Source organism: Fibrobacter sp. UWH6 (assembly GCF_900142465.1).
GTDB lineage: Bacteria > Fibrobacterota > Fibrobacteria > Fibrobacterales > Fibrobacteraceae > Fibrobacter.
The window spans coordinates 1-48,672 of the sequence record NZ_FRAX01000022.1 but is presented as its reverse complement, the minus strand read 5'-3'; the positions used below and the strand labels follow the sequence as shown (position 1 = coordinate 48,672).

Genomic DNA, 48,672 nt, shown 5'->3' with positions numbered 1-48,672 from the left:
GCATGTATAAGACACGCCACCAGCGTTCGTTCTGAGCCAGGATCAAACTCTTCATTAATTTTTTAAAGTCTTGGTCCCGTAATCACGTTCGTATTCGACTAATTCCAAGAAATTTCTTGGGCCGTCACTAAGCACATCTCCGATTCCTTCAATCTTCTCGAGAGCCTCTCGGGTTCTCGCTTCCGTCCGTTTCAGCGTTTCGGCTGTCTCGTTCGGAGGTGAGGCCAATTATAGAATTTTCTGGATGAATGTCAAGGGCGTTTCTGCAAAAAAATTCACTTTTTTTGCGATTTTTCAAAGATAACTGTTTTTAATCCACAAAAACTACAACTTATCAACTTTTTATCCACAGCTTTCTTTTGACACCCAGCAAAACAAGCCCTATTTTCTTCGATTTTCTAACTCATTGATCATCAACGAAGTAGAAAAAAGTCCCTTTTATTGTATTTTTATTCCCATGACAAGCCAGAAAAACATCGTCACAACCATTTTCTTAACGTTTGCCGCCCTCTTTTTCGTCGCATGCGCCGAAGATTCAAGTCCAACAGGTGGATCCAACGACGACTGGCATAACAGAATAGAAAACATCCCCGTCAAAAGAAGTTCCTCCAGTAGCGCACAATCCAGCTCCTCTGCATACAAACTAGACGACGTATTCAACCCCGACATTTCCTATGGTGAAATTACAGACAAACGCGACGGGAAAAAATACAGGACCGTACAAATTGAAGACCAGACCTGGATGGCTCAAAACCTCAACTACGCGGACTCCGTAAACACGCCCTCCCTTAAGGGAAAGATGTGGTGCGGAGGCGATTCTTCCATCCAAGACTATTGCGATATCTTCGGAAGGCTCTACACGTGGGGCGCCGCCGTTGACTCCATAGAGTTTGTAAAGGAAGGATACAACATTTCCACTAACTATGATGATTACTTGCTCGACACGACACCCTCGCCCAAAATCATAACGGGAATTTGCCCAGAAGGGTGGCGTTTGCCTAGCAGCAACGAGTTTGACGACCTGCTCCAAAAGTTCGGAGGATTCTCCACCGCAGGGAAGGCGCTAAAGGCAAAGACAACTTTGTGGAACACCAATTCTGGATCCGATCGTGTAGGTTTTTCTGCCATTCCCACGGGTTATTTGTTCCATGACGGATCCATGAAATACGTTGGGGAAAACGCAAACTTTCACACAACCCAATACAACAACTTACATTCCGTCATCAAAGTGCTGGCGGCAAACCGCGCAAACGCCTCGAGCGAATTTCGCCTTCGAAAAGAAGGCTACTCCATCCGATGCATCAAGATTACAGAAGATGATTTAAGTGCGGACGATCCCGTTGCAGATGAAGATTCTACCGTAGACAAAGATTCTACTGCAGACGAGTTGACAAAGTAAAGTGCCATTAATAGCAACGACCAAAATACTTGTCATCTTCTTTCCAACGAGGCTCTAGCCTAACTTTACAGGCCCCATCAATAAGGTCAAAGGGCTGATATTTCCCTTCACCATTGTGGTAAGCGCGGGAGTGATATTCTTCAATGTCCTCGATGTAGTAGATTACCGTCGAACGACACTCCCTTGACTTTCTGAGTTCATCGTAAGAAATCACCTTGTACCAGTTTCCATCTGGAGCACACTTGTACTTGACAGAATCCTTAAATGCATAAATTTCACGCACAAGGGCAGTGTCACTAATGCAGAGTCCAAGGTCTTTTTCATTCTGTGTAAGGGGGCGCCAAGCGAAGCTCGTATCACAAACATTCGACCCGTAATGCCCATTGGCACTGCGAATATCACAAATAAACTTCTCATCCTGGGAAGCGCCACTTTCAAAAGGATTATCCAGAACTTCAAATAGGTTATCGCGATTGCATTTTCCAAAGCCTAAAAAATGGTTTAGCATTTTGCTTTGCCAGTCCCCGGCAAATTGCCTCATACTGCCGCAGTAATCCCTATGATACCAACTATCTGAATGACCGCTACCATTCCTAGAATACTTTGTATCCCAGATTAGCTTCATTGAGGAAACTAGAGAATCCATATCGCGGGAAATGAGCGTCAAGTTCATAAGTCCATAATCCACAATCGGCACGACGACATGTTCTTCATTCAGGATTCCATCTTCTGCAAAGTCCGCCTTGACACTATCAAGAAAATCCCTATACCCGGAAGCACTGTTATTCTGCCTTACGAAGGACCAGGCATAAACGACGAAATTGGAGCGGGTGCAGATTGTCCGAACATCACAATTTACACAACGTGTGTCATAATTTTCATAGGGAACATCTACATCTTCGATATCAAAAAGTTCCTCACGAACATTGAGTTGTCTCTGTAGCTCCTGTAACGCCATATTTTTTGCAGTATAGACCGGGTAACCCTGCCGCATCAATTCCATGACTCGCGGGGTTAGCAAAGTACTTGCCGTGCTGAGTATAAATTCGTTTTTACGCCCCACCTCCGTCAAGGATTGAAGCTTTACCGTCACGGAATCATCGGCCTGCAATTCGGCAACAAACATCACCGTCTCGGATTCAATGTTCCTTGCGGGAAATTCAAAACTTACTAGATCCTTAGCCGGCTTTGCAAATACGGTGTCGCCAACAGCTTTCAGTTTTTCATTGACGGCGTAGTAGTAGAACCTGCGAACCGTAAAATCATTCTCGGCCAATACATATCCGACAGGCGCCCGATTATCTAGCCCCAGCTCATAAAGTTCCACAGGCTTTGTGTGGGATTCCGGACCAAAAAAATCTTCCCCGCAAGATACCAGAAGGAACAACAGGGCGATATGCAATAAAAATCTTAACATATACTACCCCCAGTTTCCACTCGGCACTTTTTCACGACATTCTATATACCCCTGCTGAATATCGGCATCCAGCTTGATACGGGGATGGTCAATTTTTAGGTTGAAGGAATATTCCTTGGTGTAGTCGGAACAGTCTCCATCATAAAACTGCTCAAAGTTTTTTTTGGAAAACTTGAAATCATCGGGGCCAAGAACCAGTACATTGGAGTAATTGCCATTGTGCCATACAATTTTCTCTGCGGTTTCGCAGTTAATATCGTTGCAGCCGAAAATATCCAAATAGAACCGCGTAGTGGAAACACCACTCCAATAGGGTATATGATCATCACCTGCGTAATCCGTCGCAGCATACTCAATATCCATCTTGAATTCAAAGGACAAGGGATTTGCAGAAGAATTCGCCCTATTTACGGACAATGTGACCATCGTGGCAGACGCAGAATCCGAATTGGTCAAAAGAGTCGAATCCATCGGCTGGTAATTTCTAAAGCGGTGGTCATGTTTCAACGACACTTTTACAATCGTATCCGGATAAAACAAGTCTACATCCAGAGAATCCTGGCGAAGAATGATGGAATCCAGTTCCACAAAATTCGCCACCTTCAATTCATAACGATTCAAGGTTTGGGTATAGTCTTCATAGTAGTATCCATTGCAAGCCACCAAGGCTAGCGCCGCTGCACATAGCAGAATATGAAGCAACTTCGCCACCATTCTCCAATTCCTTTCCGTTACTTTCGGCCCATATCGCGAAGGCGGAACAGCACACAGGCGATGTCCACGGGGCGAGGCAGACTCATTTCGCGACTCATACCCTGGGGCAAATTACGGAAACCAACATTCTTGATTTTGTCGCAAAGTTTGGCGATAGCGTCGGTAATGGAATCCCCCGGCAGCACGGCAGATTTAGACGATTCGTCGGCACTGGCCGCACTCTGGCAAAGATTCAGCAGCATAAAACCGGCGCCAAAACGCTGCTGCTTTCCGGCGAGGGTCACCAGGCGGCTGGTATCCGAAACCAGGAAGCCGATTTGAACAATGTAGTCTCCGTTCAGCTTGACTTTAACCTGACGTTCCACGGCGGACAGGGGCTTGATGGAAGGCTGTAAGGGTTTGACATAGTCAGAGAAAGTTCTGCTAACCGGGGGAACAAAGGCGGGAAGGTCCGTCGTCACAGCGGGTGCGGCCCCCAGGACTTCGCAGGCCTTGCCCGCAGTCTTTGCACATTCCGCATTGTAGTTGGCCATGACAATAATGTTGTCTGCAAGTTCCAGGTAGTCGCCACAGGCACCTGCCACGAGAATGAAACTGCGGGCCGCAACAGAGGACTCTGCGCCACCACAATCAGAACCGCTCTGCGGATAGCAAATATCACGGATGCGGTCGGTCAGGGGAATCAGAGGTTCGCGGTCATCGCCCAACAGCTTGCGGACGCGGACATCGCGGATAAGGAAGTTCACCGCCGAGGAGTCTTCGTCAATAAGATATGTAGAGGCGCCAGCTTCCATAGCTTCCAGCAGGTTGGCCGCTTCGCTTGTAGAGCCCGACGCACCCGCCGTCGTAAATTCCTTGGTGCTTACGCCGCCGGGCAGATTACGGACAAACTGCGACAAGTCCGTTCCGCGGACACTGCGGCCATCCTCCACACCCACGCGAACGGCAGTTTCATCGATGACAATGCCTTCGCGGCCATCGCCGGGAACATGGGGATAAACAGAACGAGTCAACGCCTGAAGCAAGGTGGACTTTCCATGGAAGGCGCCACCGGTAATAACGGTAATGCCCTTGGGAATTCCCATGCCGCGGATTTCACGACCGTTCACATTCAGCACGACAGCCATTTCGTCGGGAGACTTGAAGGGGATCGCCCCTTCCATAGGATCTTCGGAAATCCCCGAAGCGCGGGGCAACACGGCTCCGTCGGGAACAAAGGCGGCCAGGCCGCGGGAATCCAGTTCGCCAAGGATGGCGCGACGGTCTGCCAGCACTTGATAGTGGGCATCCAGGGCGGTCTCATCGCTCTTGCTATAATAGAGACCGGCTGAAACCAAGTCCGGAAGGACCATGGTCAAAATTTCGGCAGCCGCTTCCGCCTGGATCTTGCGGCCATCGCCAGGAAGACGCACCTGAAGGACCGCACGCAACACGCCGTTATCGATCCACAGGGAATTGCGCACCAGCATTTCGGGGCCGGACACATCGAAGATTACCGCGGCATCCTTATCCGGGTAGCGTTCCAGCACCAGCTTGCTAAGCCTGCGATACAGAAAATCGCTGAGGGCCAGACGACGTTCAAACTCTACACCCCATTCCGAACCGTAGCCCAGCATCTGGAGGTCCGCCTTTATCATGATTCTGGATGCCGGAGCGTAGGGATCCCCCTGCACATGGAGAAATTCCAGTTCGAAGTCCCCAAAATCCCAAGGTTTGTCGCCGAGAGACTTGTAGAGGCCATAGTTTTTGCCATTCAGCATTCGAATTCGTTGATAAAGAGCTTTCATAAAAACAAAAATAACAATCCTACACCCCTTTTTCCCAATTTTTTATTCACTATTCACTGTACACTCTTCACTTTAAACAAACTTTTTCACAAAAAAAAATTAAATTCCAGTAAAACTTTGTATTTTTTAACGCAAACTTAATAGGAGTAATCCATGAAGAAACTGTATATTTTCGCCCTGATGGTGGCATTCCTCTCCATCAACGTCTTCGCTGCCGATTGCGATGGCGACGAACCTCCTCCTCGCAACCAGAACGCAGTGGTCAACATTATCACTGAACCTCCTAACAGCGACGTGTTCCTGGGTGGCGAACCTCTCGGCAAGAGCCCCATCGAAAACGTGACCGTCAAGTCTGGCCGTCAGACCCTCGTGGTGATCGACCAGGGTTTCGAACTGGTGAACAAGCGCGTGAACATCTGGCCGGGCAAGAACAAGTGCAATGACTTCAACTTCGGCACCAAGATTCCCAAGGGCCACATCAAGGTGACCACCAATCCTGGCAAGTGCATCATCTTCGTTGATGGCGACCAGGCTGACAAGACCGATGGCGCTCCCCTTACCGTCCACAACCTGGATGCAGGTGACCACGTGGTTCGCGCAGAATGCTCCAACCGCAAGTCTGCTGAAGCACTCGTAACCGTTAAGGGTGAAGAAACTGTCGAAGTCACTCTCGACGCTACCGGCAAGAAGAAGAAGAAGTAATTTTCGACTTCAGACACCAAGTTTGACGGAGGCCTGGCTTAACCGCCAGGCTTCTTTTGTTTTAAAAAAATTAAATTTGCAGCAGTAACAAAGAAGGAACCGACAATGAAACGTCTCTTACTACTCTTGGCCGCAGCCCTTTTGCTTTGCTCCTGCGCCAACAAGTCCATGACCCGCTACGAAGCCTTGGCCCCTGCCCTGGAAAAGGACGGCTTCGACGGAGCCATCCACAAGGTCAAGAAAGAAGAAAAGGACCTGTACGGTTCCAACAGCCAGTTCCTCTATTATTTCGACCTGGGAACCCTCCACCATTACAACAGGGACTTCAAGGAAAGCGCCCTGAACCTGGACAAGGCCGAAGAAATTTACGACGACCTCTATACAAGATCCGTCACCAACGAAGCGGCAGCCGTAGTTACCAACGACAACGTGCGCCCCTACAGAGCCCGCCCCTTTGAAATTGTGGTGCTCCACGAACTGCAAATTTTGAACTACCTGGCCATGGGCGATGTGGACGGAGCCATGGTTGAAGTCAAGCGAGCCCAGCTAGCCTTGGAAAGACTTTACCAGAAGGATAACGAAAAGGTCAACGACAACGGCTTTTTGCGTTACCTCTGCGGCCTGGTTTACGACCTGGCAGGTGAAAGCGACGATGCCGCCATTTCTTACGTTCAGGCCGTGAAGGCCTTCGACGAAGGCAATATCAAGATGCCCAAGGAAGTTTGGGAATTCGTCAACGAGAACCTGCGCCGCACAGACCGCGCCGACAACCTGAAAGACCTGAAGCACGAACCCCTGGCAGCCACTCCCACAGCCTCCAAGGCACGCGAACTTGGGCAGGAAATTATCGTTATCGGTTATGCCGGACATAGCCCCATTCTCGGTGAACTGTACATGTCCGGAACTTTTGTCAGTGGCGGAGTCATGCATCTAAACTACAAGGATTCGCAGACCGGGAAAATCAGTTCCTTCACGCTGGTAGCCCCGCCGGTCTCCGGCGGAAACGGTGAGACGTTCCATATCGGATTCTCCCTCCCCGAAAAGAAGACCCTGCCCCAGCGAGTCAAGGGCTTTGACGTAAGTGTGGACGGCCAGAGATTTTCTCCGGAAAAAATTATGGATGTGAACGCCGAACTGGACAAGAACATCAAGGAAGAAACGCCTACCACCATTACCCGTACCGCCGTTCGCGTGACCCTTCGAACCATTGCCGCACAGCAGGCCAAGAAGGCCATGAAGACGGACAACGTCCTCCTGAATTTAGTGACAAGTCTTGGCACCGATGTGGCCCAGAGCCAGCTGGAACAGGCCGACCTGCGCATCGGTCTCTTTATGCCCAATTCCATTTATATGTCCCGAACCCCGGTAGAAACCGGCGTCCACAACGTGACCGTCAAGGCAACCGGCATGAACGGCGGATACGCTGGAGAGTACACCTTTAAGGACCTGAAGGTTGCCCGCGGACAGAAAGTATTCCTGATTATCCCCGCTATTCGCTAAAAAAGCCTCTAAAAAAGGCATTTCGGCCAATTTGCGGTTTGCTTTTTGGAAAATATTATTTAGTTTGATTCCAAAATCTTTTCTAAGGAGTAGATATGAATTTTAAGGCTCTTATTGCAGCAGGCGCCTTGCTCGCCTCCCAGTCTTTTGCAATTATCGGTATCGGTGGTCACTATGCACCTGGTTTTGGCACCAAGATGAAGGGCATGGACAAGCCTGCCGACATCGCCAAAATTGACGACAACACCGGTATCAGCCTGCAGCACGGCGGCTTTGACGGCACCATGCAGGGTTTCGGTTTCAAGCTGTGGGTAGACATTCTCCCCATTATCGACGTTGAAGCTACCGTCAACTTCCAGTTCGGTTCTTACGACGCAAGCCTTTTCGTGAACAACCCGGTAGATGGTTCTTCCCAGGAAATCCCCCTGGAAATTGAACTGGGCGGCACCCCCTTCGGCAAGGCCAACCCCAAGTTCGTAGCCATGAACGGCGACCTCTCCATCACTTACCCCATTACTTCCCTGCCCATTATCCGCCCCTACATCGGCGGCGGTATCACCTATTACATGAACTCCTTCGTGCTTAACCAGAGCTTCACCTCCGGTATCGTCGGAAACGTCGTTGGCGACCTTGGCGAACTTGCAGATTTGTACAAGGGCGCAGCAAAAGAAACCGATCCTGCAGCTAGAGACCAGCAGATTCAGGAAGCCAACGCAAAGGCAAAGACCATGGGTGAAACCGTACAGCACAACATCCAGGACAAGGCTCTTGACGAAGGCCTCAACACCTCTATCGGCGGCCACGTGCTGGTGGGTATGCGCGCCAAGCTCCCTATCATCCCCATTGCCGCATACGCCAACTTCAAGTACTACTTCGGCGGCGACTATCCCAGCGAAGTCGATCCGGGTAACATGACCGTTGAAGTGGGTGTGGGCCTCGCAATCTAATTCGGCAAATTTTTTAGGTACATAGATGACTCAGAATACTAGCAGCACAAACATTCTCATTATCGAAGACGAAATCGCCATCGCAGAAGGCCTCATCGACCTCTGCGAGCTGAATGGCTACCGCGTCAAGCACGTAATCAACGGCGAAGACGGCCTCGCAGAAGCCCTGACCGGCCAGTACGGTCTTGTACTTCTGGACCTGATGCTCCCGGGCATGGACGGCTTTACCGTTTGCGACAAGATCCGCGAACAGGACAAGAGCCTGCCCATCATCATCCTTTCTGCAAAGAATGCCGACGAAGACATCATCAACGGTCTCAAGTTCGGTGCTGACGACTATATTCCGAAGCCGTTCTCTGTTCCCATGCTCCTGGCCCGTATCGAAGCAGTGCTCCGCCGTAGCCGTCAGAGCATGGAAAACGAAGGCAAGCTTGTTGCCGGTAACCTCAAGGTGAACTTCCGCGAATACACCGGTACCCGCGGTGACGAAGAACTGGCATTTACCCGCAAGGAAATCGAAATTCTCGAATACTTGTGGACTAACCGCGACCACGCCGTTCCCCGTTCCGAACTGCTCCGCAAGGTCTGGGGTTACGAAAATGCTGAATCCGTGGATACCCGTACCGTGGACATCCACATCACCAAGCTCCGCAAGAAGATTGAAGACGATCCTTCTCACCCGAAACTGCTGGTGACCTTCCGCGGTGAAGGCTATCAGATGCGCTCTGCACCCGAATGCGAAAGATAAGTCTCAAAGAAGCTCTCTCATACGTTAAAAAGCACCAGGCGGTCATCAAGGAACGCCTGGTGTTTATTTCCATTTTCCTGATTATCGCAGTTCCGCTGACGATCATATTCGTGCAGTCTTACCGTCAGGCTCGAGACCTTAACGAACGCAACGTCCAGGAAGATATCCAGAAGGCCTTTTCCACGTTTGAACTTGCCTTGTTGCAGGACCTGAACCAGGAAAACCGCCGTTCCTATAAAGCCTACGGCATCTTGAACTCCATTGCCGTCATTGGCGGAAGCGGAAGCCTGCTCTCTGACTTTTTCGTATTCCCCGACCGCATCGGTCCGTTCTGCGAATACGACCCCAACTATCAATGTACCAAAGGCTTGATTGGTCACTTCCAGATTTCCCATAACGGAGATCTGCTTACACCGTTCTACCCGGATACAACAACCCTTATCGGCAAGTCCATCTGGGACAACGCGCTGTTCGACCACCGCGAAGAACGTAAAAAGACCCGCGACCAGATTCAGCACCTCCTGGACACCCTGGACATCAAGAACGGTCTTCCCAAGCGAGCCACCCAGATGATGGACTCCACGGAAACCATCGACCAGCTGTACGATGAAATGCCCGACTTCGCCCTCCCCGTGAGAACGGAAACCACATCGGAAGACGAAGCTATCACCTATATCGCCGAAACCCAGAAGGATGACTCCACTCTGCAGACGGACCTGCTGGCATTCTCCGGGGCAAATACCAACGTCGACATTTCCAACTTCCAGGCAAGGGCCATTAACGATACGATCGTCTTCTACAGACGAATCCTTATCGGTAAGATGCCCGTTATTCAGGGTTTTGCCGTAGACATGTTCCGTTACCTGAACTTTATCGCTCAGGACAAACTAAAAGACTACGTCTATTCCCCTTACGCCATCGAAATTTCCCTGAACGGTCAGACGATTTCTACCATCGGTCGTAGAACATCTTCCCATTACCTGAAGAAGTTCTTCTTCTTAGCCAAGCCCTACGATAGCATTCGATTCTCTATGTTCGCCAGCGAAGCGACGAACATCGGAAGCATGGTCACCCTGATTTCGGGAATCATCCTGCTGATCTTTATCGCAATCGCCCTCTGGACCATCTACCGTTTCATCCAAAGTAAGATGGCTCTGGCCACCAAGCGTCAGGACTTCGTTTCTGCAATTACCCACGAGCTGAAAACGCCTCTTACCGCCATCAAGATGTATGCGGAACTCCTGCAGAATTCCTGGGTGGTCAGCGACGAGAAACGACAGAAGTATTATAACCAGATCGCCAGCGAAGCCGACAGACTTTCCCGACTGATCCAGAATGTGCTGAACCTTTCAAAACTGGATGGCAACCGCTGGAACGTGCAGCTACGCAGGGAACGCCCCAAGGCTGTGCTAGACGACTTTATCGCCACCTACAGCAAGAACGTAGAAAAGCAGGGTTTCGAGCTGACCGTTTCTTCGGATACGGATGCAAGCAACATCGCATTGCTAATTGACCGCGATGCCATTATGCAGATTCTGATGAACCTGGTGGACAATTCCCTGAAGTTCAGCAAGAAGTCGGACTACAAGATGATCAATATCGAATTGGCCATCAAGGGTACTGACATGTACCTTGCGGTCCGTGACTTCGGCCCCGGTATTCCTGCCTCCGAAATGAAGAAGGTGTTCCAGGAATTCTACCGCGTCGAAAACGAAATGACCCGCCAGACAAGTGGAACAGGTATCGGTCTTTCCATGGTCAAGAAGCTCTGCACCCTGACCAACCTGAAGATCGAACTGGAAAACGCAAATCCCGGTTTGCGCACCAAGATTCACTTCCCGCCGCTGGACCTTTAGTTAAATAATTTGTTACCGATAAAACTTAAGTTTGCAACATTTTTTGCGAACTTAATAATGTATTTTTTGCAGAAAATACTGCTGCTCAGCCGTGCTAGAAAGCAAGCCTTTTGTCGCGGCTTCCGCTTTTATGTATTTTTTAAGTACAAGGGCAAGCTGTATAACCCAGCAACCATAAAGGGATGCTAGTATGACTCAAGAAGATATTCTGCAGAATCCGTCTGAATATGATCTTTCTATTGAAACCGTTGGCGTGGGAACTCTGAAGTCCCCCATGAAGGGAATCCAGTTCACTTCTGATAGCGAACAGGTTAGCCTTACTACCGACGTAAACCGTCTGAAGCACTTCTACGAAACCAACACCCCGGTCCCCAGCCTGGAAGCTGCCGGCCCCCGCGAAACCATTTTCCACGACCCGGCCTGGACCCGTGCAGGCATCGTGACCTGCGGCGGCCTCTGCCCCGGCCTCAACAGCGTGATCAAGGGCCTCGTACAGACTCTGTGGTTTGATTACGGTGTCCGCAACATTTTCGGTATCCCTTACGGTTACCGCGGTCTCAACCCGCAGTACGGTTATTCTCCCAAGGTTCTGAACCCGGATGTGGTTGACGCCATCCAGGAAGACGGCGGCACCATTCTCGGTAGCTCCCGCGGTAACCAGGACGCAGCCGTCATGGTGGACACCTTGATGCGCCTCAACATCAACGTGCTTTTCTGTATCGGCGGTGACGGCACCCTCCGCGGCGCCCACGATATTGCCGAAGAAGTTAAAAAGCGTAAGCAGCCGATTTCCGTTATCGGCATTCCCAAGACTATTGATAACGACTTGAACCTGATCGACAGAACCTTCGGTTTCGAAACAGCAGTTCTCAGTGCTACCGACGTTATCACCTGCGCCCATAACGAAGCAAACGGTGCATTCAACGGTCTTGGCCTGGTAAAACTCATGGGTCGCGACTCCGGCTTCATCGCAGCATACGCAGCACTCGCCACCACCGTGGTGAACATCTGCCTGGTTCCCGAAGTTCCCTTTACTCTGGAAGGTCTCTGCAAGGCTCTTGAAAGCCGCTACGACAACGGCAAGACTCACGCCGTGATCGCTGTGGCCGAAGGCGCCGGCCAGGAACTGTTCAACGACCAGCCCGAACGCAAGGACGCCAGCGGCAACATCCTGAAGAACGACATTGGTGAATTCCTTACCCGAAAGATCAAGGAACACTTCAAGAACGTGGGCAAGGAAATCAACATCAAGTACTTCGACCCCAGCTACATGGTCCGCAGCACCCCGGCAAAGGGCACCGACGCCATCTTCTGCTTCCAGCTGGCTGAAGCCGCCGTACACGCTGGTATGGCCGGTAAGACCGACATGGTCGTCGGCAGCATGAACAATGTGTTCTCTCATGTTCCTATCGAATATGCTGTCAACGAACGTAAGAAGATCAACCCCAACGGAACCCTGTGGCACGCTGTTCTCGGTATGACCCGTCAGCAGGACTACTTCTCCGGCAAGGGCAAGGGCCACAAGTAATTCCATTCTTTTTAAAGTTAGCGGTACGGGAACGCAAGTTCCCAAATCCCGCTTACCCAATATCGCAAACTGTATATGTTAAAGAAAGAAGAAAAAGTTCTGATTCGCACCGCTCTAATGGAGTATCGGTATCTCTTGTTCAAGACCTACCACGGCACCGATGAAGAAAAATCCCGCATTGCCCAGCTGAACAAGCTGCTGCAGAACTGGAAGGTATGAATAAGTTCTTCGCCACATTACTGATGATTGCGATTTCTGCGACCTTTGGTTTCGCGGATTCTACAGGTGTGGCCAACGCCGGCTACAACGGTAAAGAGGATTTGCGTATCGCGGATTCCTGTTTCACCGCTCGCGCCGAACGCGCCAATGGGGATAAAGCAGACAAGAAGAATGCTAACCTGATGATCGAGAAGTATCGTGCCGCCATGGCAGACTCCTCCGTTCTCGAGGCTGCGACCGAAGGTTTGACCAAGAGTCTTTTCTTCAGTTTCCGATTCGTTCACTTCGACAAGAGCAAGCGTAAGCAGAAACTGGACAGCCTGAAGACCATCAGCGAAAACGCCTACAGGCAATTCCCCAAGAACAAGGAAATCGCCCATGTGTACGCGTCGGCCATTTCTATGTGGGGTAATGAACGCGGAGCTCTCGCCTCTGTGAAGGACGGCGTAGCCAACATTGTCCGCGACGTTTCTACCGCAGCCGAAGACTGGCAGATTCTAGGCAGGGCCCACTTTATGCTGCCCTATGTTCCCCTGGTGCTTTCATGGCCCGACAAGAAGCTGGCGGACAAGTACCTGACCATGGCCCTGCAGCAGAACCCCAAGGACCTGTACAACTATTACTTCCTGGCGGATTTGAGATTTGACCAGAAGCGTTACGCCGACGCCCTGGACCTGATCGACCGCGGCCTTGCAAGAGGCGTTCGTACCAGCTACTTCCTGGAAGACAAACGTGGACGTTGGCACCTGAAGGAACTCCAGAAGAAGATCAACGAAAGATTGGACAAGAAGTAAAAAAATATGAACTACAAGAAACGCGACCTCAATGAGGTCGCGTTTTGTGTTTAACGTTTTTGATTACTTGTCGGAATCTTTCTTTTCTTCAGCAATCTGCTTGACACCACCCACACCTGCAAGCTTTGCACCGAACATGCTGCCCACAATGGTCTTCAAGTCGATACCTACGGAATCGGTAAGACCGTTGGTGATCTGAGAAAGAGTCTTGGTAATATCTTCTGTAAGCTTGGCGGTATTGCCTTCGCCGTACATAGTGATGCTTCCAATCTTTTCCATGGGCTTTGCGATGTTGCTTGCCACAGCAGGGAGCTGTTCAAAGAATTTTTCCAAGGTCTTCAGCTGCATTTCCTGACGAGCGGCCTCACCATACTTCTTCATGGCTTCAGCCTTCTTGTCCAGAGCTTCAGCTTCTGCAATACCCTTGGCCTTCACGGCGTCTGCTTCAGCTTCACCTTTGGCCTTGATAGCAGCTGCTTCAGCGAATGCCTTTTGCTTTTCTGCTTCTGCCACCTTGGTGATTGCCACGGCGCGCTGTTCCTCGGTGTAACGGGTTGCTTCAGCATCCTTCTGTTGCTGGAACAAGTCGGCTTCAGACTTCTGAATCATGGCCTGGCGTTCAGCTTCGGCCTTCTTCTGAATTTCAGCTTCCAGTTCCTTCTGGCGGACAGCCACCATCTTTTCGCGAACTTCAATTTCCTTTTCCTGCTTAGCGATGTTTGCTTCGGCATTGGCAATTTCAATTTCGCGACGCTGCTTCTGTTCCTGGATTTTATAGGCAGCATCAGCAATAGCCTGTTCCGTATCAGAAATCTTTTGCAGGTTAGCCTTCTTCACTGCCAGATCATTTTGCTTCTGAGCAATTTCCAGGTCAGCGGCAACAGCAGCATCGTTAGCTTCCTTCTTGGCCTGAGACTGGGCAACACTAATATCACGTTCAGCATTAGCCTTAGAAATGGCGGCTGCCTTGCGGATAGCCACAGTCTTGTCTACGCCCAAGTTTTCGATAACACCATTGCTGTCTGCAAAATTCTGGATATTGAAAGTCTGCACAATAATACCCAGCTTTTCCAAATCCGGAATAGCATTTTCAAGGACGCGTTCAGAAACCTGCTTACGGTCGCTCACCATATCAACCAGCTTCATCTGGCCCACGATTTCACGCATGTTACCTTCAAGAACGTCGACCACCATATCCTTGATCTGTTCGGGCTTCTTGTTCAAGAAGTTCTGGGCAGAGGCCCTAAGCCTCGAAGGATCGTCAGAAATCTTCACGTTCACGACAGCATCAACAACCACATTGATGTAATCAGAAGTAGGGACTGCATTACGAGTCTTCACGTCAATAGGAATAAGCTGCAAACTCAGGTGATCCGCACGTTCAAAGAACGGAATGCAAAAACCTGCGCGACCAATGATAACACGAGGCTGTTTCTGGATACCAGATACAATCACGGCTTCATCCGGTGCAGCCTTGATATAGGCGGCAAAGAACAGGATGATGAAAAGTAAGACAAGCACACCAACGATGGCGATGATTGTTTCAGTGGACATTTGTTCTCCTTTTTTATTTTTCGTCCTTCTAGTTAACTTGTTCTCTTCCTTAATGAAGATACGATTTTTTTATCTCTTCGGATCAAAAAATCGGAAAAATCGTACAGGCGTAAACCTGCATAAATTTTTCCTTAAAAAAAGACTCGCCTACTGACAAGCGAGTCTTTTTTGCATTAGCCAAACTAGCTTTTAAGCTTGGGCCTGAACAGCAGTCAGAGCGATGGTATAGACGATGTCTTCCACCAGGGCGCCACGGGACAGGTCGTTCACCGGCTTGGCGAGGCCCTGGAGCATGGGACCGATGGCGATGGTGCCACGGGCAGAACGCTGCACGGCCTTGTAGCCGATGTTACCGGCAGACAGGTCGGGGAACACGAACACGGTTGCCTTGCCAGCCACAGCGGAACCCGGAGCCTTCAGGGAGCCAACGCTGGGAGTGGTGGCGGCGTCATACTGCAGCGGGCCATCCAGAGCCATGTCGGGGCGGGCAGCCTTGGCGATGGCGGTAGCTTCCTTCACCAGGTCAGCGTCGGGACCCTTACCGGAATTGATGGTGCTGTAGGAGAGCATGGCCACACGGCTGGGAAGGCCGAAAGCCTTTGCGGTATCGTCGCACTGGAGGGCGATGCCGGCCAGTTCTTCGGCGGTGGGGTTCAGGTTGATGGCGCAGTCGCCATAGACGTAAGTCTGACCGGGCAGGCACATGAAGAACACGGAGCTGACGGACTTGACGCCGGGAGCGCACTTGATGATCTGGAGGGCCGGGCGGAGAGTGTCTGCGGTAGAATGGATGGCACCGGAAACGAGACCGTCCACTTCACCCATCTTCAACATCATGGTAGCGAGGGTCACGTTATCCTTGAGGGCGGCGCGGGCCTGTTCTTCGGTCATGCCCTTGGACTTGCGGAGTTCGACCAGGGTGGGAACATACTTTTCGGCGAGAGCTTCGGAAGGTTCGATAATTTCGATGCTGGCGGGAAGGGTTACACCAACGGACTTGGCAGTAGCCTCGATTTCAGACTTGGCACCTACGAGAACAGGCACGGCAATGTTACGTTCTACAGCGAGAACGGCGGCCTGGACGGTACGGGGTTCGGAACCTTCGGGCAGGACAATGCGCTTTGCAGCCTTGGAAGCCTTCACCAGGAGGCCTGCGCGGAACATGGCCTGGGAGGTCTTGCGTTCGGCGGCGGGTTCAGCCAGGTCGCGGGCAATGCACTTGGGGCAATGGAGGAGGCGCTTGGGGCAGAACAGGTCGGCATCTTCGTTGTCGGAATAGATCTTGGAATCGAGAGCGGTTGCAAGGGCTTCGTTGTATGCCTGGGCGCAGACGGGGCTCATGCCTACGGCACCTTCTACCACTACCAGGTCCACGTTTTCGAAATCCTGCTTGAGGAAGTCGGCGGCGATGGTTTCCATGAGGACGGCGGTCTTGTCGGCCTTGATCTGGGCGGCGGCAGCGGCACCGTTTACAGCGGGCTTGTAGGTGGCGACCTTGAGGCCTGCGGCGGCTACGGCTTCACTTGCTTCCTTGATTTTAGCTTCCATGTTTTCGGAGGCTACGAGATATACGCGATTCATTCTGAAATCTCCATTTTTCGATTAAAGTTCTTTTTCCAGTTAGCTTTTCTTTTTACGGCATAAAAATTAGGATTTTGACTCCCCGAAAGCACCTGTTTTTTTCAAAAATGCCTTTTTTGCGAAAAAAAAACGTTCAAAATCGGCGTTTATAGGCCTGTCTTATTCCAGTTCGCGGCTCCCTTCCCGACGTATCCCAATTACAAAAAAAACTTTACAAGTTATTGATACAAAAGCACTTGAGTAATGTTAAAAAAAAATTATTTTTGTGGCGGTTTTGTTGTTTGGGAAATTCTAAGGAGAGAACGGATGCGGTTGACGAACCTATTCCGGAGCTTGGCGGTTGGCCTGGCTCTGTTTACTATTTCTGCAAATGCGGCAACTGTCGCTATCGCCCATATCATTTACGAGGGTGACAGTCTTTACTATGCTGATAACGAAGAAAAGCTGAAGTACAGCTTGGTCAGCCAGGAACGCGACGGTACCTATACAATCAAGTTCAACGAAGAACGCCTTGACGACGGGAAGGCTGAACTCCGCAGGCTTCGCTTCGGTCTAAACTGCGAAAAGAATACGGACAAGTGCGGCACGTACCTCACTTCCGAAGAAAAGGATATGCCTTACCTGGCTACGCTTTTCCCGGAGTATGACCAGACCATCAAGAATCAGCCCGTTTACGAAGTCTGGCTCAAGCTGAGTCAGGGTTCTCTTGAAATTCTGCCGGGCATTCCCGACGAATACGTGGTACCCGATTCCGCCACGGTCATTATTAGGCTGCTCCCCTCCTGGAACAACACCACGGCTCTCATGACCCTCAACGGCAAGGACTACTCCATGACTCCCATCCGCGAAACCTACTGCGGATGGTTCGAAGATACCCTTAGAATTGTTCCCAAGAATGTCTACGTCTCCTTCAAGCAGACTATCGGCGACATGTACATCGGCAAGAACGGTCCCATCAAGGAACCCATCGACATCGAAGACGAAATCAAGCTGGACTCCGCACTGGCCATCGGCAAGGAACTCTGGATCGTGGCCAACCAGTATGGCGAACCCGAGATTTCTACCGCATTCCCCGAAATTCTCGGCGACTGCCCTGTAAAGAAACTGCCCGTCATGATGTTCGACTGGCTCCACGGCGACCAGGGTGATGAAAAGAACGCAATCGCACAGGCAGGCACTACAAGCCAGGACTTCGGTACCGGCGGATGTAAGGGCGAAGACAACGCCTACAAGGCCCGCCTGGGCATGGTCGAAAGGGAACTTGGCCCCAACGGAGTTCCTGTCAGGGCAAAGAACTTCCCCAAGGAATGCGAAATTACGGATCACCTTGATTACTGGTTCCTGCCCGAAGTCTTGGCAACCGATGCCGCCGGCAACCAGTACACCAACGCCACTTGCCGTGATCTGGAACTGACTCTGGACAACAAGGGTTTCTGGCTGGGTCAGAAGAACCTGGAAAGCCCCGAAAAGGGTCTCTTCTTCCTGGATGACTTCAAATTCCTGGATGAGGCAGGAACTGTTCCCAACCCCAACTTCGACTGGATCAACGGTGGCGAAAATATCGGTACCCACAACTATGGCTTTACCATGAAGATCCAGGCCCAGTTTGAATATGTAAGGGGCCAGTACTTTGAATTCTACGGCGATGACGATGTGTGGGTTTTCATCAACAACAAGCTTGTGGTGGATATCGGCGGCCAACATCACCAGGTTAGCGGTTCTGTAAAGCTGGATACCATCGGACAGGATACAGGCGACCCCCTGATTCCTGGCGAAACCTACCCGTTCCACATTTTCTACGCAGAACGTCACAAGGATGAATCCAACTTCAAGATGCGTACGTCTATCGACCTGAAGACTGACGCCAGCATGTTCCTGAAGGACATTCCCGGTGGCGAAAAGGTTATCCAGAAGGAAGTTTGGCAGATTGTCCGTAAGACCGCCCTGGCCTGCGACTTCTCTACAAGCCCCGAACTTCGCGACACCACTCTCGGCCCCTCAACATTCACCTTGTTCGGTAAGAGTCTGGCCAAGGGAGGCATCGCCCTCTCCAAGCTTGATTCCGCCTACTATAGCGGTATCAAGGTCACCAATGACTATACCATGCTTACCATTGACCTGCAGGCGATCGGCTTTGCACAGAGTCTACCGCCGGGAACCTACTACGTACGCGTAGCCCTCCGCGACAGTCCCGACCAGTACAAGGACGTCTACTTTACCGTGGATCCCTACGAACTGCCCAACCTGGCATACGCAAGCGTCAAGGATTCTAGCTACTGTGTCGCCAACATCAGCGAAACGGCAGATTCCACAATGGACTCCACTTGCTACACCCAGTACTGGCACGCATTCGGTAACGAGATCTCCCGCGACGTTTCCAGCGATACTCTCCCTGTTAACCTCGACCGTACTGAACGTATGTGGGCAGGACGCTCCTACCCCGTCAACATCATGTATGCAGAAGAATGGGCTACTATCTATAGCGGTATCGCAGTATCCATCATTTCTACTAACCCGAACCTGATCGCATGCGACTCCCTGGGCAACATCATTGACGAAGTGGTCCTGGTAGCAGGCCATGCCAGCTTCTATATCAAGGCCCAGGACGAAGTGATTAACGCCACCTTGACAATCAAGAGTGCAGGCGCCAAGAACGCTTCTGTAGACTGGACAAACATCAACATTGCAGTCCCGCCTGTTCCGCAGATTGATTCCGCATTCATCTACGACAGAAATGGCGATGGACGCGCTGACAGCATCTGGCTTCACTTCAACAAGGCCCTCGGCGGCCAGAGCGTTCTGGATTCCCTGAAGTTCGTATTCGGTAGCAATTTCGATACCCCCTACAAGGCAGTCTACAACGACGGTGAAGATTTCGCCTATGTCGTTGCAAGTGGTTCGGGATTCAGCACCTCGATCTATACCGGCGGTGCAATGGCTCCCTACAACGGAAAGATTACCGTTTACTACACCTACACTGACGAATCCGGCAAGCAGTCCTACTTCCCTGTGGAAGGCATCCTGTACGACAGAGTCGGTCCTGTTATCGTCGCCGCTGAAATTGAATACATGAGCGACGGTAATACGTTCCTGAGACTGTCCTTCAGTGAAGGCGTCAACGAGGAAAACGCAAACATTGATTTGTTCAGTTTCCACTGCTGGAAGGACAAGGTTCTTCATACTGTAGTAAAGACCCCCGGAAGAATCGGCGCAGGACAGCCCAACCAGTGGAGTCTTGTATTCTCCAAGGGTAGCACACAGGATATCGTCCCTGCCGTAGGCGACTCCATCAGGTTCACGGTTCCCTCTATGGGCGGACAGGCTCACGACCTAATCGGAATTCTCCCCCACGAAGGAAACCCCTGGGTACGAATCACCGGCGAGCAGAAGGTTACCGTTACCAGCCCGAAGGTTGTGGCCCTGGATCCTGCCGCAGAGAATTTCGAGAGCGCAAAGGAAATCATTACCAACCCCAACGCCACGGTTCCGAAGCTGGTCGTTAGCGAACAGGCCATGAGCGCAGAGCAGGTCGCCGCAGTTTACGGCACACAGGGTCATTACCTGGGAGACCTGGACATGGCACAGTTGGTAGAAAATGAGATTGCCGAAATTGTGAAGGCCGTTCAGAGCACTCCCAGCTACGTAGACAAGAAGGCAGCAAACGATCCCGCTAACGCCGACAAGACCTACACCATCGATGAAATCATCGCCGCCGTCGCAAACGGTACCATGAGCATCGGTGAAGCCAAGGACAGATTTGACCTCAGCGAAGTCATCGTAGACGCTTACGAAAACGGTCTTCTGAATGTCGAAAATCTGCACTACTACTCCAGCGGTACCGAAGCCGACATCAAGAACATCGTCTCTACCGTTGCAGAAAGCACCGTGCTGACTTACAAGACCTTCTACTACACCAGCCTTGGCCACTATGTTAGCGGTCAGACCGGCAGACTGACCTGTAACGACGACATCTTCAAGGATGGCGGACGCAAGAACTGCCTGGATTCCGACGGCAAGCTGTTCCTGGCCTGGAACATGCGCGCAGACAACGGAAGACTCGCCGCAACCGGTGTCTACATCGCCCGTCTGGAAATCAAGATCAAGGTAAACACCAAGACCATTACCGACAAGACCCAGGACTTCCTCTGGGGCGTCCGTCGCGGTCAGGTTAACGCCATTGACCTTGGTCTCTAATTAGACTGTTCTAAAAAATTCTTACACGGAATCCCCCTGCCAAAGGGGGATTTTTTTTGGAACGAACTCCCCCAAAAAGGCCTCAAAAAAAGTTTTCTCCGGTATTTTTACAAAAACGCACTCTTTACTTGTTGCATTCCAATCAGGAATAATTTATTTCTACGGAGACCTAGAGACTCGTTTGGTGTAGCGAGCCTCACTAAGGAGAGATTGGATGGTGTGTAGAGTACTTCTTGAGAAGGCAAGGAAGTTGCCTTCCCTTGTTTCGTTTAACAAATTTAAACCCCTTCGTGCGATCGCACAGGCAGGGTTAGTCTTGGGCCTTTCGGCCGCAGCGTTCGCCGCAGATTACACCGCTGACGTGGAATACGCCGACGGAAATCTCTATTACACCGTTACTTCAGGCAGAAACAATCTCACGAGATGTACAAGCCTCGCCAATGGCATTTCTTTCTCTACAGTGGATGCCAAGAACGTCACCATCAATTTATACACCAACAGGAACTGCAATACTCCCCTGACAGTCCAGCGCAGAAACGTCACCATCAGGGGCGCGGACCTCTTCAAGGACGGAGCCACTTCAGCAACAGCCACACTCGGCAAAGACGGCAAGCTGACTCTCGAAGAACCCGGCAGCCGAAAGACGATCGCCTTCTTTACCCCCTGGAGCAACACCAACGCCATCCTCTTCATGAACGGCGACTCCGTGGGCATCATGCAGCCCATCAAGAATTATTGTGGCTGGTTCGCCGCATCGGTCAAAACTCCCGAAAATGGACTCAAGGTTTACTTCAAACAGACTGTCGGTCGTAACTATGTAGGCGCAGAAGGCGTCACCATCACCGAACCGACCATCGCCAGCGAAATCTCCCTGGATTCCATCGCCAGCATTTCCGACACCATCTGGGTGCAGGGTTACAAGGCAGACGTTCCCGCCTTATTCTCCAAGTACCCCGGCGTCCTAGGAGACTGCCCCCTCAAGAAATTCCCCGTTACCGTATTTGACTGGCTTCATGGCGACAAGGGCGACGGTGACGATCCCGGCAAGAACGGCGACCCCGCCAACGGTGTCAGCGCCGACTTCGGTTCTGGCGGTTGTGGCGGATCCAACAACAACAAGGGATATATGGGAGGCATGGTCCAGAAGAATCTGGGTCCCAACGGCGTTCCCGTTCCCGCAGATCCGTTCCCTGGAGACTGCAAGATTACCACCCACCTGGCAAACTGGTTCCTGCCCGAAGTGGTGGCTACCGATGCCGCCGGCACCCAGTACACCAACATGACCTGCCGCGACATTTACATCTCTATGGACAAGGAAGGTTTCTGGCTGGCCGAAGTTTCCTCTGACAATGTTTCCGAAGGAAATGACGCCACCAAGGGCGGCATGTTCCTTGTAGACGACTTTGAATTCCTGGATGACGCCAAGACCGTCAAGAATCCCTACTTTGACCAGCTAGGCAACGGCCAGAAGCATAACTTCGGTTTCGCCGTCAAGATCCAAGCCACCTTTGAATACGTTCCCGGTCAGTACTTCGACTTCTACGGCGATGACGACGTGTGGGTCTTTATCGACAACCGCCTGGCAGTAGATATCGGTGGCCAGCACCGACAGGTTGCAGGTGCCGTAGACCTGGACACCATGGGACTTGTCGAAGGAACTACCTATGACTTCCATATTTTCTATGTGGAACGCCATACCAGTTCTTCTAATTTCCGTATGCGTACATCCATCGACCTGCAGGTGGACGCCTCCATTTTCGTAACGTCCATCCCCCTGGGTGATGAAACCAATTACAAAGTCTGGCAGGTCAATAAGAAGAACAAGCTTTCCTGCGGTTATGACGCCAACTCTACAGAAACGGATACTACAGGCGGCGCTTCCACATTCAAGCTTACCGGCGGCAATCTTTCTGAACCCCAGATTCTTGATGTGGGCTTGCATTACGAAGGCCTCAACATTACCAGCGACTCTACATTCAGCGTCAACGTAGAAGCCATCAAGGCTAACGGCGCCCTGGCTCCGGGCCACTACTTCCTGGAAATCACCCTGAAGTCCGATCCCAGCCAGACTACAAAGGTCGAAATTACCGTCCCTGCCTACGACCTCCCCAGCGTAGCATTCGCAAAGGAAGACTGGACAGTCCTCGGCACGGCCGTTTCTGGCGACACCACTCAGATCGGCGAATGGGCTTACGCCACCTACCAGGTCAACATCACCTTCTTTGAAGAATGGGCTACAGTCAATAATTATAACAGAAAGATCAACCTGTCCTTCTCTGACGTAAACATCGACATTCTTGATACCATCGGCGGAAAGAAGATTACTTCCGTCAACCTGGATTCCAACGGCAGAGCCACCTTCTACGTACACGCCAACGCCCCTGTTACCGGAGCAACACTTACCATCAAGGGCGCAGCAGCAGGTTCTTCTGCCTGGACAAAATTGAATTTTGCCGATCCGCCAATTCCGCAGATCGTTACAGCAACCATTTTTGACAGAAACGGTGACGGTCGAGCCGACAGCCTATATGCACAGTTCGACAGAAGCCTTTCTGACAAGAGCCGTCTGGATTCCATTCAGTTTGAATTTGGCGAAGCCTTTATGGCAACCGACAAGTTCAGACTCATCAACAACAATACCATCGTCCTGACCGCCGAAGATATCGATGTTGAAAAATGCACCGATGCCAAGTGTGGTTTCGGTAGCCGCCAGTTCACCGGAGGTGCAACCAATATCTACACAGGTTCCCTGAACAACTGGTTCACCTACAAGGACAATGGAAAGACAAGTCAGTTCTACAAGGAAAACGAACCCATCAGCGACGGCATGGGCCCCATTATCGTAAGTGCCGTGAAGTCCAAGAGCAACGATGGTAACCGCCACCTGGCACTGACTTTCAGCGAAGCCATCTCAGACGATTCCCGTATTCAGTTCGCCACCATGTTTGAATTTATCTGCATGCGCGGTGGCATCAACGAGAATCCCGAAACCCCGGTACTGCAATCCGGTAGCGGCAATACCATGACCCTGGTTTATAGTTCGACCACACAGGACGCCGTATTGCCCAACAATGGAGACCTGATCCGCTTTGTCCCCGGAAACGGTTCCGCAAACGAGACCATCGACCTTGTTGGCAACGCTCCCCACAAGGACAACGCCTGGGTAACCATCACTGGCGACCAGGAACTGACCAACGAAAGTCCGGGAGTCATTTCTATCGGCGATGACCCCTACGGCATCATCAAGAAGGATACCGTCACACAGAGCCTGCTGATCACCAACACTACCCAGGACGCTCAGCAGATCGGCGACTCCCTCGGTGTTCAGGGCAGCCTCATTGACTACGACATTTCCAAGATCATGTTGGAAGAAACCCAGAAGGACATCAACTCGCTGGACGCATTCATAGAATCTCAGCTGGGAAGCACCACGACCTACGATACGACATATATATGCATCAGCGAAGAAGAAGCCCTGACGCAGGTCTTTGCCGATATCAGAACCGGAGTGGTTGGCGAAAACTTCGGCTTTAGCGAAGCCACCGTCATCGCCATCATGGAAGGTACTATCAACGAAAGCAATTACCAGTCCGCCCTAACAGCAGAAGAAAAGGGCATCATAGCCAAACTGACCGAAGACAATATTGAAGCCAGCAGGGACACCCTGACCGAAATCAGTTCCATTTCGACCACCACCCAGACGGATTTGTTCAACTCGATCAGGGCAGGTCTACTTGATGAAAAATTGAAGCAGGCCGGAGTCAGCCAGACCGTCATTGACGCCATCAAGGACGGCACCCTGAACGAATACAACATCGAAGAATTCCGCAACGGTTCCAAGTCCCTGATTGCAGACGACGCCATAGAACTCTTCTACCGTACACGTTACTACAGCCAGTATGGCGAATATGTGGGCGGAACTTCCAAGTCCATCAAGTGCTCCGACAAGGAAATCTATGGCGAAGAAGGCTGCATGAAGAACAAGGGCAAGATCTTCCTGGCCTGGAACATGCGCTCCAACAACGGCCGCCTCGTGGGAACCGGTGTGTATATCGCCCGACTGGAACTGAAGATTATCGTAAACGGCAAGACCACCATGCATCAGACCCGCGACAAGCTCTGGGGCGTGCGCCGTGGAAAAGTCAACAAGCTTGGCCTAGAATTCGGGCTCTAGAAAAGAAATTAAACCTCTCTCATTAAAGGTGTCCGGCCAAATGCCGGCGCCTTTTCTTTTTTTTGCCCGCTGACCTTCATTTTTACACACTTACTAAACAAAATCAACAAATTCTTACACAGTTATTTTAAAAAAACATTGATTTTTACAAGATTTTAAATATTTTTGGAAAACTTCTTCAAATATTTGAAATTATTTCTAAACACTTCGTCTAAAAATGGGATTAGAGCAAATGGGTGTTTAGAAGGAGAAATCTATATGTGGTGTAAGAATCTCTCCAAAACAATCCTCATGGGACTCGCCTTGAGCGCATGTCTCGTTGCCGCTAGACCCGGTACCAACAACACAGACCGCCCGGGCAACGAAACTCCCGCAACAAAAACCCCGGCCAAAGTCCTCCGTTTTCTTGCCCCCTGGACCAACACCAACGCCATCGCCTACGTCAACGGAGATTCCATCGGTGTCATGACTGCCGTAGACAAATACTGCGGCTGGTACGAAACGAAAATCAGCAAACCCGATGGTGAGTTCAGCGTCTATTTCAAGCAGACCGTAGGAAACAAATTCTACAGCGCAGAAGGCGTCGTTTCTAAAGCCCCCGGCACCGAAAACGAAATCAGCCTGGACAGTCTGGCGGCCGAAGGCGACACCCTCTGGATTCGCGCCTATAAGGCAGACGCACCCGCCCTCTTTACCCAATACCCAGGCATCCTGGGAGATTGCCCCACCAGAAAACTCCCCGTCATGATGTTCGACTGGTATGACGGCAGCCGCGACAACCACAAGAAATTCAGGCCCACCACCCGCGACGAAAGCCTCTGCAACCTGGGCGACGGCGCGGACCACTGCACCGACACATTCGGCGGCGTGGGAACCAGCGCAGACTTCGGCGGCGACAACGTAAACCTCTGCTGGCCCAATTCCCCCATGTCCAAGAGGGACTACACCGAAGAAGACCGCAATCTCATTGACTACACCGCCAGTCTCGACCAGGTGCTGGAAGGCATGGTGGAACGCAAACTGGGAAAGAACGGTGTCCCCGTCCGAAATGAGAATTTTGACTGGAAAGGAAAGTGCCGTAACGCAGAACATCTGAATCAATGGTTCCTGCCTAGACCACGAAGGGGAACGCCTCTTCCTGGCATGGAACATGCGCGACAGAACCGGCAGACTGGTCGGAACCGGCGTCTACATCGGACGACTGGAATTAAGAATAGAAGTCAACGGCAAGACCATACTGAACCAGACCCGCGACAAGCTCTGGGGAGTCCGCCGAACAAGGCCGTAACTCCAGACAAAAAGAAATCCCTCCAAACCAACCAAACCAAAAGGACCGCGCGATTTATTTCGCGCGGTCTTTTTTGCGCTGACGGAACAGCAAGAAGCCAGCCATAAAAAAAGAGCCCGCGATTACAACCGCGAACTCTCTTACAGTTCCAAGAAAGTCTTACTTGTTTTCTACACAGCGAACGTTGTAGGCACGAGTATCGCCACCCACATGCTGGACTTCGTGAGGTCTATCGCCAGAATAGTTCTTGATACGATAGGAATTGTTGGTTCCGTTATCTTCGTACCAGATATATCCCTGGTCACCTTCATTTCCAAAGCTATTGCCTTCTTCAACGTTCACACGGCCGCCAATGGACCACCATTCATGTTCTACAGCATTATCCAGCGCGAGAACTTCTGCCTCGGTAGGAAGTCTCCATCCAGTGGGGCAGGCGGACAATGCTGCGGCATAGGTATAATACCTGCCATACTTGGCACACATATCAGCACCGTCCTTAGTGGGGCAGAAACTATTGGCCTTGGTTTCGTAATTCAGGTTCTGGGTCATCCAATGAACACCGGCGATAGTCTTCAAGGCGTAGGTCTTGTTGTCTCGCAGGTCAACCATCTGAGTTTCTGTTACGTTGGGCCACACTTCCGCCTCGGAAGAGACTCCAATAACGATGGTTTCCATGCTAGCGCTGGAGGTAACCGCAGCCGCTTCGCACTTTTCGCTCCAGCAGAAAACACCGCTACTAATGTAGGGGGTCTCATAATTGCTGGCAGAAGACAAATACACAGTCTTGTTGACAGTATCTGTTACGACAGAACCACTAGACTTGACTTCAGCCTGTACCCCAGAATCCTTCTTAGAAGACGATGATGCAGGAGCGTCACCCTGAGGGGCGTTAGAATCGCTGGAAATAGAGCTATCCTGCTCAGCAATTATCACATCAACGTCTGAGATGGTATCGGAACAAGCCGAAATCATGCTCACTACACCCACAAATCCCAATAATGCAGTGATCTTTTTCATAGGCTCAAATATAGTTTACAAAACCATACCTAAACAGCAAAAAGTTTTTTACTATCTTTGTGCTCACTATGACGAACGTTGAAATTTTCGACACCACTTTTGCCATGACCATCCTGGTCATTTTGGCCCTCTGCATCCCCACTGTCCTCTTGGTTGCCAACTGGCTTCTGCATCCGGGCAAAATCAAGGAAACCGCCATCAAGGGTACCTCCTATGAATGTGGTATCGCCCATGTATCCGGCACCTCCAGCGAACGCTACCCGGTCAAGTACTACATGGTGGCAATGCTGTTCCTGGTGTTCGACCTCGAAGTTGCATTCCTCTACCCCTGGACCATCCAGTTCCTGGCTGGTGGTTGGGAATTGCTCTTTGTTCTTCTCGCCTTCCTGGTGATTCTCGAAGCCGGTTACTGCTACCTCATGAAGAAGGGCGTGCTGAACTGGACTCGCATTCAGGACTAATTCCTGAATCCACAGATATTCTATCTCAAAAATGGTGGTTGCGACCTTCGGGGCGCAACCACTTTTTCATACCCGACCTTCGGGGCGCAACCACTTTTTCATATCCGACCTTCGGGGCGCAGCCGCATTTTTACTTCCGCCCTGCGGGGCCTATTTTTTGTTTAAACCTCGGGAACTAGAACGCAGACCGGATATAAACAGTCATGCCGAACTTCTCGTAGTCCACCCAGGAAATCTCACCACGGGCGTAAAGCCGTTCCTTCAAGTTAAGGGCCAGCATCCCTCCAAACCCAACAGCCTGATGCCACCGATTCCGTAGAAGTTCGCCAAAGTGGTCACCCACCTTGGCCCCTTCAAAAAAGATATCACCGGCCAGGCGCCAACCTAAATATTTACGAAGTTCCGCCTGTAAAATCAGACTCTGGTTATCGCGAAAAAACAAGCTCTCTACACCGCGAAAGCGTTTCGTTCCATCAGGGCCAGATAGCATGTCAAAGGGAACATCCCCGCTAGCCCTTTGCCAGAGGGCTGCCGTCGCCACGGAGATATTCCAGAACAAGGGCGTGTACCCACGGAGGTCCAGATCCTGAACACCGAAGTCATAATCCCCTAGCCAGTCGCTGTAGAACATCTGCTGCCAGCGAACAAGGAAACCGCTCCGGGTCCAGTTCAAATTGTCGCGGGTGTCGTAACTAAGAATATAGCCGCCCCCATTCCGCCAACCATTATGCAAATCCGGTAAGTCCATATCGGCACAGCGATCCTTGGTGCAGTCATTAAAATCGGTAGACGACCTTTCTGCAATAACCTTCACACCATAATTGAACGACCGGGGCAACCCTATGGAAGACTTCAATTCCGTAGAAAAATGCAGACGTTCTCGATCGAAGCCGATGTACTTGTCGAAGTCCACATCGTTCCCCATGCCGAAGTAACTGCCTACCCAGTTCTGATACCTGAAGTCTACGATACCGCTAATCCTGTCGTGGTACAGATAGAAATAGGGAACCATCAGAAACTGGAACTGCTTTCGGGTAGAACCGTATGCCGTAATATCGATTTCCTGGACCTTACCACCAGGTTCGTTGGGCTTAAAGAACAGAAGCGCCATGGCACCATACTGCAGTTTGGTTTCTTCCGAATAACCTAATATGGGAAGGGCAGAAAATCGCTGAAAATGATCCTCATCATTCTCTAAAGCGAAGGCGGCTGGACCAATACCGCACACCGCAAGGGCCACAACGCTCATAATCTTGCGCAGTAGCTTGCAGTTCTTTTGCGGCACCTTCGGACTCATGGTTCACAATATATATATTAGTGCCGTTATGAACCATATTGCAATTTTTATTGATGCAGAGAACCTGACCAACTGGGTAAGAAACAATGGCGTGCAGTCCTTAATGGACGAACTGCTGCCCCTGGGGCAAATCGTTGTGCGTAAGGCTTACGGCAAGTGGTCTAGCCCCCAGCTGATGCCTCTGCAATCCGCATTGAACGAAAACGGTTTCGAGCTTGTCCACACCTTCCATCCTGTCAGCGGAAAGAATTCCACCGACATCAAGATGACCGTAGACACCATGGAAGTGGCCCTGGATTCCCAGGTGCAGTGGATCGTGCTGGCCACCGGCGATTCCGACTTTTCGCCCCTGTTCCGCAAACTCCGCGAACAAGGCAAGGAAGTCATCGGCGTCGGTCCCAAGTCCCCTCTAAGCGAGTGCGTCAAGAATTCCTGTTCCCGCTACGTTTACACCGACGACGCCACGGCCGCCCCCGTGGACGAAGATGAAGAAGAAAACGCCAAGGACAGAAGCAGCCTTATCGTGTCCGAAAAGATCGACTCCATGGAAATGCTCCGCGACATCCTGCAGAAGGAAGACGGCCCGCTGCCCCTTGCCGCCGTCAAGCCGAAAATGCTGGGCATCGACAACGCCTTCAACGAAAAGCGTCTGGGATTCAAGAACTTCATGGACTTCGTCAAGTCGGCAGACTTCGTACAAATCAACGACATCGGCGGCGGATCCTTCACCGTATCTCTCGCCGAGCAGAAAGTCTCTGTGGAAGAAGACGCCCAGATGGTTCTGGCCAAGGCACTCAAGCGCAAGGGCTGGGACATCTTCCCCAAGAACATGCTTAAGAAAATCTACGTGGCCGCCTGCGACCTGAGCTCCTTCGTTCCCATGAGCAAGCAAATGCTGGTAGAAGAAATCGTCGCCATGAACATCCCCGGCACCACAAGCAGTTACATCAACCGCGCCCTGGGAACATTCTTCAAGGCAAAGCTGGTAACCGTCTCCACCAGCGACGATGGAGACAAGCTTTGGACGCTGACCGAAAACAATCAGTACTGGAAGGAAATCGACAAGGCCATGCTGGACCGCCTCCACGTAAGCCTCAAGGAGACCAAGCAGAAGGTTCCCAAGAAGGACGTCATTGCCATGCTTTACGGAAAGTACGCCGAAGGCGAAGCAGAAAAACTCGTTTAGTTTATACTTATTGATATAGATAAATTAAACGTAAATAATTTCCGCATACCTATAAAAAAAGAAGGACTCGCTTTCGCGAGTCCTTTCTTATTGCAGTTCCTAATGTCTAAGCCTTAGTCAACCAGACGAGACGGCATCAGGAGGAAGCTATAGTTCAGGTCTTCACCGACCGGTTCGATAATGCAGGCGCCAAGAGGGCTGTTCATCTTGAGGATAACTTCTTCGCTCTTGCACATGCCGAGGATTTCGGAGAAGTAACGACCGTCAAAGCCCATGCTGAAGTTGCCTTCGCCATTGTGAGTAATGGCCAGTGCTTCGCGGCATTCGCCACCAACATCCGGGTCAGTTGCAGAAAGTTCCATGACGTTGCCGTTCATGTGCAGACGGATCTGGTGAGTGCGGGGATTAGCCATGGGGAGAATGCTCTTGACCTTACCCTGAAGTTCGGCGCAGTTGGCCTGCACGGTACGTTCAAAGTTCTGGGGGATCACATTGCGGTAGTTAGGATACGGTCCTTCGTACAGCTTGGAAATGATCTGGGTAGAACCGGTGCTGAACAGCACATGGGTTTCGGTAGTGCGAATTTCGATGATATCTTCGCTCTTGGCAATGCGCAGGATCTGCTGCAGAACCTTGGGCTGGATGATAATGCCGCTAGCGAGAGTAGCGCCTTCCTGGTCGATGCTTGCACGGCCCATGCGGTGACCGTCGGTAGCGACCATGGAAACCTTGCCATTGTCAGCTTCGAAGAACACGCCATTCAGGTTCATGCGGACAGAATCGTTGGAAGTTGCAAAAGCGGTCTTTTCGACGAGGAATGCAAGTTCGCTTGCAGCGAAGTTCAGGCTGTCGCCTTCCACTTCCGGGAACGGAGGGAAGTCACCAGCGTCAAAACCCATGATAGAAGCCTGACCGCGTTCGCTCCACTTGATGCGAGCCAGATAATCCTGGACATCGATGCTGATGGTTTCGATAGCGGGATCGCTAAGAGCCTTGATCAAGTCAGAGAACTTGCGGGCGTTGATCACGACTTCGCCATCACGTTCGCCGTTCACTTCCAGCTTGGTCCTGACACCAAGGTTCAAGTCGGTTGCGCAAATTTCCAGGATGTTTCCTTCGAGACGAAGAGAATAGTTGTTCAGAATCTGAAGAGTAGACTTGTTGGGAATTGCGGTAATGGCAGTCTGCAGAGCTTCCTGCAGGTCGGACTTCTTAATATCGAACTTCATCTTAGCCTCTCTGGATTAGCATGGTGCCAACAAAGAAGATTACGGCGAGAGCTCCAAGTACAGCAATAATCTTGGGGTCCAGTGCGTTCTTCTTGTTCGGGGTGAACTTCTTGACTTCTTGTTTAGCGTGTCTACGATCGCGACGACTCATGGTATTTCTCCAAATTTTATACGGATAAAAAACTAATTTTTTTACAGACATTGGAAATCATCTTATGAGTAAAATTCCTTTAAATAAGCTTAAAAATTCGGCTATGAACTTCGCCTCTACCGCACTTTTGCGGGTAGAACTGGCAGCCGAGGAATCTAGGCTCAAAAACCGCTTCCAGGCACTGGGTCAGAAACTTCACGGAGCCGTCCGTGACGACCTTCTTTCCGCCATCAAGGACGACCCGTCCGTGGTAGAAATACTCGGCGCCATCGAAGAACATAAGCGCAAAATCAATTCCTTGCGGGAGCGTATCGACGGTGAAAAAACTTGAAATCCATGTATTCCCCAGCAAGACCACCTCGGGTAAGAGCTACAGCGTATCCCTCCTAGGGGCCATACTCTCTGTATTGAGCGTTTGTGCCGCCGTGGCAGGCTTTATCATGTTCTCTCCCGTCCGCATTATGGATAACATAACAAGCGGAAACGTAACGAATGTCTATCGCCAGAATGCAGCTATCGAAAAGGAACTGGTAGCCGTCCGCGCCTCCGTAGACTCTTCCATCCTCAAGGCCGAAGAAACAAGGCTTCTCCGCGACAGCACCCTGAAAATGGGAGGTCTGGGATTCACCCTGGAAACCACCAGCGACGAAGAACGCGCCGCCCGCAAGCGCAAGAGCCTGATGGAACTGGAAACCACTTTCCGCAAATTGCTGAACGCCCTGGAAAACGATTCCGCCCTGGCCGCCAAGCTGCCCGTACTTCACCCCATGAAGGGTGAACACGCCGTCAAGAAACGCTTTGAAATGGCCTACGATCCCTTTACCGACAGACAACTGCCCCATCGCGGCATCGACTACGTGGCCGTCGAAGGGGACACCGTCTATGCGACAGGTGCAGGTGCCGTCATGGAAGTCCGCAACCATCGCGGTTTTGGCCTGTCCATGAAAATCGAGCATGTGAAGGGCGTCCGTTCCTTCTACGCCCACCTAGGGAAATCCCTTGTCCCCCAGGGAAGCTTTGTAAAACGCGGTCAACCCATCGCCCTCATCGGCGAAAGCGGTCGCGAAACGAGCCTCGGCCTGCACTACGAAATCCGACTGTCGGGCAACTCCATCAACCCCGAAAGTTTCTTCATCACCAAATAGGTGGACAGGAACGAGGTCAATATGGCAAATTCCGCTTTTGAACAGAACATCATCGCCATGGTATGGGACTGCGACAAGACGCTCATCAGCTCTTACATGCAGGAACCCCTATTCCGTCATTTCAACGTTGACGGCGCCAAGTTCTGGCAAGAAGTGAACGCCCTAAAAAGCCACTACGCCGCCCAGGGAATTTCCGTCAATTCCGACACCAGCTACCTGAACCACATCTTGACCTATGTGAAGGCGGGGCTGTTCAAGGGACTTTCCAACAAGATGCTCCGTAGCTTCGGCAAGGAACTTGCCTTTTACCCGGGCCTTCCCGATTTTTTCGGCGAAATCAAGAAGCTGATTGAAGAAGATCCGAAATACAAGGCCTTCGACATCCGTCTGGAACATTACGTGGTCAGTACCGGTTTTGCCGAAACGATCCGTGGCAGCGCCATCGCCCCCTTTGTAGATGGAATTTTTGGATGTGAATTCATCGAAGAAGTACTGCAACCCGGTTTTCTGGATGCAAAGGACGCAGCAGGGAACGTCCCTAACGCAAACGAAGTATCCGCAAACGAAATTTCCCAGATCGCCAGCGCCCTGGACAACACTTCCAAGACCCGCTACATCTTCGAAATCAACAAGGGCAGCAACAAGTACCCCGAAACCATCGACGTCAACTCCTCTATCGCACGAGAAGTGCGCCGCGTTCCCTTCCAGAACATGGTATACATCGCCGACGGTCCCAGTGACGTTCCCGCCTTCAGCATCCTGAACAACAATGGCGGAAGCACCTTTGCCGTTTACCCCAAGGGCGACGTAAAGGGCATGCGCCAGGTGGACGCACTCCGCCGCGATGGCCGTGTGCAGATGTACGGCGAAGCGGACTACAGTGAAGCAACGACTTCATGGCTGTGGCTTACGGAAAAGGCCCGCGCCATTGCCGACAAGATCGTGGCTACCAAGCAGGCTGCCATCAAGAATAGCGCCGGCGCCCCGCCCACCCATCTTCAATAAAAAAAGCGGGCTCAGTCCCGCCTTTCTTACATCATCCAGATTTGCTGTTCCGCCAACAGGGCAATGGCCATAGGCAACATGCCGTTTGTCGCAAACTTGTCCTTGACCTTCCTGCGGAACATGTTGACCGTAAAAAGCAAGGCCGCCACAAGAACGATGACAGATACGTAGGACGCCTTCTCATCGTAAAACTGGCAGACGACACCAAGATAGACGTCAAGACAGATTCCCAGAACAGCCTTCCCCATCAGGAAAAAGGCGACTCCAAGATGGAACTTCTTCTTCTTGGCCATGGTAAAACGCCGGGCGATCTTGTACCCGATACCAAAGCAAAAAAACGGAAGGATATCCATGGTAAAGGTGATTCCGCATTCGGTAACATCAAACGAACCATCAAGAATTTTATGGGCGACGTCCTGCACTCTCGAAACAACGAATACGGCCATGAGAGAAATCCAGAAAAGCTTGCGGATGAAAAGCTTTACCGGCGATTCCCTATTTGCAGAATCTTCCCTTGCCGCCTTGACGGGCTTTACCTTTACTTTCTTTTTTTTGTTAGACTTGTTCGTCTGAATTTCCGCCTCTAACTCATGGATCCGTTCCATTACGATCTTGACTCGTTCGTCAGAGGAATCCTTCTTGACGACACCCAAAACTTCGTACAGTTCACCCAACGGCAAATTGTGAATCTTGCCGGCATAATCTTTTAGGTAAAGTTCGTCTTTTAAGTTGATCTGGTCAGACATAGATTTTTCTTCTTCCTGGAGACGAAAGATATTAAAATCTAGAAGACGAGAATCCCGATCTCACTCAGAAAACGGTTCAAGCAGAAGAGACCGAAGCCTAGAAGGAAAATCTGGATGATGATGAACGGTATGGGGTGCTCCCTGAAATGGTAATCACTGCCCTGGTGAGAAATGTTGCCGCGGACAATATTGCTGATAAACCAGGCGAAGAAAATGATGGTGAGGAGCAGGGCCATGCAGGGCAATCTACTAAATTATTGGCTTAGTTGGAGCCGAATAGTTCATCGTACTCTTTGTTGGTGTAGATGATGCCGTCCTTTTCCTTGTAACGGTATGCGGGGAGGGAATCGCCGTTGTCGCACTTGAAAATGGGATCGTAACGGCTCGGTGTATTGCAGACGATGGGAACGATGCCGTACAGAGGGGCGTTTTCATCAGTGGATGCGTAGCTTTTGGAGGCGTTTTCGCATGGAGACGGAACGTATACGGTGCTGTCCTTGCAGTGTACCGAGGGATCGGAATAGAGCACGTAGGGATATTCGCTATTGACGCTGGAAGAGGATTCTCCCATGCCGGAGGAAGACTCTGCGCAGTTACCTTCGGTGCAGTCACCGGTTATGCTGCTGGAGCTGATGTCATAAGTGGGGGCGACGCCGTAGAGTGCGATGACAGCACCACCGCCACATTCTTCATTTTGCTCGTTTGTACAGATGTTTTCGCCACCTTGGATGTATTCCGCCTCGGTGCCGCTATCGTTACAGCCGGCCCAAAAACTTGCCGCAATGCCTAAGGTGATTTTTCCCCAATGTTTCCTGATGGACATAGAGCCTCCTGGTTTCCCAAATTCCTTACGGTTAGAATATAGACTTTGGCGAAACTTTTTTGATGCGCTGGCTGAAAAATATGTTGTACAATTTGTCAACGGTTGGGGGCGTTGCGGGGGCGTGCCCCCGCAGAGGGGGTAGCAAAAGACCTTAAAAAGGGCTTGTGCGAGGGGGAGGCTTCCCCCGCATAAAAATCATATTATATATTTATGGTCCCCAGGTCTCGCGTTGGCAGGCAGTCGGTACTTTCCGTCAAGAAGCGCGCGGGGCTCGGACAGGGCCCATACTTTTGGACCGGTCTTGGGGCCAAAATCTATTATCGTGTCTATCAAGTTTTGTCGAACTTTTAGGAGTTTTAATGGCAAATAAGTGTAAGCGCGGGATTTTGATTAGCAAGACGCCTTATGAAAAGCGTATCGCTATCATGGAAGACGGTGAACTCGTCGAATTGGTAGTGGAAGGCGTTTCTTCTAATCGAGTTCTGGGCAATATTTATAAGGGCGTGGTCCAGAAGGTGCTTCCGGCACTGAAGGCTGCGTTCATTGACATCGGCCTGGAGAAGGCCGGCTTCCTCCATCAGGAAGACGCCGTCGATCGCAACGAACTGCTTCGTCGCGAATACGGTGACGATGATGACGAAGGCGGTTCCTCCAAGGAAGTGCCTATTGATGAAATCCTCCACGAAGGCCAGGAAATCATGGTCCAGGTGGTTAAGGAACCCATCAGCACCAAGGGTGCCCGTCTGACCACCCATCTCAGCTTTGCCGGCCGTTTCCTGGTCTGCATGCCGGGTACCAACTTTATCGGTGTGTCCAAGCGTGAACGTGATCCGGCCAAGCGCCGCGAATTCAAGAAGGTGGTCCGCCGCCTGAAGGGTCGCGATGTGGGCTATATCGTACGTACCAACGGCTTGAACGAATCCGAATTCGAAATCAACAAGCAGATGCGTGAACTGGAAAGCAAGTGGGAACAGACGAAGTACAACTTCGAAAACCAGCCTGCCGAAACCTGCATCTACGAAGAATCTGATTCCATCGAACAGACCGTCCGCGAATACTTTGGCGATAACACCGACTACGTGTATATCGACAACCGCGACGAATACTTCGCCCTCCGCGACTACCTGAAGGTTCTGTCTCCGGACAAGCTGGACAAGGTGAAGCTGTGGAGCAGCAACGAAAGCCTGTTCGAATACTTCAAGATCGAAAACGACTATGCACGCTCTCTCCAGCGCCAGGTCCCGCTGCCCCGCGGTGGCAACCTGGTCATCGAGCAGACCGAAGCACTGGTGTCCATCGACGTGAATACCGGTCCCAAGGTCCACGGCAAGGACCAGGGTAAGATTATCCTGGAAACCAACATCGATGCTTGCCACGAAATTGCAAAGCAGCTCCGTCTCCGCGACGTGGGCGGCCTGATCATTATCGACTTCATCGATATGGAAACCGAAGCCGACAATGAGACCGTCTACCAGGAATTCCGCAAGGCAATCCGTCGCGACAAGGCTCCCATCACCCCCGCCCCCATTAGCCAGTTCGGCCTGATGGAAGTGACCCGTAAGCGCGTCCGCGTGAACCTGATGACCGAAAAGACTCAGGTATGCCCGGTCTGCTGCGGTGGTGGCCGTATCGCTACCCTGGAAAGCACTCTCGGCATGATTGACCGTTGGATGGCTCGCGCCAAGGCCAAGGGCAAGCTCCGCGAAGTGACCCTGGTGGTCAGCCCCTTCGTTATCGACGTGATGTGCAAGGACCTGAACCGCATGTACAACTATCTGGAGTACAAGCACGGCATGAAGATCAACCTGGTGGAAGACGAACATGCCCACATCAACCAGTTCTGGATGTACGACAAGAACAACGAAGATATTACAGACCTGTACAACTTCGCTTAATTTGTCTAAAACAATCTAACGAAATAGAAAGGGCCTCGGATTCATCCGAGGTCCTTTTTAACGTACCCGCCAGGAGCCTGTTTTGTCGGAACCCTCGCGGTAAACAACACCCATTTGCTGCAATTTAGACATTTCCCGTTCTACAGTTCTCGACGAAACTTTCAACTTCTTGGCAATCTGCTCAACAGTCAGCGTTTTTTCTCGCAAATAATCCAAAATTTTGTTCTGTCGGATAGAAAGTTCCACACTTGCGGCATCATCACCCTTTTCTTTAAGGGATTCTGCAATGTTTTTAAGCAAATCCAGGATTCCCTGCAAAAGGAACTCCACAAAGGGGCCCGCCTCGCCTGCCTTTATGGCCTTCACAAAGGCAAAATAGTAGCGACGCTGCTGATCTTCGTCCCAATGTTCCCGGGACAGGTTCGAAAGAACGGGACTCAGCTTCTTCAGGAGCAACGATTGCCAGAGCAATCCCATGCGGCCATTGCCATCCTTGAAGGGGCGGATGTAATCCAGGGCGTAATGGAAAATGCAGGCCCTGATCAGCAGGTGGTCCTCGCTTTTCTGGAGCCACTGGAAAAGTTCCTGCATCATGTAAGGCACTTCGCTTGCAGGGGGCGCCAGGTGGATACACATCTTGCCGTTGAAAACGCAGCCGTTCCCCGTCCTGAAAGATCCCCCGTCAGGCTGGTTCGCCCCCGCCAAGTCGGCATGGGCCCGCAAAAAATCCGACAGCGAAAACACGTCGTAATCCCCCTGAAAGGGTTCATCGCAGAGGTCTCTACCGACGCCGCAGTCAAAGCCGCGATGCCCCTGACGGCCTTCCAGCCAGGCCTCGCATCGGGTCGCCAAAACGGAAATCTCGATAGCCAGATTCACAATCTCCATGCTCAACTTTAAGGACGGACGATACATAATTTACCCCGACATATACATAGACAAATACAACGTCATATAGACCGACAGGAATAATATACATCACTTGATATTGCTAGTCAAGAGGGGAATGAGCGGTGAGGCATGAGATATGAGGGATGAGATACGAAAAAGAAAAACCCGCGTTGTCGCAGAAGGACATCGCGGATTTTTCAAAAATCAAGATACTGGTTTCAGATATGAGACTTCGCTATTCGCTCATATCTTGTATCTGATATCTAAACTAGACCTGTGCCAGAGCCTGTTCCAAGTCGGCGATGATATCGTTCACGTTTTCGATACCCACGCTGAAGCGGATCAGGTCAGGTGCAACGCCTGCTTCGATGAGCTGTTCATCGGAAAGCTGACGGTGGGTGTGGCTTGCGGGGTGCAGCACGCAGCTACGGGCGTCGGCCACATGGGTCACGATGCAGATCAGCTTCAGGGCATCCATGAACTGGATGGACTTGTCGCGGCCACCCTTGATACCGAAGGTGAGCACGCCGCAGGGCAGGCCGCCCTTGAACTGCTTCTGGGCCAGGGCGTAGGAAGCATTGTCTTCGAGGCCGGCGTAATCCACCCAAGCGACCTTCGGATGGTTCTTCAGGTACTTGGCGCAGGCCAGAGCGTTTTCGCAGTGACGGGGCATACGGAGGAACAGAGTTTCCAGGCCCACATTCAGGAGGAAAGCATTCTGGGGAGACTGGATGGAACCCAGGTCGCGCATGAGCTGCACGGTAGCCTTGGTGATGTAGCAGAGCTTGCCGAAGGACTTGGTGTAAGTCAGGCCGTGGTAAGACGGATCCGGTTCGGTGAGGCCCTTGAACTTGTCGTGCTGGGCTTCCCAGTCGAAGTTACCGCTGTCAACCACAACACCACCCACAGCCATGGCATGACCGTCCATGTACTTGGTGGTAGAGTGGGTCACGATGTCTGCGCCGAATTCGAAGGGGCGGCAGAGAATCGGGGTGGGGAAAGTGTTGTCGATGATCAGAGGCACGCCGTGCTTGTGAGCCAAGTTGGCGAAGCGCTGCAGGTCAAGAATCTTGCCGGCGGGGTTAGCCACAGTTTCACCGAAGACGCACTTGGTGTTGGGGCGGAAAGCCTTCTCGATTTCTTCGTCGGAAGCGTCCTGGTCGATGAAGGTGCATTCGATGCCCAGCTTCTTCATGGTAACGCTGAAGAGGTTGCTGGTACCGCCGTAGATTGCGGAAGTAGAAATGAAGTGGTCACCGGCTTCGCAGATGTTGAACACGGCGTAGAAGTTTGCAGCCTGACCGGAAGAGGTGAGCATGGCACCTACGCCACCTTCCAGCTGAGCGATCTTGCTTGCAACAGCGTCGTTGGTGGGGTTCTGGAGACGGGTGTAGAAGTAGCCGGATTCCTTCAGGTCGAACAAGTCAGCCATCTGGGCGGAAGTGTCGTACTTGAAAGTGGTGCTCTGGTAGATGGGGAGCACGCGGGGTTCGCCCTTCTTGGGGGTCCAACCGGCCTGAACACACAATGTTTCGAGATTTGCCATATTTTCCTCTTTATGTTAAATGCACTAATCGCTTCGGCCACCTGCCGTGCAATCTGATGCACGCGGGGTTAAACCGCAGATTGATGCTCCAAATATAGCTAGTTCCTATAGCCAACACAATATAAACACCCGCCATATAAAACAATCCTGCAAGATCTTCCCCCCTGCTATAAGGTTTTAATTATAAGCAGCAATAAATAAAAACTATAACATTCAACATTCTCTTTTAAATTTGCGTTTCCCGTATGCTTATCAAACCAAAAACAGAATTTCTATCTTTGAAGTCATGATTTGGCACCTACTCGCAATCGTCACCATGATTTTCTGGGGCACCAGCTTCGTCAGCACCAAGGTTCTGATCGAGCACGGCTTTTCCCCCATCCAGATTTTCTTTATACGATTTGCGACAACCTACCTGATGCTTTTGATCGCCAACCACAAGAAGTTCTTTTCCGACTGCTGGAAAGATGAGCTCAAATTTTTATTGGGAGGTTTTACCGGCTGCACCACTTACTTCTGGGCAGAAAACACCGCACTGTCGCTTTCACCAAGCAGCAACGTGTCGCTGATCGTGTGTACCAACCCCCTGATGATCATGATCGTTGGCGGCCTGCTCTACAAGGCGGAGCGTCTGAACCGGCGCCAGATTTTTGGAAGTATCGTCACCTTCCTGGGTGCCGCGCTGGTGGTTCTGAACGGGAAATTCATCCTGAAGCTTTCACCTGTCGGCGACCTGTTGGCATTCGGTGCCGCCGTGTCCTGGGTATTCTACGCCTTCAGCACCCAGAAGACCCGCGAAAAGTACAGCACCAGTTTCGCCATTCGAAAGATTTTCTTTTACGGGGTACTTACGTCCCTGCCGCTGATGATTCTTGACTGCATAGGAATCCCGGGTTCAACCCTATTCGGGCAAACTCACAACATCCCATGGGAGGCGTTCCGGGAACCCGTGGTCATCGGAAACTTTTTATGTCTCTGCATTTTCAGCAACCTGTTCGGCTACCTGATATGGAACAAGGTGATGATGAAACTGGGGACGGTTCTCGCCAGCAACTACATTTTCGCCATTCCCCTCATTACCATGATCACGGCGGTCATTACCATCGGGGAATACATTTCTCCCGTGGCAATCGCAGGGGCGGTCGCCATTATAACTGGGATGATTTTAGCGGAATATAAACGCTAACCTTCCAGGAACTTCTTGAGAGCGGGAATCAAGCGCTCGCCATCCCGCAGGCCCATCTTGTAAAGTTCCTTCAGCTTTTCGGTATCCTTTTCGATACGGCTGATCTGGAACGGTTCGCTGGGGCGGAACACAAAGGACTTGCCTTCACCTTCCCACTGCTTTAAGGTGGCCAGCGCCTGGTTGTAGCGGATATGGCGAGTAGCAGCCGCGGCAACGAACTTCGGATACTTGCGGTACATCAGCTTGAACAGCGGGATCATGGAATTGGGCTTCTTGACATAACCTTCCTGTTGAGTCAAGATGACCACCTGCTTCTTGAAACCCTTGCTATCCATGAACTGGAAGGGGATGCTGTCGGCAATGCCGCCATCCAGAAGTTTTTTACCGCGGAGTTCCACAATCTTACTGACCAGCGGCAAGGATGCCGAAGCGCGAACACATTCAAGACCGTCGCCCTTGTCCACATCCTGGGTCAGAAGGTATTCGCCTTCGCCCGTTTCCAGGTTCGTGCAGACAGAATAAAAATCGGAAATATGGGCATTCTCTTCGAACTTGGCATAGTCAAAGATGTCAATCTCGCGGGGAATGGTAACGTAGCAGAACTCTCTCGGGAAAAAGTCTTCGCCCTTCAACAGATACTTGAAACCGCTATACCGCGGATCCTTGGAATGGACCGTATCGATGCGCATATTGCGTTCGCGCTGTTCCGACAGAAAACTGCAGATATGGGTGGCGCCGGCAGAGGTTCCTGCATAACCGCCAAACTTAATCCCGTGATCCAACAGAATATCCAACACGCCGCCAGAATAGGCGCCACGCATGCCGCCACCTTCAAGAACCAGAGCTACATCCTTAAACATTGCCATATAATCGTTCCTTCAGTATGTTAAAACACCAAGTTGCTTTCCAGCCAGGCATAATCCTTGGGATGGTCTACGAACTTTTCGGGATTCAGCTTATGCTTCGCAAAAAATTCTTCGCGGGTCATCCATACAAAATCGTCCACTTCGCCAGGCTGGGGAACAAGGCTAGCGGCCTCTTCATCAGACAGGACAATCTTGTAGGTGTCGTAATATTCATTGTCCAGATAGGAGCCACCGTTCAGCACGCTCTCATGTCCAGACTCGAAAAGGTACTCCAGTTCTTCGGCGGTTTTCGTAACGCCCAACTCTTCCCGCAATTCACGGACAGCGGCATTACAGCTACTATCGCCCGCAGAAATATGGCCTGCGCAACTGGTATCCAGAAGCCCCGGATTGTTTTCCTTTACAGCGGCGCGCAGCTGAAACAGAATACGGCCGCTCTTGTCAAAAGCCCAGATATGCACCGTTCTGTGCCAAAGGCCCTTCTCGTGTACTTCAGTACGGCCACGGGAATAGCCAGCGAAAGTTCCATCCGGATTCAACACATCAATCTGTTCTTCAGTCATTTTATTACCTCATCATGCCCGATGATCCTTGGCAAAATCCGTAAGGACTTTCAAGAAGTTACGATATTCGGCCATCAGCGCGTCATGATGCATCTGCACATAGTCAAAATGCCCATCCTTGCAGGCAAATTCCATGGCCTTGGCACGGCTCGAAAATTCCACTGCGCCAATAGTCAAGGAAGTACTCTTCAGGGAGTGAACGCAAATTCTATAGGATTCGAAATCGCCATCCTTCAAGGACGCATTCAATTCAGATTCCTTATTGGTCTTCACAAATTCGGTCAGCATTTCGCGATAGAACGTTTCATCATTCATGCAATAGCCTAGACCGATTTCTACATCCACAAAACCCGTTGCAGAAAGATCCACCAGATCCTTGGAAATATTCAAAGCCTTTCCATATCTTGGAGACTTTTCTTCCGGCTGAGTTTTTTCCTTATTTGCAAGAGGCACAGAAACTACAGGAGTCTGATACAGGTCATCCAACGACTTGGGTTCCGCAACAGGCTTAGGCTGGTCAACCATCACGAGAAGGTCAGACGGCAGATAGTCCAGCAAGACACCCAGCAAATCCGCTTCGCGAATCGGCTTTGACAGATAATCAGAGAATCCCGCCTGCAAATACAGATCGCGGGCATGCTTATCGGCATTGGCGGTCAGCATGATTACAGGCGTACTCTCGTTCGGATGTCCAGAAAGGGTATGCATCAGCGAAACCGTTTCCATACCATCCATTACAGGCATCATATGGTCAAGGAATATGACATCGTAATGTTTGCGCTTGATTTTTTCCAGAGCTTCCATTCCGTTGAGTGCAGTATCGATCTGCACCTGCGTATCCTTCAAGAGGCCACTCATCACACGAAGATTCATGGGAACGTCATCAACCACCAGGATATTGGCGTGAGGAGCCCTAAAGCGGTTACGGGAAATATCAACCGTCACTGCCTTGTTGCAACGTTCATTAAAATCACCAATAGGTTCGCTACGCTTCACAATCTGCGGAATCGCCACGATAAACGTAGAACCCTTTCCATATTCACTTTCCACCTGGATGTCGCCACCCATCAAGTCAACAAGACGCTTAGTCAGATTCAAGCCAAGGCCCGTTCCTTCGATATTGCGGTTACGCTTTTCTTCTAGGCGCTGGAACGTCGCAAACAACTTGTCGACATCCTCATTGCGAATTCCAATACCAGTATCCTGAACGGCAATCACCAAATTGATGGTACGGAGATCCGGAGAACCCAACTGCGAACCCATATTGTTCCGTTCGTAAGACACTCTCAAGATTACGCTTCCACTGGGAGTATACTTGACCGCATTCGACAACAGGTTATTGATAATCTGACGCACACGGACTTCATCACCCATCAAGCCCGATGGCATGGACTTATCCACTTCTACACGAAGATCCAACGACTTTTCGTTGGCGCGCATAGACACCATGTTACGGCATTCATTGAGCACAGAGAACAAGTCATATTCAACAGGAACGATTTCCATGCGGCCCGATTCAATTTTGGAAATATCCAGGATGTCGTTAATAATCGAAAGCAGCGTATGGCCCGCACTCTGAATATTTAGGGCATATTCCTTCAAGGTCGGATCCTTGCATTCCTTCAGCAACATTGTATCCATACCCAGAATTCCGTTAATCGGAGTACGAATTTCATGGCTCATGTTAGCCAGGAACTGACTCTTGGCCAGGCTTGCCTTTTCTGCCAGGACCTTCGCTTCTCTCAAGGTCACATTTTCTTCCGCCTTACGTTCCGACACAAATATGAAGCCAAAGCCGATAAGGAACAAGAGCAGCAAAATTCCGAAAACCCAGAAAATCAGGAGGGTAATATCTTCAACACCCTTTGCGGCAACCGATTCGGGAACCATGCCAACAAGAGAAAGACCAGGTTGCTTCAAGTCCGCCATAAAGAAGAAGTAACCCTTTCCGCCCACATCTTCGCGTACGGCTGCGGCAATAGAAACATTCAGAAGTTTTTTCAGCTGAACGCGAATGGGATCAAAGTTTCCGTTCTGCCAAATCGGATTTTCAGAAAGCGGGTTATTGGCCGAACCCACAATCACCTGATCATCGGCATTACGAATCGAAGAATAGCATTCCCCATCATAACAGCGATTGTCGAAATAGCGAAGAACTTCAGACTCGCTATAGATTTTATAAAGGACATAACGAACGTTTCTACCATGGTATATGGGAACGCTAAAAAGGAAGCCCTTGCCCTCGCTATAGCTGACAGCCTCATTCCCTCGAAATGACTGGGCGATGCTTGAAAAATCGGCAGGCGAAACCGTTACTGACGTATCACCCACAATAAGCTTTCCCTTTAGATTCAACACTCCATAGGAAATCCCATTTTCCTTTCGGTAGCTTTCCAGGATTACGGACATTCTTGAACTATCCTTTTCCATTTCCCTAGAAATTCCCGACAGGAATTCAAGCTGGACGCTCACCCGTTCATCCACGAGTTCAGCCATGATGGCAGCCTGCTTTGATACCTGGCTTGAAACATATCCATAAAAAAGGCTATCCAGTCTAAAACGCAGCAAACCGGCCACAAGACACAGGACAGAGGCAAACGCCACCATCCAAAGGATCATCCTCAATCGAATACTAGTCTTCATAAATGACCACCCCCTTCACAAACCAATCCATACTATCACGTAAAATTTGATCGCTGACAATTTCATCCTTGGCACAACGCCTTTTCTTCTTATTGTCATAAATCGGACCGGAAAAAACATCCATCCCACTTTTCATCTGGAGAACAGTCTCGTTCAAGACGTTCTTGACAGAATCACTTACGAGAGAAGAATAAAAAGACAACCCTACTGCATCAGTTTCTATGCCAATCCAATAATTAGACAGACTTTGCTTTTTCTGAAAGTAATCCTGGATGATGGACTTGTAGACAATTTCCCAATTCGTCGAGACAGATGTCAGCACATTAGGCGAATAGGAAGAAGAGTCCAAATTATAACCGATGGACATCACGCCCATCACTTCGGCTTCCTTCAGAACCCAATCCTGATTTTGATGATATGCCACCAGGTCAACGCCTGCACCATTCACCAGACGATTCACATTATCCTTTTCAATATCCTCATCATCCCAGGCACCTGTCCACGAAACAAAAATCTTTGCTTCGGGATTTACCTTGGCAACGCCCAGCGCAAAGGCATTTATTCCACGATTCACTTCATTATTATTCATGGCTGCCACATAGCCAATCTTGTTGTTCTTCGTAGACAGGCCGGCAACAATTCCGGAAAGGAACCTGGCCTGATAAACTCTCGCAAAATAAACCTTGTAATTTTCTTCATCCGACATGGACAGGTAAGAGAAGAACATCACCTTGGGATATTTACGTATAGTTGACAGGACTTCCTGCGGATAATTGTAGCTGCCAAGAATAACCATCTTTGCGCCAGCCTCAACAAGGCTATCAATTGCAGCTGCACAAAGTCCCGAGTTCTCACGAGCATTTTCAACCAGCAAAACTTTTACGCCCAAATTTTCGGCGGCTTCCGCAATACCCTTGTAATGAATGCCGTTCCAGCCCAATTCATTCACGCGGCCGGGCATAATGACTCCTATCACTGATTCAGGAGTCTCCTTTTCGCTACCAAAAGACAAAATCGACGAAATAATGACCGTTGTCAGGATGATGCAGACAAGGGGAATTGTCCATAACAATTTATTCATTCACCACCCCTTTCACATACCAGTCAAAATGTTCAAGCATATCCACATCGGTCATGCTTTCACCATCATTTACGCGAACATCTCCATGGTTATCTTCAATGGGGCCATAAAAGACATCGTAGGCGCCAGATTTCAAACGTTCGAATTCTACGTCAACGATTTTCCTTGCGGAATCCGGAACAAGAGCCGTCATTGGAGCCAGGCCAATAATATCGCTATCAACACCAAGCCAGGCATGATCGCCAACAAACTTGTCCTGCAAGATAGCCATGATCTTGGGAGAGTAATAATTCTCCCAGCGCCATACCGGGGCTGTCATAAACGTTCTCGGGAAACGGTTTCCATTATCCAGGTTATATCCAATCATCCGAATATTCCGATGCTCTGCAATATCGTAAGGGCTCAGGGCATCCACATGGACCGTCAACACGTCTATATTATGCTTATTAATCAAGTCATTAGTCGCATCCGCAGCCAAGGCAGAGTCTTCCCAGGAACGACTCCAACCCACAAAAACCTTCGCTTCGGGGTTCACTTTGGCGACTCCCAGCGCAAAGGCGTTTATTCCACGATTCACTTCAGAAATATCAAATGCAGCCACATAACCAATTTCGTTCGTCTTCGTAGTAAGACCTGCCACGATTCCCGACAAATAACGCATCTGGTAAATTCGTCCAAAGAAAGTAGATACGTTAGATTTATAATCGATACCTGACGCATGTATAAATTTGACTTCAGGATATTTCTCGGCCATCCGCATTACAGTTTTTCCAAACCCGAAGGAATTGGCCACAACAATACGAGCTCCTTTTTTTATGGCAGATTCCATAATGCGTTCCGTCAGGGAATCCTCGGACACATTCTCATAATAGAGCACTTCCAGATTAAGCCTGTCAGCAACTTTCTCCATGGCCTCATAATGAGATTCGCTCCAGCTGTGATCATTTCGCGAGCCGTTCATGATTACGGCCACCTTCGTACGATGGAGAGTCACATTGGTCTCAACTTTCTTATCCTGCATCATCAAAATGCCGATGGCAATGATCATCAGGATACTTCCAAATACAAAGCCTACCATTCTCATTTTGCGTTCAATCCTTCACGAATCTTTCGAAGAACATTGGCATATGAAGCAATCAGTTCAACATGCCTCTTACGCACATAGTCAATCTTACCTTCCTTGCAAGCCATCTCGATCGACTTGGCATCTCGTGACAATTCCTCGGCACCAATTGTGCGGGCAGTACCTCCAAGGGCATGAACCAGAATCTGATAATTCATCCATTCACCAGAATCGTATGCACGTTCCAATTCCTTCCGCTTGTCATCCAGCAGGAATTCAGAAAGCATTTCCCTAAAGAATTCCTCGTCATTAATGCAGTTTTCCAGTCCAAGTTTAACATCCAGGACATCTTCAAAAACAGACAGGCGCTCATTGGGACTTTGAGGAGTAACCATATCCAATTCCAGGTCGCCAACAAGTTCACGCTTTTTCTTCTTTTCAGATTCGCTAGAAGCCACCTGATAGAATCCGTTCACCTTGTCATAAGTGGCCAGTAGAGCCGACGTTTCTTCTTCCAGGTTCTTAGCGGACATCTCTTCATAGGGAGACATATTCAAGTCTTCTCGGGTAAGAACCAAATGCTTGGGCAAATACCACTTCAAGGCACGAAGCAAATCTTCTTCCATAAGCGGCTTAGGAATATAATCGGCAATGCCCACACTCAAATAGGATTCCTTATCTACAGGAACAGGGCCTGCAATCATAATGACCACAGGAGTGTCCTTGCACAAGTTGACAGAGAGGCGCTTCATCCTTTCAAAGGTTTCTCGGCCGTCCATCATAGGCATCATATTGTCAAGCAAAATCAGATCATAATGTCTTACCTGGACCATATCCAGACACTGAGACCCATTTAATGCCGTATCGATTTGAACGCGGGTTTCCTTCAGCAAACCACGAATCACCTTCAGATTCAATTCTGCATCGTCGACCGCCAATATGCGGGCAGCAGGAGCAAACAACATTTCTGAGCCCAGCGATTCCTTTTCAGAACCGTTCTTATAGCGAGTCGCAAAATCGCCCATAGGTTCAACATTCAACACGAGCTGCGGAATCGAAACCATATATGTAGCGCCCTCACCAAAACGGCTCTTCACGATAATTTCGCCACCACACATGGAAATCAGTTTTTTTGTCAGGCTAAGACTAAATCGAGTTCCGGCAGGTTTCGGTTCATTCATCATCTGGAACAATCCGAGAATGGAATCCGTATTTTCGTCGCGGATTCCCACGCCCGAATCCTTTACCGTAATTTTCAGATTGATGCATTCATCCAGACGTTGTTCACCCTGATTGGGAATCACATCATAACTGATAATCAGACGAACTTCACCTAATTCCGTATACAAGATGGCATTGGTCAGAAGGTTCACAATAATCTGGCGATTTCTAATCGCTAACGCATAATGTTGAACTTTTTCAAAAGATACTCATTTGGTGTTAGGTAGTCAAGCCTTTTTCTTGGTCTATTGTTCA

General features: G+C 50.5%; 39 protein-coding genes. 19 read left to right on the top strand and 20 right to left on the bottom strand.

From position 1 onward, the window contains the following. Window positions 1-457: 457 nt before the first annotated feature. The gene (locus BUB73_RS14695; protein ID WP_139259235.1) at window positions 458-1,399 is read left to right on the top strand and encodes an FISUMP domain-containing protein; all 942 of its coding nucleotides are present in this window, start codon (window positions 458-460) and stop codon (window positions 1,397-1,399) included. A 7-nt stretch (window positions 1,400-1,406) separates the two neighbouring features. On the opposite strand, the gene BUB73_RS14690 is transcribed toward BUB73_RS14695, so the two are convergent. The 3 genes from BUB73_RS14690 to BUB73_RS14680 are packed head-to-tail and all read right to left on the bottom strand — an operon-like array spanning window position 1,407 to window position 5,317. Next, window positions 1,407-2,816, bottom strand: coding sequence for a hypothetical protein (locus tag BUB73_RS14690; RefSeq protein WP_073287034.1), 1,410 nt, complete (start codon window positions 2,814-2,816; stop codon window positions 1,407-1,409). Between the two features lie 3 nt (window positions 2,817-2,819). Then, the gene (locus tag BUB73_RS14685) at window positions 2,820-3,530 is read right to left on the bottom strand and encodes a hypothetical protein (RefSeq protein WP_073287031.1); all 711 of its coding nucleotides are present in this window, start codon (window positions 3,528-3,530) and stop codon (window positions 2,820-2,822) included. 17 nt (window positions 3,531-3,547) lie between these two features. Further along, window positions 3,548-5,317, bottom strand: a complete 1,770-nt coding sequence (locus BUB73_RS14680) for an ABC-ATPase domain-containing protein (protein WP_073287028.1) — start codon at window positions 5,315-5,317, stop codon at window positions 3,548-3,550. 153 nt (window positions 5,318-5,470) lie between these two features. On the opposite strand from BUB73_RS14680, the gene BUB73_RS14675 reads away from it, so the two are divergent. From BUB73_RS14675 to BUB73_RS14645, 8 genes are all read left to right on the top strand, one after another. Continuing rightward, window positions 5,471-6,019: a PEGA domain-containing protein gene (locus BUB73_RS14675; RefSeq protein ID WP_073161153.1), complete on the top strand. Its 549-nt coding sequence runs from the start codon at window positions 5,471-5,473 to the stop codon at window positions 6,017-6,019. Between the two features lie 105 nt (window positions 6,020-6,124). Continuing rightward, complete coding sequence (locus BUB73_RS14670; protein WP_101478459.1) at window positions 6,125-7,519, top strand: COG3014 family protein; 1,395 nt, start codon at window positions 6,125-6,127, stop codon at window positions 7,517-7,519. A gap of 95 nt (window positions 7,520-7,614) precedes the next feature. Beyond that, entirely contained in the window at window positions 7,615-8,466 is an 852-nt protein-coding gene (locus tag BUB73_RS14665; protein ID WP_073287022.1) for a hypothetical protein, read from the top strand. Window positions 8,467-8,491: 25 nt separating this feature from the next. Continuing rightward, window positions 8,492-9,214 (top strand): response regulator transcription factor, encoded by a 723-nt coding sequence (locus tag BUB73_RS14660; protein WP_073161156.1) that lies wholly within the window; start codon window positions 8,492-8,494, stop codon window positions 9,212-9,214. After that, window positions 9,202-11,070, top strand: a complete 1,869-nt coding sequence (locus BUB73_RS14655; protein WP_073161157.1) for a sensor histidine kinase — start codon at window positions 9,202-9,204, stop codon at window positions 11,068-11,070. Before BUB73_RS14660 ends, BUB73_RS14655 begins: the two co-directional genes overlap by 13 nt. Window positions 11,071-11,260: 190 nt before the next feature. Continuing rightward, window positions 11,261-12,598 (top strand): ATP-dependent 6-phosphofructokinase, encoded by a 1,338-nt coding sequence (locus tag BUB73_RS14650; RefSeq protein WP_073237430.1) that lies wholly within the window; start codon window positions 11,261-11,263, stop codon window positions 12,596-12,598. A 75-nt stretch (window positions 12,599-12,673) separates the two neighbouring features. Continuing rightward, the gene (locus tag BUB73_RS17445) at window positions 12,674-12,817 is read left to right on the top strand and encodes a hypothetical protein (protein ID WP_158236530.1); all 144 of its coding nucleotides are present in this window, start codon (window positions 12,674-12,676) and stop codon (window positions 12,815-12,817) included. Beyond that, entirely contained in the window at window positions 12,814-13,611 is a 798-nt protein-coding gene (locus BUB73_RS14645; RefSeq protein WP_073161159.1) for a hypothetical protein, read from the top strand. The genes BUB73_RS17445 and BUB73_RS14645 overlap by 4 nt, the downstream gene beginning before the upstream one ends. 63 nt (window positions 13,612-13,674) lie before the next feature. On the opposite strand, the gene BUB73_RS14640 is transcribed toward BUB73_RS14645, so the two are convergent. Both BUB73_RS14640 and pta read right to left on the bottom strand, forming a co-directional pair. Continuing rightward, a complete protein-coding gene (locus BUB73_RS14640) occupies window positions 13,675-15,165 on the bottom strand; it encodes a flotillin family protein (protein WP_073287019.1) in 1,491 nt (496 codons plus the stop codon). A 189-nt stretch (window positions 15,166-15,354) separates the two neighbouring features. Continuing rightward, a complete protein-coding gene (gene pta / locus BUB73_RS14635; RefSeq protein ID WP_073287016.1) occupies window positions 15,355-16,746 on the bottom strand; it encodes a phosphate acetyltransferase in 1,392 nt (463 codons plus the stop codon). A 306-nt stretch (window positions 16,747-17,052) separates the two neighbouring features. On the opposite strand from pta, the gene BUB73_RS14630 reads away from it, so the two are divergent. From BUB73_RS14630 to BUB73_RS17770, 3 genes are all read left to right on the top strand, one after another. Further along, window positions 17,053-20,940 carry a fibro-slime domain-containing protein gene (locus BUB73_RS14630; RefSeq protein WP_073287014.1) on the top strand — a complete coding sequence of 1,296 codons (3,888 nt, stop codon included), beginning with the start codon at window positions 17,053-17,055 and terminating at the stop codon, window positions 20,938-20,940. Window positions 20,941-21,256: 316 nt separating this feature from the next. Further along, complete coding sequence (locus BUB73_RS14625) at window positions 21,257-25,114, top strand: fibro-slime domain-containing protein (protein WP_254795035.1); 3,858 nt, start codon at window positions 21,257-21,259, stop codon at window positions 25,112-25,114. 258 nt (window positions 25,115-25,372) lie between these two features. After that, complete coding sequence (locus BUB73_RS17770; protein WP_088658920.1) at window positions 25,373-26,509, top strand: hypothetical protein; 1,137 nt, start codon at window positions 25,373-25,375, stop codon at window positions 26,507-26,509. Window positions 26,510-26,561: 52 nt separating this feature from the next. Here BUB73_RS17770 and BUB73_RS17765 read toward each other — a convergent pair whose 3' ends face one another. Beyond that, window positions 26,562-27,419, bottom strand: a complete 858-nt coding sequence (locus tag BUB73_RS17765; RefSeq protein WP_083539813.1) for an FISUMP domain-containing protein — start codon at window positions 27,417-27,419, stop codon at window positions 26,562-26,564. A 68-nt stretch (window positions 27,420-27,487) separates the two neighbouring features. Here BUB73_RS17765 and BUB73_RS14610 point away from each other — a divergent pair, with 68 nt between their 5' ends. After that, on the top strand, window positions 27,488-27,880 hold the full coding sequence (locus BUB73_RS14610) for an NADH-quinone oxidoreductase subunit A (RefSeq protein ID WP_073237446.1): 393 nt from the start codon (window positions 27,488-27,490) through the stop codon (window positions 27,878-27,880). Between the two features lie 175 nt (window positions 27,881-28,055). Here BUB73_RS14610 and BUB73_RS14605 read toward each other — a convergent pair whose 3' ends face one another. Continuing rightward, the gene (locus BUB73_RS14605) at window positions 28,056-29,177 is read right to left on the bottom strand and encodes a BamA/TamA family outer membrane protein (protein WP_073287004.1); all 1,122 of its coding nucleotides are present in this window, start codon (window positions 29,175-29,177) and stop codon (window positions 28,056-28,058) included. Between the two features lie 28 nt (window positions 29,178-29,205). Here BUB73_RS14605 and BUB73_RS14600 point away from each other — a divergent pair, with 28 nt between their 5' ends. Continuing rightward, the gene (locus tag BUB73_RS14600; protein WP_073161167.1) at window positions 29,206-30,363 is read left to right on the top strand and encodes an NYN domain-containing protein; all 1,158 of its coding nucleotides are present in this window, start codon (window positions 29,206-29,208) and stop codon (window positions 30,361-30,363) included. A gap of 113 nt (window positions 30,364-30,476) precedes the next feature. Here the strand turns inward: BUB73_RS14600 and dnaN are convergent, their stop codons facing one another. Beyond that, a complete protein-coding gene (gene dnaN, locus BUB73_RS14595) occupies window positions 30,477-31,592 on the bottom strand; it encodes a DNA polymerase III subunit beta (protein ID WP_073161168.1) in 1,116 nt (371 codons plus the stop codon). A 1-nt stretch (window position 31,593) separates the two neighbouring features. Further along, a complete protein-coding gene (locus BUB73_RS17440) occupies window positions 31,594-31,743 on the bottom strand; it encodes a hypothetical protein (RefSeq protein ID WP_158236529.1) in 150 nt (49 codons plus the stop codon). Window positions 31,744-31,807: 64 nt separating this feature from the next. On the opposite strand from BUB73_RS17440, the gene BUB73_RS14585 reads away from it, so the two are divergent. The 3 genes from BUB73_RS14585 to BUB73_RS14575 are packed head-to-tail and all read left to right on the top strand — an operon-like array spanning window position 31,808 to window position 33,893. Further along, window positions 31,808-32,074, top strand: a complete 267-nt coding sequence (locus BUB73_RS14585) for a hypothetical protein (protein ID WP_139258452.1) — start codon at window positions 31,808-31,810, stop codon at window positions 32,072-32,074. Next, window positions 32,061-32,888, top strand: a complete 828-nt coding sequence (locus BUB73_RS14580; protein ID WP_073161171.1) for a M23 family metallopeptidase — start codon at window positions 32,061-32,063, stop codon at window positions 32,886-32,888. Before BUB73_RS14585 ends, BUB73_RS14580 begins: the two co-directional genes overlap by 14 nt. A gap of 21 nt (window positions 32,889-32,909) precedes the next feature. Further along, on the top strand, window positions 32,910-33,893 hold the full coding sequence (locus BUB73_RS14575; protein ID WP_073161172.1) for an HAD family hydrolase: 984 nt from the start codon (window positions 32,910-32,912) through the stop codon (window positions 33,891-33,893). A gap of 26 nt (window positions 33,894-33,919) precedes the next feature. On the opposite strand, the gene BUB73_RS14570 is transcribed toward BUB73_RS14575, so the two are convergent. The 3 genes from BUB73_RS14570 to BUB73_RS14560 are packed head-to-tail and all read right to left on the bottom strand — an operon-like array spanning window position 33,920 to window position 35,462. Next, a complete protein-coding gene (locus tag BUB73_RS14570) occupies window positions 33,920-34,639 on the bottom strand; it encodes a hypothetical protein (RefSeq protein WP_073237453.1) in 720 nt (239 codons plus the stop codon). A 38-nt stretch (window positions 34,640-34,677) separates the two neighbouring features. Continuing rightward, on the bottom strand, window positions 34,678-34,875 hold the full coding sequence (locus tag BUB73_RS14565) for a hypothetical protein (protein WP_073287001.1): 198 nt from the start codon (window positions 34,873-34,875) through the stop codon (window positions 34,678-34,680). Between the two features lie 26 nt (window positions 34,876-34,901). Then, a complete protein-coding gene (locus tag BUB73_RS14560; protein ID WP_073286998.1) occupies window positions 34,902-35,462 on the bottom strand; it encodes a hypothetical protein in 561 nt (186 codons plus the stop codon). A 359-nt stretch (window positions 35,463-35,821) separates the two neighbouring features. On the opposite strand from BUB73_RS14560, the gene BUB73_RS14555 reads away from it, so the two are divergent. Beyond that, window positions 35,822-37,357 carry an Rne/Rng family ribonuclease gene (locus BUB73_RS14555; RefSeq protein ID WP_073161176.1) on the top strand — a complete coding sequence of 512 codons (1,536 nt, stop codon included), beginning with the start codon at window positions 35,822-35,824 and terminating at the stop codon, window positions 37,355-37,357. A gap of 57 nt (window positions 37,358-37,414) precedes the next feature. Here BUB73_RS14555 and BUB73_RS14550 read toward each other — a convergent pair whose 3' ends face one another. Further along, on the bottom strand, window positions 37,415-38,245 hold the full coding sequence (locus tag BUB73_RS14550) for a Fic family protein (RefSeq protein ID WP_073286996.1): 831 nt from the start codon (window positions 38,243-38,245) through the stop codon (window positions 37,415-37,417). A 271-nt stretch (window positions 38,246-38,516) separates the two neighbouring features. Further along, the gene (locus BUB73_RS14545; protein ID WP_073161178.1) at window positions 38,517-39,794 is read right to left on the bottom strand and encodes an O-acetylhomoserine aminocarboxypropyltransferase/cysteine synthase family protein; all 1,278 of its coding nucleotides are present in this window, start codon (window positions 39,792-39,794) and stop codon (window positions 38,517-38,519) included. A 286-nt stretch (window positions 39,795-40,080) separates the two neighbouring features. On the opposite strand from BUB73_RS14545, the gene BUB73_RS14540 reads away from it, so the two are divergent. Beyond that, the gene (locus BUB73_RS14540) at window positions 40,081-40,980 is read left to right on the top strand and encodes a DMT family transporter (RefSeq protein ID WP_083538273.1); all 900 of its coding nucleotides are present in this window, start codon (window positions 40,081-40,083) and stop codon (window positions 40,978-40,980) included. On the opposite strand, the gene BUB73_RS14535 is transcribed toward BUB73_RS14540, so the two are convergent. Genes BUB73_RS14535 through BUB73_RS14510 form a run of 6 tightly spaced genes read right to left on the bottom strand, consistent with a single transcriptional unit; the run spans window position 40,977 to window position 48,575 of the window. Continuing rightward, window positions 40,977-41,846 carry a patatin-like phospholipase family protein gene (locus tag BUB73_RS14535; protein ID WP_249269400.1) on the bottom strand — a complete coding sequence of 290 codons (870 nt, stop codon included), beginning with the start codon at window positions 41,844-41,846 and terminating at the stop codon, window positions 40,977-40,979. The two genes, BUB73_RS14540 and BUB73_RS14535, sit on opposite strands and share 4 nt — an antisense overlap. Window positions 41,847-41,866: 20 nt before the next feature. Beyond that, the gene (locus tag BUB73_RS14530; protein WP_073286993.1) at window positions 41,867-42,409 is read right to left on the bottom strand and encodes an NUDIX hydrolase; all 543 of its coding nucleotides are present in this window, start codon (window positions 42,407-42,409) and stop codon (window positions 41,867-41,869) included. 12 nt (window positions 42,410-42,421) lie between these two features. After that, window positions 42,422-45,052, bottom strand: a complete 2,631-nt coding sequence (locus BUB73_RS14525; RefSeq protein WP_083538267.1) for an ATP-binding protein — start codon at window positions 45,050-45,052, stop codon at window positions 42,422-42,424. Next, window positions 45,042-46,133, bottom strand: coding sequence for a BMP family ABC transporter substrate-binding protein (locus BUB73_RS14520; RefSeq protein ID WP_073286990.1), 1,092 nt, complete (start codon window positions 46,131-46,133; stop codon window positions 45,042-45,044). The genes BUB73_RS14525 and BUB73_RS14520 overlap by 11 nt, the downstream gene beginning before the upstream one ends. Continuing rightward, window positions 46,126-47,211 carry a BMP family ABC transporter substrate-binding protein gene (locus BUB73_RS14515; protein WP_073286987.1) on the bottom strand — a complete coding sequence of 362 codons (1,086 nt, stop codon included), beginning with the start codon at window positions 47,209-47,211 and terminating at the stop codon, window positions 46,126-46,128. The genes BUB73_RS14520 and BUB73_RS14515 overlap by 8 nt, the downstream gene beginning before the upstream one ends. A 2-nt stretch (window positions 47,212-47,213) precedes the next feature. Further along, complete coding sequence (locus tag BUB73_RS14510) at window positions 47,214-48,575, bottom strand: response regulator (RefSeq protein ID WP_256374943.1); 1,362 nt, start codon at window positions 48,573-48,575, stop codon at window positions 47,214-47,216. Window positions 48,576-48,672 lie beyond the last annotated feature (97 nt).

Coding starts and splice junctions, on each gene's coding strand:
- BUB73_RS14695 (WP_139259235.1), top strand. CDS start 458: ATGACAAGCCAGAAAAACATCGTCACAACCATTTTCTTAACGTTTGCC.
- BUB73_RS14690 (WP_073287034.1), bottom strand. CDS start 2,816: ATGTTAAGATTTTTATTGCATATCGCCCTGTTGTTCCTTCTGGTATCT.
- BUB73_RS14685 (WP_073287031.1), bottom strand. CDS start 3,530: ATGGTGGCGAAGTTGCTTCATATTCTGCTATGTGCAGCGGCGCTAGCC.
- BUB73_RS14680 (WP_073287028.1), bottom strand. CDS start 5,317: ATGAAAGCTCTTTATCAACGAATTCGAATGCTGAATGGCAAAAACTAT.
- BUB73_RS14675 (WP_073161153.1), top strand. CDS start 5,471: ATGAAGAAACTGTATATTTTCGCCCTGATGGTGGCATTCCTCTCCATC.
- BUB73_RS14670 (WP_101478459.1), top strand. CDS start 6,125: ATGAAACGTCTCTTACTACTCTTGGCCGCAGCCCTTTTGCTTTGCTCC.
- BUB73_RS14665 (WP_073287022.1), top strand. CDS start 7,615: ATGAATTTTAAGGCTCTTATTGCAGCAGGCGCCTTGCTCGCCTCCCAG.
- BUB73_RS14660 (WP_073161156.1), top strand. CDS start 8,492: ATGACTCAGAATACTAGCAGCACAAACATTCTCATTATCGAAGACGAA.
- BUB73_RS14655 (WP_073161157.1), top strand. CDS start 9,202: ATGCGAAAGATAAGTCTCAAAGAAGCTCTCTCATACGTTAAAAAGCAC.
- BUB73_RS14650 (WP_073237430.1), top strand. CDS start 11,261: ATGACTCAAGAAGATATTCTGCAGAATCCGTCTGAATATGATCTTTCT.
- BUB73_RS17445 (WP_158236530.1), top strand. CDS start 12,674: ATGTTAAAGAAAGAAGAAAAAGTTCTGATTCGCACCGCTCTAATGGAG.
- BUB73_RS14645 (WP_073161159.1), top strand. CDS start 12,814: ATGAATAAGTTCTTCGCCACATTACTGATGATTGCGATTTCTGCGACC.
- BUB73_RS14640 (WP_073287019.1), bottom strand. CDS start 15,165: ATGTCCACTGAAACAATCATCGCCATCGTTGGTGTGCTTGTCTTACTT.
- pta (WP_073287016.1), bottom strand. CDS start 16,746: ATGAATCGCGTATATCTCGTAGCCTCCGAAAACATGGAAGCTAAAATC.
- BUB73_RS14630 (WP_073287014.1), top strand. CDS start 17,053: ATGCGGTTGACGAACCTATTCCGGAGCTTGGCGGTTGGCCTGGCTCTG.
- BUB73_RS17770 (WP_088658920.1), top strand. CDS start 25,373: ATGTGGTGTAAGAATCTCTCCAAAACAATCCTCATGGGACTCGCCTTG.
- BUB73_RS17765 (WP_083539813.1), bottom strand. CDS start 27,419: ATGAAAAAGATCACTGCATTATTGGGATTTGTGGGTGTAGTGAGCATG.
- BUB73_RS14610 (WP_073237446.1), top strand. CDS start 27,488: ATGACGAACGTTGAAATTTTCGACACCACTTTTGCCATGACCATCCTG.
- BUB73_RS14605 (WP_073287004.1), bottom strand. CDS start 29,177: ATGAGTCCGAAGGTGCCGCAAAAGAACTGCAAGCTACTGCGCAAGATT.
- BUB73_RS14600 (WP_073161167.1), top strand. CDS start 29,206: ATGAACCATATTGCAATTTTTATTGATGCAGAGAACCTGACCAACTGG.
- dnaN (WP_073161168.1), bottom strand. CDS start 31,592: ATGAAGTTCGATATTAAGAAGTCCGACCTGCAGGAAGCTCTGCAGACT.
- BUB73_RS17440 (WP_158236529.1), bottom strand. CDS start 31,743: ATGAGTCGTCGCGATCGTAGACACGCTAAACAAGAAGTCAAGAAGTTC.
- BUB73_RS14585 (WP_139258452.1), top strand. CDS start 31,808: ATGAGTAAAATTCCTTTAAATAAGCTTAAAAATTCGGCTATGAACTTC.
- BUB73_RS14575 (WP_073161172.1), top strand. CDS start 32,910: ATGGCAAATTCCGCTTTTGAACAGAACATCATCGCCATGGTATGGGAC.
- BUB73_RS14570 (WP_073237453.1), bottom strand. CDS start 34,639: ATGTCTGACCAGATCAACTTAAAAGACGAACTTTACCTAAAAGATTAT.
- BUB73_RS14565 (WP_073287001.1), bottom strand. CDS start 34,875: ATGGCCCTGCTCCTCACCATCATTTTCTTCGCCTGGTTTATCAGCAAT.
- BUB73_RS14560 (WP_073286998.1), bottom strand. CDS start 35,462: ATGTCCATCAGGAAACATTGGGGAAAAATCACCTTAGGCATTGCGGCA.
- BUB73_RS14555 (WP_073161176.1), top strand. CDS start 35,822: ATGGCAAATAAGTGTAAGCGCGGGATTTTGATTAGCAAGACGCCTTAT.
- BUB73_RS14550 (WP_073286996.1), bottom strand. CDS start 38,245: ATGGAGATTGTGAATCTGGCTATCGAGATTTCCGTTTTGGCGACCCGA.
- BUB73_RS14545 (WP_073161178.1), bottom strand. CDS start 39,794: ATGGCAAATCTCGAAACATTGTGTGTTCAGGCCGGTTGGACCCCCAAG.
- BUB73_RS14540 (WP_083538273.1), top strand. CDS start 40,081: ATGATTTGGCACCTACTCGCAATCGTCACCATGATTTTCTGGGGCACC.
- BUB73_RS14535 (WP_249269400.1), bottom strand. CDS start 41,846: ATGGCAATGTTTAAGGATGTAGCTCTGGTTCTTGAAGGTGGCGGCATG.
- BUB73_RS14530 (WP_073286993.1), bottom strand. CDS start 42,409: ATGACTGAAGAACAGATTGATGTGTTGAATCCGGATGGAACTTTCGCT.
- BUB73_RS14525 (WP_083538267.1), bottom strand. CDS start 45,052: ATGAAGACTAGTATTCGATTGAGGATGATCCTTTGGATGGTGGCGTTT.
- BUB73_RS14520 (WP_073286990.1), bottom strand. CDS start 46,133: ATGAATAAATTGTTATGGACAATTCCCCTTGTCTGCATCATCCTGACA.
- BUB73_RS14515 (WP_073286987.1), bottom strand. CDS start 47,211: ATGGTAGGCTTTGTATTTGGAAGTATCCTGATGATCATTGCCATCGGC.